At 57.8% G+C, this 55,169-nt stretch carries 60 protein-coding genes, 2 tRNA genes, 1 pseudogene and 1 riboswitch (1 of these 64 only partly in view); of the genes and pseudogenes, 25 read left to right on the forward strand and 38 right to left on the reverse strand.

Annotation, left to right across the window (positions count from 1 at the left end):
- Positions 1–31: the final stretch of an HDOD domain-containing protein gene (locus tag ACYCZ5_RS08275; RefSeq protein ID WP_461544322.1), read on the forward strand. 800 nt of this gene lie to the left of the window's left edge; the window shows 31 of its 831 coding nt (coding positions 801–831); its start codon lies beyond the left edge, outside the window; its stop codon occupies positions 29–31.
- A gap of 39 nt (positions 32–70) precedes the next feature.
- Here ACYCZ5_RS08275 and ACYCZ5_RS08280 read toward each other — a convergent pair whose 3' ends face one another.
- The 13 genes and pseudogenes from ACYCZ5_RS08280 to ACYCZ5_RS08340 all read right to left on the reverse strand — a co-directional run bounded on the left by ACYCZ5_RS08280 (position 71) and on the right by ACYCZ5_RS08340 (position 12,393).
- The gene (locus ACYCZ5_RS08280; RefSeq protein ID WP_461544323.1) at positions 71–565 is read right to left on the reverse strand and encodes a DUF302 domain-containing protein; all 495 of its coding nucleotides are present in this window, start codon (positions 563–565) and stop codon (positions 71–73) included.
- Between the two features lie 44 nt (positions 566–609).
- The gene (locus tag ACYCZ5_RS08285; protein ID WP_461544324.1) at positions 610–1,086 is read right to left on the reverse strand and encodes a hypothetical protein; all 477 of its coding nucleotides are present in this window, start codon (positions 1,084–1,086) and stop codon (positions 610–612) included.
- Positions 1,087–1,092: 6 nt separating this feature from the next.
- Positions 1,093–1,389, reverse strand: coding sequence for a hypothetical protein (locus tag ACYCZ5_RS08290; protein ID WP_461544325.1), 297 nt, complete (start codon positions 1,387–1,389; stop codon positions 1,093–1,095).
- Positions 1,390–1,444: 55 nt separating this feature from the next.
- A complete protein-coding gene (gene soxB / locus ACYCZ5_RS08295) occupies positions 1,445–3,169 on the reverse strand; it encodes a thiosulfohydrolase SoxB (protein WP_461544326.1) in 1,725 nt (574 codons plus the stop codon).
- A gap of 82 nt (positions 3,170–3,251) precedes the next feature.
- Positions 3,252–3,878 (reverse strand): sulfur oxidation c-type cytochrome SoxX, encoded by a 627-nt coding sequence (soxX, locus tag ACYCZ5_RS08300; protein ID WP_461544327.1) that lies wholly within the window; start codon positions 3,876–3,878, stop codon positions 3,252–3,254.
- A 12-nt stretch (positions 3,879–3,890) separates the two neighbouring features.
- Positions 3,891–4,712 carry a sulfur oxidation c-type cytochrome SoxA gene (gene soxA / locus ACYCZ5_RS08305; protein WP_461544328.1) on the reverse strand — a complete coding sequence of 274 codons (822 nt, stop codon included), beginning with the start codon at positions 4,710–4,712 and terminating at the stop codon, positions 3,891–3,893.
- Positions 4,713–4,769: 57 nt separating this feature from the next.
- On the reverse strand, positions 4,770–5,084 hold the full coding sequence (gene soxZ / locus ACYCZ5_RS08310; protein ID WP_461544329.1) for a thiosulfate oxidation carrier complex protein SoxZ: 315 nt from the start codon (positions 5,082–5,084) through the stop codon (positions 4,770–4,772).
- A 39-nt stretch (positions 5,085–5,123) separates the two neighbouring features.
- Positions 5,124–5,603, reverse strand: a complete 480-nt coding sequence (soxY, locus tag ACYCZ5_RS08315) for a thiosulfate oxidation carrier protein SoxY (RefSeq protein ID WP_461544330.1) — start codon at positions 5,601–5,603, stop codon at positions 5,124–5,126.
- Between the two features lie 298 nt (positions 5,604–5,901).
- Positions 5,902–6,195 (reverse strand): annotated as a pseudogene (locus ACYCZ5_RS08320) (EAL domain-containing protein); the annotation flags it as partial.
- Between the two features lie 627 nt (positions 6,196–6,822).
- Positions 6,823–9,579: a FecR domain-containing protein gene (locus ACYCZ5_RS08325; protein WP_461544331.1), complete on the reverse strand. Its 2,757-nt coding sequence runs from the start codon at positions 9,577–9,579 to the stop codon at positions 6,823–6,825.
- Positions 9,580–9,613: 34 nt separating this feature from the next.
- Positions 9,614–11,008, reverse strand: a complete 1,395-nt coding sequence (locus ACYCZ5_RS08330) for a surface lipoprotein assembly modifier (protein WP_461544332.1) — start codon at positions 11,006–11,008, stop codon at positions 9,614–9,616.
- Between the two features lie 352 nt (positions 11,009–11,360).
- On the reverse strand, positions 11,361–12,032 hold the full coding sequence (locus ACYCZ5_RS08335) for an NYN domain-containing protein (RefSeq protein ID WP_461544333.1): 672 nt from the start codon (positions 12,030–12,032) through the stop codon (positions 11,361–11,363).
- Between the two features lie 196 nt (positions 12,033–12,228).
- Positions 12,229–12,393 carry a hypothetical protein gene (locus tag ACYCZ5_RS08340; protein ID WP_461544334.1) on the reverse strand — a complete coding sequence of 55 codons (165 nt, stop codon included), beginning with the start codon at positions 12,391–12,393 and terminating at the stop codon, positions 12,229–12,231.
- Positions 12,394–12,783: 390 nt separating this feature from the next.
- Between ACYCZ5_RS08340 and ACYCZ5_RS08345 the strand changes: the two genes are divergently transcribed.
- The 9 genes from ACYCZ5_RS08345 to ACYCZ5_RS08385 all read left to right on the forward strand — a co-directional run bounded on the left by ACYCZ5_RS08345 (position 12,784) and on the right by ACYCZ5_RS08385 (position 18,499).
- Positions 12,784–12,877: transfer RNA gene (locus tag ACYCZ5_RS08345), tRNA-OTHER, on the forward strand.
- A gap of 436 nt (positions 12,878–13,313) precedes the next feature.
- Positions 13,314–13,913 carry a helix-turn-helix domain-containing protein gene (locus tag ACYCZ5_RS08350; protein ID WP_461544335.1) on the forward strand — a complete coding sequence of 200 codons (600 nt, stop codon included), beginning with the start codon at positions 13,314–13,316 and terminating at the stop codon, positions 13,911–13,913.
- Between the two features lie 131 nt (positions 13,914–14,044).
- Positions 14,045–14,728 carry a hypothetical protein gene (locus ACYCZ5_RS08355; RefSeq protein ID WP_461544336.1) on the forward strand — a complete coding sequence of 228 codons (684 nt, stop codon included), beginning with the start codon at positions 14,045–14,047 and terminating at the stop codon, positions 14,726–14,728.
- Positions 14,725–14,850, forward strand: coding sequence for a hypothetical protein (locus ACYCZ5_RS08360; protein ID WP_461544337.1), 126 nt, complete (start codon positions 14,725–14,727; stop codon positions 14,848–14,850). Before ACYCZ5_RS08355 ends, ACYCZ5_RS08360 begins: the two co-directional genes overlap by 4 nt.
- Entirely contained in the window at positions 14,847–15,071 is a 225-nt protein-coding gene (locus ACYCZ5_RS08365) for a hypothetical protein (RefSeq protein WP_461544338.1), read from the forward strand. The genes ACYCZ5_RS08360 and ACYCZ5_RS08365 overlap by 4 nt, the downstream gene beginning before the upstream one ends.
- Positions 15,072–15,219: 148 nt before the next feature.
- Positions 15,220–16,362 carry a hypothetical protein gene (locus tag ACYCZ5_RS08370; protein WP_461544339.1) on the forward strand — a complete coding sequence of 381 codons (1,143 nt, stop codon included), beginning with the start codon at positions 15,220–15,222 and terminating at the stop codon, positions 16,360–16,362.
- A gap of 64 nt (positions 16,363–16,426) precedes the next feature.
- A complete protein-coding gene (locus ACYCZ5_RS08375; RefSeq protein ID WP_461544340.1) occupies positions 16,427–17,104 on the forward strand; it encodes a hypothetical protein in 678 nt (225 codons plus the stop codon).
- Positions 17,105–17,296: 192 nt separating this feature from the next.
- Complete coding sequence (locus ACYCZ5_RS08380) at positions 17,297–17,512, forward strand: DUF4224 domain-containing protein (protein WP_461544341.1); 216 nt, start codon at positions 17,297–17,299, stop codon at positions 17,510–17,512.
- Between the two features lie 6 nt (positions 17,513–17,518).
- Positions 17,519–18,499, forward strand: a complete 981-nt coding sequence (locus ACYCZ5_RS08385; protein WP_461544342.1) for a tyrosine-type recombinase/integrase — start codon at positions 17,519–17,521, stop codon at positions 18,497–18,499.
- Between the two features lie 71 nt (positions 18,500–18,570).
- On the opposite strand, the gene ACYCZ5_RS08390 is transcribed toward ACYCZ5_RS08385, so the two are convergent.
- The 4 genes from ACYCZ5_RS08390 to ACYCZ5_RS08405 form a co-directional block, all read right to left on the reverse strand.
- Positions 18,571–18,646: transfer RNA gene (locus tag ACYCZ5_RS08390), tRNA-Phe, on the reverse strand.
- 144 nt (positions 18,647–18,790) lie between these two features.
- Positions 18,791–20,434, reverse strand: coding sequence for a chaperonin GroEL (gene groL / locus ACYCZ5_RS08395; protein WP_461544343.1), 1,644 nt, complete (start codon positions 20,432–20,434; stop codon positions 18,791–18,793).
- Positions 20,435–20,463: 29 nt separating this feature from the next.
- Positions 20,464–20,754, reverse strand: coding sequence for a co-chaperone GroES (locus tag ACYCZ5_RS08400; protein WP_461544344.1), 291 nt, complete (start codon positions 20,752–20,754; stop codon positions 20,464–20,466).
- Between the two features lie 16 nt (positions 20,755–20,770).
- Positions 20,771–21,778, reverse strand: a complete 1,008-nt coding sequence (locus ACYCZ5_RS08405; protein WP_461544345.1) for a TIGR01777 family oxidoreductase — start codon at positions 21,776–21,778, stop codon at positions 20,771–20,773.
- A 51-nt stretch (positions 21,779–21,829) separates the two neighbouring features.
- Here ACYCZ5_RS08405 and bioA point away from each other — a divergent pair, with 51 nt between their 5' ends.
- From bioA to ACYCZ5_RS08425, 4 genes are all read left to right on the forward strand, one after another.
- Positions 21,830–23,146 (forward strand): adenosylmethionine--8-amino-7-oxononanoate transaminase, encoded by a 1,317-nt coding sequence (bioA, locus tag ACYCZ5_RS08410; protein WP_461544346.1) that lies wholly within the window; start codon positions 21,830–21,832, stop codon positions 23,144–23,146.
- Complete coding sequence (gene dacB / locus ACYCZ5_RS08415; protein ID WP_461544347.1) at positions 23,143–24,594, forward strand: D-alanyl-D-alanine carboxypeptidase/D-alanyl-D-alanine endopeptidase; 1,452 nt, start codon at positions 23,143–23,145, stop codon at positions 24,592–24,594. The genes bioA and dacB overlap by 4 nt, the downstream gene beginning before the upstream one ends.
- A 158-nt stretch (positions 24,595–24,752) precedes the next feature.
- On the forward strand, positions 24,753–25,283 hold the full coding sequence (locus ACYCZ5_RS08420) for a porin family protein (RefSeq protein WP_461544348.1): 531 nt from the start codon (positions 24,753–24,755) through the stop codon (positions 25,281–25,283).
- A 170-nt stretch (positions 25,284–25,453) separates the two neighbouring features.
- Positions 25,454–26,182: a hypothetical protein gene (locus ACYCZ5_RS08425; protein ID WP_461544349.1), complete on the forward strand. Its 729-nt coding sequence runs from the start codon at positions 25,454–25,456 to the stop codon at positions 26,180–26,182.
- A 4-nt stretch (positions 26,183–26,186) separates the two neighbouring features.
- Here ACYCZ5_RS08425 and ubiD read toward each other — a convergent pair whose 3' ends face one another.
- From ubiD to ACYCZ5_RS08440, 3 genes are read right to left on the reverse strand one after another with little or no spacing between them, the layout of a single operon-like run.
- The gene (gene ubiD, locus ACYCZ5_RS08430; RefSeq protein ID WP_461544350.1) at positions 26,187–27,650 is read right to left on the reverse strand and encodes a 4-hydroxy-3-polyprenylbenzoate decarboxylase; all 1,464 of its coding nucleotides are present in this window, start codon (positions 27,648–27,650) and stop codon (positions 26,187–26,189) included.
- Positions 27,650–28,519, reverse strand: coding sequence for an LpxL/LpxP family acyltransferase (locus ACYCZ5_RS08435; RefSeq protein ID WP_461544351.1), 870 nt, complete (start codon positions 28,517–28,519; stop codon positions 27,650–27,652). The genes ubiD and ACYCZ5_RS08435 overlap by 1 nt, the downstream gene beginning before the upstream one ends.
- Positions 28,516–29,382 carry a lysophospholipid acyltransferase family protein gene (locus ACYCZ5_RS08440; RefSeq protein WP_461544352.1) on the reverse strand — a complete coding sequence of 289 codons (867 nt, stop codon included), beginning with the start codon at positions 29,380–29,382 and terminating at the stop codon, positions 28,516–28,518. The genes ACYCZ5_RS08435 and ACYCZ5_RS08440 overlap by 4 nt, the downstream gene beginning before the upstream one ends.
- Before the next feature lie 81 nt (positions 29,383–29,463).
- Here ACYCZ5_RS08440 and metK point away from each other — a divergent pair, with 81 nt between their 5' ends.
- From metK to ACYCZ5_RS08485, 9 genes are all read left to right on the forward strand, one after another.
- Entirely contained in the window at positions 29,464–30,627 is a 1,164-nt protein-coding gene (gene metK / locus ACYCZ5_RS08445; RefSeq protein ID WP_461544353.1) for a methionine adenosyltransferase, read from the forward strand.
- A 14-nt stretch (positions 30,628–30,641) separates the two neighbouring features.
- Positions 30,642–30,732, forward strand: a riboswitch (S-adenosyl-L-homocysteine riboswitch).
- Positions 30,733–30,758: 26 nt separating this feature from the next.
- On the forward strand, positions 30,759–32,162 hold the full coding sequence (ahcY, locus tag ACYCZ5_RS08450) for an adenosylhomocysteinase (protein ID WP_461544354.1): 1,404 nt from the start codon (positions 30,759–30,761) through the stop codon (positions 32,160–32,162).
- A gap of 71 nt (positions 32,163–32,233) precedes the next feature.
- Positions 32,234–32,623 (forward strand): phage holin family protein, encoded by a 390-nt coding sequence (locus tag ACYCZ5_RS08455; RefSeq protein WP_461544355.1) that lies wholly within the window; start codon positions 32,234–32,236, stop codon positions 32,621–32,623.
- Positions 32,592–33,434, forward strand: coding sequence for a methylenetetrahydrofolate reductase [NAD(P)H] (gene metF, locus ACYCZ5_RS08460; RefSeq protein WP_461544356.1), 843 nt, complete (start codon positions 32,592–32,594; stop codon positions 33,432–33,434). Before ACYCZ5_RS08455 ends, metF begins: the two co-directional genes overlap by 32 nt.
- Before the next feature lie 19 nt (positions 33,435–33,453).
- Positions 33,454–34,791 carry a prephenate-dependent tRNA uridine(34) hydroxylase TrhP gene (gene trhP, locus ACYCZ5_RS08465; protein WP_461544357.1) on the forward strand — a complete coding sequence of 446 codons (1,338 nt, stop codon included), beginning with the start codon at positions 33,454–33,456 and terminating at the stop codon, positions 34,789–34,791.
- Positions 34,792–34,862: 71 nt separating this feature from the next.
- The gene (locus ACYCZ5_RS08470) at positions 34,863–35,411 is read left to right on the forward strand and encodes a cytochrome b (protein ID WP_461544358.1); all 549 of its coding nucleotides are present in this window, start codon (positions 34,863–34,865) and stop codon (positions 35,409–35,411) included.
- Positions 35,412–35,420: 9 nt separating this feature from the next.
- Positions 35,421–37,046 carry a phosphoethanolamine--lipid A transferase EptA gene (gene eptA / locus ACYCZ5_RS08475; RefSeq protein ID WP_461544359.1) on the forward strand — a complete coding sequence of 542 codons (1,626 nt, stop codon included), beginning with the start codon at positions 35,421–35,423 and terminating at the stop codon, positions 37,044–37,046.
- A gap of 9 nt (positions 37,047–37,055) precedes the next feature.
- Positions 37,056–37,652, forward strand: a complete 597-nt coding sequence (gene lpxE / locus ACYCZ5_RS08480) for a lipid A 1-phosphatase LpxE (RefSeq protein ID WP_461544360.1) — start codon at positions 37,056–37,058, stop codon at positions 37,650–37,652.
- Positions 37,649–38,104 carry a NanQ anomerase/TabA/YiaL family protein gene (locus ACYCZ5_RS08485; RefSeq protein WP_461544361.1) on the forward strand — a complete coding sequence of 152 codons (456 nt, stop codon included), beginning with the start codon at positions 37,649–37,651 and terminating at the stop codon, positions 38,102–38,104. Before lpxE ends, ACYCZ5_RS08485 begins: the two co-directional genes overlap by 4 nt.
- Before the next feature lie 122 nt (positions 38,105–38,226).
- Here the strand turns inward: ACYCZ5_RS08485 and ttcA are convergent, their stop codons facing one another.
- Together ttcA and ACYCZ5_RS08495 are read right to left on the reverse strand one after the other, a co-directional pair.
- Positions 38,227–39,078, reverse strand: coding sequence for a tRNA 2-thiocytidine(32) synthetase TtcA (gene ttcA, locus ACYCZ5_RS08490; RefSeq protein ID WP_461544362.1), 852 nt, complete (start codon positions 39,076–39,078; stop codon positions 38,227–38,229).
- A 98-nt stretch (positions 39,079–39,176) separates the two neighbouring features.
- Positions 39,177–39,917: a pteridine reductase gene (locus tag ACYCZ5_RS08495; protein WP_461544363.1), complete on the reverse strand. Its 741-nt coding sequence runs from the start codon at positions 39,915–39,917 to the stop codon at positions 39,177–39,179.
- A gap of 86 nt (positions 39,918–40,003) precedes the next feature.
- Between ACYCZ5_RS08495 and ACYCZ5_RS08500 the strand changes: the two genes are divergently transcribed.
- Together ACYCZ5_RS08500 and ACYCZ5_RS08505 are read left to right on the forward strand one after the other, a co-directional pair.
- Positions 40,004–41,158: a class I SAM-dependent methyltransferase gene (locus ACYCZ5_RS08500; protein ID WP_461544364.1), complete on the forward strand. Its 1,155-nt coding sequence runs from the start codon at positions 40,004–40,006 to the stop codon at positions 41,156–41,158.
- A gap of 5 nt (positions 41,159–41,163) precedes the next feature.
- Positions 41,164–41,661 carry a DNA-deoxyinosine glycosylase gene (locus ACYCZ5_RS08505; RefSeq protein ID WP_461544365.1) on the forward strand — a complete coding sequence of 166 codons (498 nt, stop codon included), beginning with the start codon at positions 41,164–41,166 and terminating at the stop codon, positions 41,659–41,661.
- Here ACYCZ5_RS08505 and ACYCZ5_RS08510 read toward each other — a convergent pair.
- From ACYCZ5_RS08510 to ACYCZ5_RS08585, 16 genes are all read right to left on the reverse strand, one after another.
- Positions 41,658–42,047 (reverse strand): carboxymuconolactone decarboxylase family protein, encoded by a 390-nt coding sequence (locus tag ACYCZ5_RS08510; RefSeq protein ID WP_461544366.1) that lies wholly within the window; start codon positions 42,045–42,047, stop codon positions 41,658–41,660. The genes ACYCZ5_RS08505 and ACYCZ5_RS08510 overlap by 4 nt on opposite strands.
- A 26-nt stretch (positions 42,048–42,073) precedes the next feature.
- Positions 42,074–43,288 carry a multifunctional CCA addition/repair protein gene (locus ACYCZ5_RS08515; RefSeq protein ID WP_461544462.1) on the reverse strand — a complete coding sequence of 405 codons (1,215 nt, stop codon included), beginning with the start codon at positions 43,286–43,288 and terminating at the stop codon, positions 42,074–42,076.
- A gap of 4 nt (positions 43,289–43,292) precedes the next feature.
- Entirely contained in the window at positions 43,293–45,218 is a 1,926-nt protein-coding gene (locus tag ACYCZ5_RS08520) for a lytic transglycosylase domain-containing protein (RefSeq protein WP_461544367.1), read from the reverse strand.
- 140 nt (positions 45,219–45,358) lie between these two features.
- On the reverse strand, positions 45,359–45,574 hold the full coding sequence (locus tag ACYCZ5_RS08525) for a hypothetical protein (RefSeq protein ID WP_461544368.1): 216 nt from the start codon (positions 45,572–45,574) through the stop codon (positions 45,359–45,361).
- Between the two features lie 71 nt (positions 45,575–45,645).
- Positions 45,646–46,989: a TAXI family TRAP transporter solute-binding subunit gene (locus ACYCZ5_RS08530; protein WP_461544369.1), complete on the reverse strand. Its 1,344-nt coding sequence runs from the start codon at positions 46,987–46,989 to the stop codon at positions 45,646–45,648.
- A gap of 84 nt (positions 46,990–47,073) precedes the next feature.
- Positions 47,074–47,448, reverse strand: a complete 375-nt coding sequence (locus ACYCZ5_RS08535; RefSeq protein ID WP_461544370.1) for a hypothetical protein — start codon at positions 47,446–47,448, stop codon at positions 47,074–47,076.
- Complete coding sequence (locus ACYCZ5_RS08540) at positions 47,442–47,765, reverse strand: (2Fe-2S) ferredoxin domain-containing protein (protein WP_461544371.1); 324 nt, start codon at positions 47,763–47,765, stop codon at positions 47,442–47,444. The genes ACYCZ5_RS08535 and ACYCZ5_RS08540 overlap by 7 nt, the downstream gene beginning before the upstream one ends.
- Positions 47,766–47,767: 2 nt before the next feature.
- Entirely contained in the window at positions 47,768–48,058 is a 291-nt protein-coding gene (gene fdxB / locus ACYCZ5_RS08545; RefSeq protein WP_461544372.1) for a ferredoxin III, nif-specific, read from the reverse strand.
- A 2-nt stretch (positions 48,059–48,060) separates the two neighbouring features.
- The gene (locus tag ACYCZ5_RS08550) at positions 48,061–48,273 is read right to left on the reverse strand and encodes a CCE_0567 family metalloprotein (protein ID WP_461544373.1); all 213 of its coding nucleotides are present in this window, start codon (positions 48,271–48,273) and stop codon (positions 48,061–48,063) included.
- 10 nt (positions 48,274–48,283) lie between these two features.
- Positions 48,284–48,745, reverse strand: a complete 462-nt coding sequence (locus ACYCZ5_RS08555) for a NifX-associated nitrogen fixation protein (protein ID WP_461544374.1) — start codon at positions 48,743–48,745, stop codon at positions 48,284–48,286.
- Complete coding sequence (locus ACYCZ5_RS08560) at positions 48,742–49,164, reverse strand: SoxR reducing system RseC family protein (RefSeq protein WP_461544375.1); 423 nt, start codon at positions 49,162–49,164, stop codon at positions 48,742–48,744. Before ACYCZ5_RS08560 ends, ACYCZ5_RS08555 begins: the two co-directional genes overlap by 4 nt.
- A gap of 127 nt (positions 49,165–49,291) precedes the next feature.
- Complete coding sequence (locus tag ACYCZ5_RS08565; protein WP_461544376.1) at positions 49,292–49,702, reverse strand: NifB/NifX family molybdenum-iron cluster-binding protein; 411 nt, start codon at positions 49,700–49,702, stop codon at positions 49,292–49,294.
- Positions 49,703–49,712: 10 nt separating this feature from the next.
- Positions 49,713–51,104, reverse strand: a complete 1,392-nt coding sequence (gene nifN, locus ACYCZ5_RS08570) for a nitrogenase iron-molybdenum cofactor biosynthesis protein NifN (RefSeq protein WP_461544377.1) — start codon at positions 51,102–51,104, stop codon at positions 49,713–49,715.
- Position 51,105: 1 nt separating this feature from the next.
- Positions 51,106–52,512, reverse strand: a complete 1,407-nt coding sequence (nifE, locus tag ACYCZ5_RS08575) for a nitrogenase iron-molybdenum cofactor biosynthesis protein NifE (protein WP_461544378.1) — start codon at positions 52,510–52,512, stop codon at positions 51,106–51,108.
- Positions 52,513–52,747: 235 nt separating this feature from the next.
- A complete protein-coding gene (locus ACYCZ5_RS08580; protein ID WP_461544379.1) occupies positions 52,748–54,112 on the reverse strand; it encodes an SIR2 family NAD-dependent protein deacylase in 1,365 nt (454 codons plus the stop codon).
- A gap of 167 nt (positions 54,113–54,279) precedes the next feature.
- Positions 54,280–54,894: a hypothetical protein gene (locus ACYCZ5_RS08585; protein ID WP_461544380.1), complete on the reverse strand. Its 615-nt coding sequence runs from the start codon at positions 54,892–54,894 to the stop codon at positions 54,280–54,282.
- Positions 54,895–55,169 lie beyond the last annotated feature (275 nt).

Genomic DNA, 55,169 nt, shown 5'->3' on the forward strand with positions numbered 1-55,169 from the left:
ACTGTCTGCTGCGCGCGGGATGTTTATTTAGGTTTCATCCCGGCAGCAAACAGCCGGCCAAACTCCCCTTTTACAAATCCCCCGTACTCGCCGCCACCATCATGTCCTTCATGGCGGCCATCACTTTCTCGGCGCTCTTGCGCGTGTCTTCCGGCAGGGCTTTGATCATCTTGAGGTCCATCATCATGGAGACGACCCAGCGCTTGCCTGCCTTGTCTTCGATGATGGCGATGCGGCAGGGCATGAAGGCGATCATCATGTGGTCGGCGGCGAGCATCTTGTTGGCGGTGAGGCCGTCGCAGAAGTTGAAGATCTCCATGCGCTTGGCGGGTTTTCCGGTGAGGGCTTCAATCTCTTTGTAGATGGGGTTGCCGCCGACGAACTTGAGGTTGTGCTGGTTGGCGCGCAGCTTGAGCGATTCCACAGCGTCGTCGAAGCTGATGTCGTCCTGCACCTGGATGTGCGCGATCTGCAACTGGACGTTGGTGTAGCTGAGTCCTTCTGCGGCGGCGAATTGGGTGACGGCCAGCAGCAGGGTGGCGATGAGGGTTTGGAGTGTTTTCATTTTGCTTCCTTTCATTGCGTGCGACGTTCGGCGATGGCCGTATGCTACGCCAACAGTTTCAATCCCAGCGTACGAAACTGTTCTGCCTTGCTTTCATCTATGGATAGCTTGATCAGCTTGCAGCAACGCTCCACTGCCTGCACCAGTGCATCGCGGGCATCTTCCGTCTCCTGCAGACGTTGTATGACTTTATCCCCGTGCGCGCCGAGCAGGTGCTGCGCCAGCTCGATGAGCCCGGCACGGCCTGTTGCAGCGGGCGTGAACGCGGCTTGATCCGTTGCTGCGCGGGTAGCCGTGCCTGCCGGCTTGCCCGCTACGGCAACGAAGCCGTTGTCGAGCAGCCAGGTCAGTTGCTCACCGAACTCGGGCAGTCCGGCATAACGTTCCAACAAGTCTTCCAAGCGGGTCTTGCCGTCGACCATGATGAGGATGGCCCGCAGCTTTTGCGGCACTGCGTCGCTGCGCTGCGCCAGCTCTGCTACCCCCTTGTCTGTTTTGACTAATACAGCGGCGCTATCCATGACCACTTAGACAAGTTCTTCGATGACACGGAAGATCAGCCGCACGGTGATCAGCACGTACACCGCGCCGAACAGGAAGATCAGGGCCACGAACATGTTGATGATGTTGGGCGGCAGTTGGGTGAAGAACGGTGTGACGAAATAGCCCGCCGTGAACACCGTGACCATGAAGGTCAACAGGCCCCACTGTTTGCCCACGACACCGCCGGGTATCTTGCTGCGCAGCGAGTACACCAGATACATACAGATCAGCATCACGCCGATGGCCGCGATGTTTATGCCCAGGATTACTTGTGATTCCATTTGATTCTCCCCTTTCGTTTCACTTCATCGTTAACAATGGGTATCCGGTTGCTTCTCAAACCATGCCCGGATTACCCGCCACTCCCTTCAGCTTCGGTACATTGGGTGTCGAGACCTTGACCACCTTCTCGTTGCGCAAATGGCGCGCGACCAGATCCCAGATCGGTTCGCCGCCTTTGTCGCGCGCGGCCTCCGACACGGGCGCCCAGCCGGCGACCTTGTAGGTCTTGTTGGCGTCCAGTGGTTTGCCGTTCAGGCGCATGTCCTGGATGCGCTTGCCCATGGCAGCGCCCGGTTCGCAGGTGTATTCCAGTCCGCCCACGCGCACCATGTCGCCGCCCTGCTGGTAATACGGGTCGGGGTTGAACAGGTTGTCGCCCACGTCTTCGAGCACGTTCTTGATCTGCGCGCCGGTCATCTCGGTGAGCGTGCTGTAGGGATAGGTGATCGCCGTCTGGTTGAGCACGTCTTCCATGGTGATGTCCGAGCCGGGCAGCAGCGAGGTGCCCCAGCGGAAACCGGGCGAGAAGGCGATGGGCGCGTCCTTCTCTTTCATCATCGCGTCGAGGATAAGCTGGTCGAAGCTGCCGTTGAAGTTGCCACGGCGATAGAGCAGGCCGTCGGTGGTGGCGAGCTTCTCGTCCAGCTTGGCGGCGTAGGGCGCGCGATGCTTCTGGATAAGCGCGGCCATGTCCTTGTCCGCCGCCAACAGGTTGGAGAACACCGGCAGCAGTTTGTATTGGAAGCCTTTGACCTTGCCACCCTTCACTTCGAAGTCGAGCACGCCGAGGAACTTGCCATTGGAACCGGCATTGGTCACCAGCGTGACGCCGCCGGCGTTCTTCACCGGGATGGGCGCGGGGATGCCGTCGTGCGTGTGGCCGCCGAGGATGGCATCGAGACCGGTGACACGCGAGGCCAGCTTGAGGTCAACATCCATGCCGTTGTGCGACAGCAGCACGGCGACCTGCGCACCCTTGCTGCGCGCTTCGTTGATCGTTTCCTGTAGGTTGTCTTCCTGGATGCCGTAGGACCAGTCAGGCACGAAGTAGCGCGGGTTGGCGATGGTGCTGTAGGGGAAGGCTTGGCCGATGATGGCGACCGGCACGCCGTTCATCTCTTTGATGACGTAAGGCTTGAACACGGGATCGCCGAAGTCGGTGGTCTTGACGTTGTGGGCGACGATGTCCATCTTGCCTTGCAGCGAGCCTTCTTCGGCTTCCTTGATGCGGTCCGCGCCATACATGCATTCGAAGTGCATGGTCATCACGTCCACACCGAGCAGCAGGCAGGCGTCGATCATGTCCTGCCCCTTGGTCCACAAGGCTTGCCCGCTGCCCTGCCAGGTGTCGCCGCCGTCCAGCAGCAATGCGCCGGGACGCGCGGCGCGCACTTGTTTGACCAGCGTGGCCAGATGCGCGAAGCCGCCGACCTTGCCGTAATGGCGCGCGGCTTCGATGTAGTCGAGGCTGGTATAGGCATGCGCTTCGGGCGAGCCGGGCTTGACGCCGAAGCGCTTGAGCAGCGCGTTGCCGACCAGATGCGGCGCTTGTCCGCTCATGGCCCCGATGCCGAGGTTGATCTCCGGTTCGCGGAAGAAGATAGGATTCAGTTGCGCGTGGCAGTCGGTGATGTGCAGCAGACTGACGTTGCCTTTACGCGGCAAGTCGTACATGCGCGAGGCATCTCCGGCGGCGTAGGATTGGTTGCTGTTCAGCACGAAACCGCCCGCCGAGGCGATGGCCAGTATCTGCAGGAATTCGCGTCGATTCATACCCATCTGATTTCCTTTGTAGAAAACAGGCTGATTAAGTGTGCAAGGTTCCATCCCCCCGCGAACGGGAGGGATGGATCAGTACGCGTTACTTGTTGACTGGCGATTCCGGGTCCAGCAGCAGTGCCACCAGATCCTTCATCTGAGCTTCGGTGAGGATGCCCATGTGACCGAAACGCGGCATGTTGGCGCATGCGTTGCCGGCCTTGGCGTTGTAGATGCGTGCATAGGCGTAGCGCTGGATATCTTCGCCGTAACCGCGTTCCTTGCCGAAGTGCAGCAGGCTGGGGCCGATGGTGCCGTAGGCGATCTCGGTGGCAGACAGCTGGTGGCAGTTGTAGCAGTTGCCGCCGCGCGGATCTTCTTCCTTGTCGCTCCAGGTCATACCCTTGCCGCTCTGGGCCAGCTTCTCGCCCGCTTTCCAGTCACCCATGAACTTGCCGTCCGCCGGCCACTGGATGGCTTCGGCTTCCTTGGCTTCCAGCTTGGCTTTCAGCTTCTTGGGCAGTTTGTCCACGTATTTGCTGCATGCGGCTTGCAACTCGTCCTGGTTGACGCGCGTCGCCTTGGCGATGCCTTTGTCGCGGAAATCGCGTTTCACGATCTTGGCGGTCTTGGCGTCCAGATCCTTGCCAGAATCACCCGCCTGCGACGGTACAGCAACCATGGCCAGCGAGAGACTGACCGCGAATCCAATCATTGATTTTGTATTCATGTTCGTCATCTCCTAGCGTTTCAGACCTGGGCCGACATACTCAGCGCCGTTCGCGTTGACTGCCAGAAAGGTGGTCAGAGCGATGGTGGCTTCGGATGCGTACTTCGGTTCCGGGAAGCGTTGCTGGCGGAAGCAGTCGTTCAAGCGCCACTGGAAGGAACGGGTCAGACCCTGCGACACGCGATAGGCGGGCCAGCCGGTGTAGGCAGTCTGGGCGTCCTTCTTGCTGCTGCGCATGTTGGGCAAGTCCTGCATGCGGATGCGCACGCCGCTGGTGGCATGGCAGGTGGAGCAGGCAAAGTCATACGGGCCAGCGCGGTAGTTGAAGATGCGCTTGCCGATCTCATAGGCTTCTTTCACCTTGGGATGCTTGGTGGAGACCTTCATCTTCATGCCCTTGGATTGTCCGACCACGTAGGTGGTCAGCGAGGAGATATCGGATTCCTTATTGGTGGAGGCGAACGGCTTGGCGGTGATCTGCTCTTCCGGGATGCCCTGCAAGGTGGTCATGCAAGTGAGCAGGCGCGATTCCAAGTCCTGCACCTTCTTCGTGTCCTTGAAGTAACGCGGCATCTCGGCATAAGCGCCCTTCACCACGCCCTTGCCCTTGCCCAGATCGCACTTCTCCAGACTGGCATTCTTCGGACCGCCCGGTGTCTTCCACAGCTCTTCACCGCGCATCTCGTCGAACTCGGCGGGATTGCCATCACTGATCATCTCGCGGTATTGCTCGATGCGCTCCGAATCGGTGACCGCTTTCTCTTCCGCCACCGCCGTCAGGCTGGTCGACAATGCCAGCACCATCACTGCCCTGCATATTTGATTGGTGTTCATTTGTTCTCCCTGATAGAAAAATGGCCATGCAGTCGCATAGCCAATTCATTTTTACTTTTATGCCGAGATCGTCACCTCGTCGCTGCGTGAATCGCCCTTGTTGTCGACCCAGCTGATCTTGACCTTTTCCCCGGCGCTGCCGCCCTTGAAACTGAACATCAGGTAGGGGTTCTTGGAGATCGATTGGCCGAACTGTGCGTCCAGCACGACGCGCCCCTGGTATTCGGCTTTGACTTCGGTGATGAACCAGGCCGGGATCAGGGCGCCGTCTGCATCCTTGCGCAGGCCGGTCTCCATCTCGTGTTGCATCAGGATCTTGACTTCGGTCATGCCATCCTTGACGGAGGCACGTATCTTCATTGGTTTGCCCATTTTGTCTTCCTTGTGCGAATGAGTGAGTGTCCGCTACGGCTAGCCGCCGCAGCCGCCTGCCGTGACTTTGACTTCTTTCGAAGTGCGGTAGTACTTGCCGTCGGCCTTGACCAGCGCCACCACATGCGCCGTCTTGCCCATCTTCACGCGGGTGGTGACCTCGGCCGCAGTGCCTGCGGGGATATTGAACACCGCAGCCAGCACGTTGGGGTTCTTGTCCACCATGATGGCGATCTGCTCGACGTTGGGCAGCGAACTGGAGATACCGACCGGCACCACCGAGCCGTTCTCGGCGATCTCGGGTACGGTCAAACGGATGAGGGTTGAATTCTCTTCCGGGTTGGCTGCCCCCAGCGAGCTCAATGCCTCGTCTACTGCCTTGGATGTGAATGCCGGCTTGTTCCACTCGGCCAGCGCTGCACCCGGACGCAGCAGACTCGCACCGCCGAACAAGGCCAGCAAGCCAATGCCCCCGGTGGATAATGCCTTGCGACGTCCCAGATCTATCTCTTTACTCATCAAGATTCTCCCTTTCCCGTTTCGTTGTTAAAACAAGGACTGCAAACTCGCCTGCGTATTCCACCGTGGACGGTTCTCACCGCCTCGCAGCAGAGCCGAACCGTATACCTGACAAGATTACGGTGTCAATAACCCTTACGTAGCCCTAATGGGTAATGAATACAACTATTAAGTGTGATTTTTAACAACGGCTAATATGCCGGAAGGGCGGTGCTGGACACGATAACTGCACCGGGTGCGGACGCACCCGGTGGAGCGGAAGACCTTGCAGCAGATCGAAGGGGGCAGTACAGCCGGATCACTCCAGCAAGATCGCGTCCTTGCCGAAACTGGCGATCAATTCCTTGCCGCTCAACGGATGCGCGAACAGATAGCCTTGCCCGATGTCACAACCCGCACCGCGCAGCACGTCGAGTTGTTCCGCAGTCTCGATGCATTCCGCCACAACGCTGAAACCCAGCGCCTGCGCCATCAACAGGATGGTCTTGGCGATGGCTTGCGCATCTGCATTGGTGGCGATGTCGACGACGAAATGCTGGGCGATCTTCAGTTCGTGGATCGGCAAACGGCGCAGGTAGGCCAACGAAGAAAGCCGGTGCCGAAATCGTCAATGCTGAGTTTGATGCCGAGGTCGGTGGGCAATGCGGCAACGAGCGCGGACAATGCTTCCAGACCGCCCGCCGAAGCACCGATGCCGACCAGATTAAGGACGAAGCGGGATCAACTTCTCGACTTTGACTTCCGTCTTCTTCGCCCGTTTTACCGCTGATACCTTGGGCGGTTTTGCCGTCGCTACCTTGTTCTTACTTTCCGGAGGCATTTGTTTCCCCTGCTTACTGGTGATGGATTGCAACCCCGCCCCTGTCCGCCGGGCGTCTCACATCCCCAGACAAAATTCGTTATCCATTGCACTCAACACAGCACAACATCAAGGTAGATAGGTGCACTTTCTGTTCGCAAGACGAACGATAGCGCAAAAACAGAGGGCGTGAAAAAGAAAAACCTGCCCACAAGGGGGCTATTGTTGTGCCGACCAGGAGCCCCCCAAGCGTGAGCAAAGTGCAGTTGCTGCGTGGCCTCAAGTGTGACGGGCGGCGACGCCCGCGCAGCAGATCATGGATGCGTTTCGCTGTTGCAACCAGTCATGCCGACATATTCCTTGCCCCTACAAAAGGCCCGCAGTCACTGCAGGCCCTTGGGCTTCATGCATTCCAATCACTCAGCGATGGAAAGCCAGGACACCATTGATGGTCGTTGTACTGTTTTGGAAGCCGTACACCACTCCGGCGCCGGTAGCCCCTATGCCGGTGAATGAACCGCCCAGTCCTCCCTGTATCGCAGCACCGTTTGCCGTAGCGGTGAAGGTCCCTCCTCCGTTGCCATCGCCGAAAATCGTTTGCTGGATTGGCAAGTTTGTACCGGTCGCCACATAGTTAGTCGCCCCTACCGTGGCATTCACCCCGACATTCACTGTCATCGCGGTGAAGTTGGCCTGCAAGGTGGCCCCGTTCAAGGTGCCTACGTTGCCCAGATTGTCAGTCGGGCTGGTGCCGCCCCCCAGTGTGTAGGTATACGTACCCGAAGCCGGCAAGGTCACCGGTCCAGTCATCACCGGCGCCGTCAGCCAATGCAGGCTGCTCCCCGTATTGCTAATGGAGGCTAATGCCGTGTTCGTCACACGGTCAGTCACGCCCAGATTACCGCCTTGCCAGCGGCCCCAACTGATTCCCGAAACTGCGTCCTTACCTTGATTGACTGCTAGAGCGGTTCCGATGGATATGCTATTGGAGTTCTGGCTGACGATTTGCCCACCACTATTGTTATTGGGTGCCATGTCAAAGCGGGTGAGATTTCCCGCTGCGTCTTTGAGCACACGACCTGCGTTATTAAAAGCTCCGTTGATATCAAAGTAAGTTGTGCCGCTTCCAGAGACCCCGAGTGCGTCATATCTGGAAATCGCTACCAATTGATACGGTATAGCCAGATTGACCGTGGTGGCAGGTGCACCGTTGAACGTATCGAGTTTGAATGCCGTGACTCCGCTGATGCTCTGCGTCGAGGCATCGGTCAAGAAGTACTGCAGAAATGCGCCGTTGACGCCATTGCCGGTAAGTTGGCCGGAAATATAGCCCTGTCCAGCTACCCCGCCCACCGACACATTAAGTGTGCCGCCGCCATAAGTATCGAAGTGAGAGCGGGAATTGCCGACGCCACTATTGGAAGTCAGTGGCATCGCGGTGGCGCTGGCTGTCCAGCTAATACCACCTCCGCTCAATGCCAGATTCGCCCCAACAGTTTGATTGGTGAAATTGACTGACAAACTGGCCGAGCCGATCGTCCCTAGCGTCCCGTCTTGCATGGTTGGTGCGGTACCGCCATCGAATACATAAGTCGCGGTACCAACCAAAGCCTCCGTCAGATAGAACGGATTCACGCTAGGACCGGTGATCCAGCTTCCGTAGCCACCCGAAAACGTCTGCGTGGTGGTAGAAGGCGCAGCTCCAGAATATGTCGTTGTTGTTGTCAGCGTCAGCACAGACGCAGGTGCAGGCGCATAACGCCCAAACTTGATCCCAGTCGTGCTAACGCTGCTCGCAGTGCCTGTCTCTGCAACTGATGCACCGGTCAAAGTATAAGTCTCACCCGTGCTACATGGTGGAATTGTGCAGCCGCCACCCCAGATCACTGTAAAGCTAGGATTCGTTGCATTCGGCAAGATGGCGGCTGGCAATGTCTCGAAGCTGTAAGGTTTGGAGAAGGTGGAGAGCGACAAACTATCAGAGACCATCAATGAGGTCACCACATAGGGGTTAGTCACCGGTGCAGTCACCACAGGGGTCAATATCGTCGTCGTTCCACCCTGAAGTAGCGTTTCCAATGGCGTCGTCGTTCCGTCCTGAACAAACGTTTGCGTAGTGGTGTTCAATGTTGCACCTGAGCTTGAGTTGACCAGCACAACAGGGACGAGCAACTGCGGGGCATTTATTACAGGCATCGGTTGCAGAGCACCAACCGGAGGAGGATTGTTCAAGACAGCCCCGGGGCCTACTGGTGCAGCATCCGCCGCAACAGCCCTGATTGGCGCAGGACCGGCAGGGGCATCACCCGTGGGCGCGGGTCCATTTTCAGTTGTCTGCGCCTTGTTTCCATCTCCGTTCTTGCGAGCCTGGTCCCCGCCTTTCCCCGCTTGGTTCGTATTACCATCCTGCGGATTTTTTTCGCCATCCTTTTGCCCCGAAGCGCCTTGCCCAGTTTTGCCGGCATTGTCTTCTTCATTCTCCTTGATGGTTTTGCTAGGGGCGGCAGCTACCGTGAAGATACTTGTATTGATCGGTGCCAAGACAGGCAGTGCATTCAGCCCGCTTGAGAAGCCCATTTGGTTTGGCAGCACATTGACCGTGCCCAGGTTCGTCATGAGTGTCGTTTCACCTACGTTCACTTTGCTATATGTCCCGGGCTGTGGACCAGCGGGAGGGCCACCAGCGGGGCCTTCCATTGGTCCTCCCATTGGTCCAAAAGGTGGCACAACGTATGATTCGTGATCGGTGCCACGAATACCGATAGTGGCTGAGGGTGTCTTGATTCTGTAGTTGCGCTTGTTCTTGGAACCGATCAGGCCGGTCACTGCCCTGAAACCGCCTTTGAGCAGTGAAAAAAAGCTACGCTCAGTGCCGTCCTGCTTGCCATTGAATACAAATTGGTCGAACTTCATCTGCGTATTCGGACGGATCGCGACAAAGCCCCCATCCAACATTTTTATTTGGGCCGATGATGACATCGCAGTGGAGATGGAATCCCCCTCGGATATCCTGTCGCCCTTCTTTAGAACACGCGTAATACCAGAAGTCGTGACCTTTACATTCCCGTGTACGAATTGAACCTTACCGGCCACGGCTGCTTCCGCAACTTGAGTCGAAAGCATCAGACTGACTGATACGAAGGTTAGAAAATATTTGATTTGCTTGGTGATATTCATGATCAACCTCATTCAAGAATGTTGCACATGCAGACTATCGGAAATCCCTGCGTACCGTCATGGATGCATCGATACGATCAAAGCTGTAAATGGCTATATTGGATTTGTTGCGTGAATAACTGATCTGGGGACGGAACGTCCACAGCTTCGCAAAATGCCAATTAGCACCCAATGTGGCATCGGACAGTTTGTCATCGCGCTTGACCAGGAAGGCGAGATTCCTTTTGTCATACTGCCCTCTTTGAAAGCCAACGTTGGCAAACACCTCCGCCTCTTCGCTGAGTGAAGTTTGTCCACCGAACCTCAAGCCATAGCCAGATTTGCTTCCGTCAGCACGGTCATGCACCGCGCCTTCTTTTAGCCCATTGATACTGCCAAACAGCGCGGATTTACCGTCATCCAAAATATGCAGCATCCCCGCACCGATGACTGCTTGATTGAAATCGTTCACCTGATAAGTGGGATCTGAATATCGATTCTTGCCGTATTGCCCAAACACATTGAGCTGATTCTTGGAATTGAAAGTGTGCTGCCACCCCCCCGTGAACCCGTATGAATTTCTGTTCTTCAGATGTGCCTGCTCATAGAAGCCCCAAGTCAGGCCCAATCGAAAAACTTCGTCACCCGTTGCAAAGGCAGCGCCGGCTCGGGTATCCAAACTTCCAAAGTCATATGTATGCATCTTATGATTGTTGCGCTGCCGTAGATCGACACCGCCATTGACACTCCACTGGTCAGTGAATGCATGGTTAACTTCCCCGCCGACAGATCCCATATAGTAAGTGGCCGGTGTTTTCAGGCTGGTGGCATTCAAAGTGAACACCAGATCACCGAACGCTGGGATGGCTACATCCGATTGGCTGGTGGAATTATTGACGTTCGTATCACGGCCGACAGTACCCTCCAGATAGGCTGAATAACGCGTCTTCTTAGCCTCCTCTGCCGAATCGATCGCAGCCAGATATTTCTCGATAGTGATACGCGCAGCTTCCGGCGGCTCCTGCTTCATCACCGCTTCGAGTTCAGTCTTGGCGCGAGGAAGGTCGCCCAGATGGAAATACGCACGGGCCATATCCAATCGCGCGCCCGCAAAGTTTGGATCAACCGCCAGAACACGCTCTAGGGCAAGCGTTGCTTTATCCGGATGGCCGCTATCAAGCGCAGCTATTCCCAATAGATAGTCGAATTCAGAATTGCCGGAGTATTCAAAATCTTTCGCCGACAGCAACTGATATGCCTCTTCAGCTTTGCCTGCATTGAGCAATCCTTCAGCATTACGCAGCAACTCTTCAGGTACATCAACTTTAGAGCCCTGCTGCTGGTTAGCCGTGCTATCTGCAACAGGTGCGACGGGCATTGGACGCGCCGAGAAGGCTCGAATGACCACCCCGCCCGCCGCATAGGACGCGCCCTGCAGACCGAAGCTCATGCAACAAACAACAGTCATGAAACTTAGCAATGACCGACTTCTCATGCGAACCCCTATAGTTATTTCGGCAACCCGACCGACGCTTTGCTACTGCGATGCATTCTATTACCTGAACCGGGTTTGTAATCACGTATTGGTCAAGCAAGATGCAGAAAGGCCGCCACTAGGGCGGCCTAACTGTTTGATTGTTTGGTGGCTCGGGGCGGAATCGAACCACCGACACGCGGATTTTCAAGCCAGTGCGGCAACCTTCCAATTCAACCGCATAGCCGCTTGCCTTTCTACAATTCCCGCTTTTTCCCTGTCGCGCAATCCAGCAGCCAAGCTGCCTCAAGAATAATTGTAGAAGGCGCTATGTGGGCGGCGTGTATTTCGCAGGGCGGTTAATGACTGTTCCGCTGTGCAATGTAACCTGCGCTGGGAACAAATTTCGTGCGAAGTGCGCCTCAGTTACGCGGATTCTCCCAGTGGCTGCATTTTCAAGAGCCTTGGACTTATCAAGGCGGCGCTCTGGAATGGCCACATGAACTTCCTTTTGAGGAAACTTTTCTCTGACCAGGCGAATTGCTGGAGCTAGGTCTGTATCAGCCGTGAAAATGATGGCCTTGTCGTAGGCATCCTCATGCGCACATTGCAGCAGCCGTAAAGCAATATTGACGTCGCTTTCTTTCTCTTCATGCGTATCCCACACATGCTTACAACTAGGGCATTTTCGGGGCTTTCTTTTGAAGGTCCCCATAATGGGATGGACGCCAGTCGATCTCAGTACCGCCACATAGTCACGGTGCCGATCTTGAACGTCCTGCGGCACCCACCCTGCATATGCCGAGAAGTAATAGATACTCGACAGCGCATCATTACTTGGATGGATGAGTGCTTGGCTTAGCGAGGAGATATTCAACCACTTGAGATAGTGCTTGTGGTTGGTGAGGCGCTTAGTCCGGGGATCCCAGTTAAGATCGTTAATTGCGTGATAGAGATTAAACCCATCCACGAATACGACAACACGTTTTTGATCCGCCAAATGCGCCCCCAGAAACAAAGCCGGCCGCGCTGGCGGCCGGGACCTCGGGGAAACCCCTCGGGATGTTATGCCGACACCGCAGGGCGTCGGGGCCAACAGCAGTGCTGTTGGGATGATTTACCCCGGCAACGCGGGTCACCGGGACTCTACGGCGTGCCGTAGAGGATGATTCGGCGCGGAATATAGCAACATTTTCCTAAAAGTAAACCTTTTGTTTAATGCCGCTAAACCCCGCTGCTTCCCGTTGTTTCCTACTTTCCCCCTTTTTTTGGCATTTGGCGACAGTTTTATGCATTTTCTCTGCTTTTGTTTGAATGCGACTTTTTCCTTTTGTTCCAACACTTTTTGCTTTTTTGTCCACTCGACCTCATTTCGAACGAATTCCAATTGTTTTTCAATGTCCGCTGAATCTGGCTGATTTCACATTGAACACTGTTCAATCTGTTTTCCATGGTGGTATGCGGAGCCGCGTCGCGAGGGATTCCTTGTGTGAATCCTGCACCGGCAGATGTGGCAAGACTGGCCGGTAGTAACAAGTGCATTGGAGGGGGGCACTACCTGCCAATCAGGGTAACGAGCGATCATGCCAACACGCCCTCTATCCATCCCCGCTTGTGGCCAAACGCCCGATGAGAGACCATCCACTGTCAACAATAAAAAACTCTGGAAATTATTGTTGACCGGGCAAATTTGTTTCGGTAGAAGATATAGACAATGAAAAGCCGCACAGGTGGGCTATGCGGCTTTTCAAGCACCAGTAGCTCAATGGACAGAGCTCCTAGTTATTCGCTGAACGGCGGGTAATACTGAAAGGAAGGTTACAGGTTCGAATCCTGTCTGGTGCCCCTTCTGTTGCATCCTATGGTTTGCCTGTATTCGCGTCAACCTAATTGACCCTTTTTGTGGTGCTGGTGGCCTAGCAGTTGGCTCATCAGCCCCTTGCTGCCCGTTCATGGTGGCACGCGGCAGCGCGTCGCGAGGGGTTCCCTGTGTGGATCCTGCACCGGCAGATGTGGCGAGGCTGGCCATTGGGGTGGCTGGTGTATTCCAGGGCGGCGCACCAGATCGAACAGGGTGGCGAGCGATTCATGCCACCACGCACCACCCCAATGGCACCCCGCCTGCCCCCTCCCCTGTAGACTGGTTTCTATTGGATACCCACCCATTGGGGAGGTATCTGCTGGCATGCGGCTCCCATCCCTGCAATAATCCCACCTGAAATTCACTGCTGGCCTTGTAATGTCAGGGCTTCCGACAGTTCATATCACCTGAAAAACACCCATGGCCACAAAGAAAAGTCCAAGTGAAATTGAGGATGCAACAACAGCGCTGAAAGGAAAGGGCCTGCCCTCACCTGATGATGCGATTGGCACGCGTATTCGCGAAAAGAGAGATGAGAGACAGCTCAATGTGTCGCAGTTGGCTGAGCGCACCAAAGAAGTAAGCGCTGATGGGAAAGGCTTGTCTCGTGCTGTAATTGCTGGCTATGAAAATGGGAGCTACAAGCCGGGAACAAGGGAACTGCGCATTCTGTGCAGCGCACTCGATGTATCGCCCAATTGGCTTGTATTCGGGCGCGAGCGTTTATCTGAACAGCCTTCACAACTTGAGTTACTCACCGATGAAACCCTGCCTGAAATGGGTCTCGCCAAATTGTTCTATATCCTCACGTCATTGCAGGATGAAGACTTCAATGCAGTTGCCACAATCCTATTGTCATTAGCCAAACAAGACAAAGCTATTAAGGCCGGCCTCGCAAGAGAAGCCGACGTAATGGGGCGAATGATTGTGGCCAGCAGGGCGCTTGAGTCGTCAAAGCGATGGGGAAATTACATTCAAGATCACTATGGTAAGGGCCGCAGCAAGGACAAACCGAAGTAAACCGAACACCTCCATTTCAAGGATTGCCTGCTCGCCAAAGGTTATTTGGCATATGTAAGCAACCTTTCTATTGACAGTTTGCTAACTGTTGATTATCTTTCCTCCGTCAGTTTGCTAACAACGGAGGAAAAATGGCTATCAAACAGAACCCCGTCCTCACCAAAGAGGATTTTGAAGCAGCACTCGTAACCCAACGCCTCAGCGTGTCCGAAGTGGCACGCCAAACGGGCATCCCTCGACACGTCGTCAGTCACTTCAGAAACTATTCCGACGGCCTGAAGCCCGAGCAAGCCGCCACGCTGCGCGACTACCTGGAAGGCCTCGGCGTGGAGTTCACGGACGATGATGGCGAAAGCCCCGCCCCGCTGGCATCGCCGCACGGCCTGCGCTTGCCGGTCATCCTTTCCGATGACGGCCTGACACAGCGCACCGCCTTGGTGTGCCGCCATTTCTTCATTGATGAGCGCATCAGCGACAATCAGATCGAAGAGGCTGGCGAACGCATTCTGGAAAGCTTCGAGGAGGCCAAGGACCTGATGGACGTGAAGCTGGAGAGCCGCGCCTTCTCCAGCGACTACGACGAGGCGACTGAAACCAAGCTGCGCGAGCTGTGGGGCCATCTGGCGCGGATTGGCTTGGTCTGCCTGCACATGCAAGGCCGCGTGCTACTCGACCAGGCACGCTTTACCAACCCGCAGCCGGCCAGCAAGCCAGCCACCCTTGGCGATCTGCTGTTCAACACCTACCACGAAGCGCTGGCCACCGGCCTGCACCAGACCGAGCCTGAGGATCCCGCTGAAGAGGTGGAAGCATGATGCCCGTCGGCGTGCTACCGACTGGGGGCAAGGCTGCGCCGGTCATCATTCTGGTTGTGCTTGGCGTGCTGGCCGTTGCAGCACTGGCCAACCGGCCTGCAAAGCCAGCCCAGCCTAAATGAGCCACGCCATGTTCGCCGTGCTCAACATCGAAACAGGTGATTTCTACTCGGAGTCACCAGCCCTCAAGAAAGAAGCTAAACGCAACGGGAAGCGCTGGGACAACGCCAGCGCACTCCCGTGCTTTGCACGTCGCTACAAAAGCCACAAAGAGGCACTGCGCCGGTCGCAGAAGCTTTCCAACAAGACCGACTGTGTGTGCGCTGTCGTGACACTGAGATAACCCCGCCATGCAGATAGGACACCGCCAAACCTCCTCAACAGCGCCAGACCGCGCTTCTCTTGGTATATATGCGAATACTGTTTGCACACCAGCCAACCCCAAGCAAAAACGGATTGCGAGGGATGCGGCGGTCGATGCGAACCGCAAGATGCGCTATCAGCTGCAGCGGGTGGCGCAGGGTTTGATTCCAGGCGAACGGGTGAAACACTGCCAGCGCAGCACCATGAGCGGCGGCGGGGTGAGCGTGTACCGCAGCAGCGAGGCCGGCGCATCCTTCGGCAATCTGACCACCTGCGGCAGCGTGTGGCATTGCCCGGTGTGCGCAGCCAAGATCACCGAACACAAGCGCATCGAACTTCAGGACGCGATCACCGCCTGGACGAAGCAAGGCGGCGAGGTGTATCTGATGAGCCAGACCTTCCCGCACCTGGATCACCAGCTGCTGGTCGACAACCTCAAGCTGTTCTCAGACGCGCAGAAGAAATTCAAGGGCAGCCGACAATACACAAGGATCCTCGAAGAGGCAGGATGCGCTGGAAGCATCCGCGCGCTGGAAGTGACCCACGGTGAGAACGGCTGGCATCCTCACACGCATACGCTGGTGTTTGCCCAGCCAGACCAGCTCAAGGTGCTCCAGCAGCTGGATATGGTCTGGATCGAGACACTCATCAAGACCGGACTGGCTGAACGCAGCCAGCTCAACGAAATGCTGCTGTTCGCCTTTGATATCCAGAACGGCGACTACGCCGCCGAGTATGTCGCGAAGTTCGGCCACGAACCCAGCGCGAAATCCAAGACGCTCACAGATTCACACTGGGGCGCATCCCACGAACTCACCAAAGGCCACGGCAAGGTTGGGCGTCGCTTGGGTGGCCGCACGCCATTCACGCTGCTGCGCGACTTCAGCGAAGGCGATGCAGCGGCCGGTGAACTGTTCATCGAATACGCAAAGCACTTCAAGGGCAAGCGCCAGTTGTTCTGGTCACCAAAGCTGCGCAAGGCGCTGGCATTGCCTGAAGAGGAAAAGACCGACGAAGAGATCGCCGCAGAAGAAGCGGTTGAGCGCGAATTCGTGACGATGCTGGATCACGAACAGTGGCGGCTGGTGTTGAGCCGCAATGCACGCTTTGAAGTCTTGAGGATCGCCGAGGACGAAGGTGCTGCAGGTGTGGCGCGATTGCTGGAAGAACTGGCAGGACGAAGACCTTCACACAGTGACCACTACTGGGAGCGAGGGCGGCGGGGGTATCACCACCTGGGCGGATTCATCGGCAACGAATTGAAAGCTTGAAAACGCTGCGCGCCGGGACCGCCAAGCCACCGACGCGCAACTCACCTTGATAGGAAAGGCTGAAATGAAGAATACCACCAAGAAGCGCAAGCCGCACAAACAGCCCAGCAAGAAGAGCAGCTGGGCATACTGGATGCAGGCCATCGAGCCGACCTCGGAAGAACTCAACAAGGCATTCCCCGACTATCACCCGCAGTGGGTGCAGTTGTCGCAGCGCACCAAGATCTCCGGAGAAAGCTTCAAGGCCATGCGCGAAATGCTGCACATGGATCGTGCGCAGTGTGCAGCCTATCTGCGTGTTGATCGCAGCAGCATTTCAAAGTGGGAGATTGGGACAACAGTTGTTCCGTTCGCTGCATTCGAGCTGCTGCGCGTCGTCTACGAAAGCGTGCATTTCAAGTTATCTCACCCCGAGTGGGATGGCTGGTTCATCGGTGCGCATGGCGAATTGAATTCGCCCGATGTTGGCGGGAGAGGATTCACGCCGGAGTTATTGAACAGCAACTTCATCACCTACAGCCTGAATGCTGGCCTTCGCAACGACTTGAAGAAGGCACAGGCAGAACTCGACGAAGCGCGCGCGGAAAACACCAAGCTGCGGCAGATGTTCGTCGCCCAAGGCGTGGTCGATGATCTGGCCGCAATGCAGAGCACGATCCAAGAACTCATGGCGCGCATCGCAACGGCCAAGATTCTGCCCTTCCCCGTCATCGAAGAACACCTTCAGGAGAAAACAGCATGAGAACGCGCCCAAGCATCACGCCATACATGAGCAGTGCCGATGAGAGCATCAACGCATCTATTTCGTTCGCCAAACTCCTCGGCCGGCTGAGAAGGTTCAGCCCCGGATACGCACCATCAAGCCGGTACCAGATGCGACTCCAGAGCAAGCGAGCAGCACGCCGCATCAAGCTGCGCACAAAACGGTGACATCATGCGATTCCTGACACACGACGAACTGGCCGAACTCACCGAGCGCAAACGCAAGGGCGAACAGATCGCTTGGCTGAAATCGAACGGCTACAGTTACGCCATCGGCGCGAACGGCCACCCTCGCGTGCTGAGCGATCACGTCCAGGCGAAACTGTGCGGCGGCATGATCGCTGCTGCGCCAGCCACGCTGGAACCGAACTGGGGCGCAATGTCGTAACGCATCATGGGCCGCAAGCGCACGATCAACCACAACCTGCCACCGAGGATGAACCTCAAGGGGAAGACGTACTATCACGTCTCGACCGACTCGCCGAGGAAGTGGACGAAGCTTGGCCAAGACTTGGCCCTTGCAAAACGCTTGTGGGCCGAGATCGAGGGAGAGCAGCCCGATCCGAATAACTGCACCTTTCGCGGGATCGCTGCGCGCTATCGCAAGGAAGTGTTCCCAACCAAGGCTTACCGCACGCAGAAGGACAACGAGAAAGAGCTGGAGAAGTTGGAAAGGGTGTTCGGCGACATGCCGATCGATGCAATCAAGCCGTTTCACATCAAGCGCTACCTGGACGAACGCGGCAAGACAGCCAAGGTGAGAGCAAACCGGGAGCGAGCCCTGTTCAGCCATGTCTTCAACTTTGCCAGGCAATACGGCTACACCGACGCACCGAACCCCTGCGCAGGCATCAAGGGGCACAAGGAAACCGCCCGCGATCGCTACATCGAAGACGATGAATTTCTGGCCGTGTGGAGCGCAACCGACCAGCCCACACAGGACGCCATGGATCTGGCGCACCTCACTGGCCAGCGCCCTGCCGATCTGCTCAAGTTCAATCGTAGCGACGTGCGCGGCAACATGCTCGCGCTGACACAGAACAAGACCGGCAAGAAATTGTTGATCGAGGTAGTGGGCGAGCTGGGCGAACTCATAAAACGCATTCTGAGCCGCTCTTACCACTCCGAGGGATGCGAGGCACTGCTGCAGGATGGAAACGGCCGGCGGCTTTCCTACGGTGCCTTGCGCAGCCGTTTCGACAAGGCACGGGAGGCGGCCGGTGTGAACTTCCAATTCCGCGATATTCGCGCCAAGACTGCGACTGACACCGATGACCTTGCCCATGCTCAAAGCCTGCTTGGCCACAAGACACGGGCCATGACTGAGCGCTACACACGTCATCGGAAAGGCGACAAGGTCCAGCCCCTGAAATGAAGAATTGTAGAAATTCAGGCCGAATTGTAGAAAAAGAAAAAGGCCTGCATCTCTGCAAGCCTTGCTAATACTGGTGGCTCGGGGCGGAATCGAACCACCGACACGCGGATTTTCAATCCGCTGCTCTACCAACTGAGCTACCGAGCCGTTTTTTCTGCCTTCCCGGACGGGTCGGTCGAAACGAAGGCGCGCATTGTAGCCATAAGCGGCATTACGGGCAACACAAAAAACGAACCCCGCACTTGGCGGGGTTCGTTTACAGCAATACGGCAGAGCCGTGCGGCTGGTTGATTACATCATACCGCCCATACCACCCATGCCGCCCATATCACCACCCATGCCGCCGGCCGGCTTGTCTTCCGGCATTTCGGCGACCATGCATGCGGTCGTCAGCATCAGGCCTGCGATGGAGGATGCGTTCTGCAACGCGGTGCGGGTCACCTTGGTCGGATCGACCACGCCCATGGCCAGCATGTCGCCATACTCGCCTGTGCCTGCGTTGTAACCAAAGCTGCCTTTGCCTTCCAGCACTTTGTTCACGACGACAGATGGCTCTTCGCCTGCATTGGCAACGATGGCGCGCAGCGGCGCTTCCATCGCGCGCAGCACGATGGTGATACCAGCGTCCTGGTCGTGGTTGTCGCCTTTCAGACCGGCAACCGCAGCCTTGGCACGCAGCAGTGCTACGCCGCCTCCGGGCACGATGCCTTCTTCAACAGCGGCACGTGTCGCGTGCAATGCATCTTCCACGCGGGCCTTCTTCTCTTTCATCTCGACTTCGGTCGCAGCGCCGACCTTGATCACTGCCACGCCGCCGGACAGCTTGGCTTTGCGCTCTTGCAGCTTCTCTTTGTCGTAGTCGCTGGAGGACTCTTCCATCTGCTTGTTGATGGTGGTGATACGCGCCTGGATGGCTTCGGTCTTGCCGTGGCCGTCGATGATGATGGTGTTGTCCTTGCCCACTTCGATACGCTTGGCTTGACCCAGATCATCCAGCGTGGCTTTTTCCAGTGTCAGACCGACTTCTTCTGCGATCACGGTAGCGCCGGTCAGGATGGCGATGTCTTCCAGCATGGCTTTGCGGCGGTCGCCGAAACCCGGTGCCTTGACGGCAACGGTCTTCAGGATGCCACGGATGTTGTTCACCACCAGTGTGGCCAGTGCTTCGCCGTCTACATCTTCAGCGATGATCAACAGCGGACGGCTGGTCTTGGCGATCTGTTCCAGTACGGGCAGCAGGTCACGAATGTTGGAGATCTTTTTGTCGTGCAGCAGGACGTAAGGATTGTCCATCGCAGCGATCTGGCGATCCTGATTGTTGATGAAGTACGGTGACAGATAGCCGCGATCGAACTGCATGCCTTCAACCACGTCCAGCTCATCTTCCAGACCGGAGCCGTCTTCGATGGTGATGACGCCTTCCTTGCCGACCTTGTCCATCGCTTCAGCGATCTTCTCGCCAACAGCGGTGTCGGAGTTGGCGGAGATGGAGCCGACTTGGGCGATCTCTTTGCTGGTGGTGCAAGGCTTGGACAGCTTCTTCAGCTCTTCAACAGCCGTGATGACTGCCTTGTCGATGCCGCGCTTCAGATCCATAGGGTTCATGCCGGCGGCGACGAACTTCATGCCTTCCTGCACGATGGACTGTGCCAGCACAGTCGCGGTTGTTGTACCGTCACCGGCCACGTCGGAGGTCTTGGAAGCGACTTCCTTGACCATCTGCGCGCCCATGTTCTCGAACTTGTCTTTCAGTTCGATCTCTTTGGCAACGGAAACGCCGTCCTTGGTGATGGTGGGAGAACCGTAGGAACGGTCCAGCACCACGTTACGGCCCTTGGGGCCCAGAGTGACTTTAACCGCGTCGGCCAGGATGTTCACACCAACGACCATCTTGCTGCGTGCGGCGTCGTGGAATTTTACGTCTTTAGCTGCCATGTCTTATTTCTCCTGAATTCGTTGAATGCTTAGGCTTCGATGATGCCGATGATGTCGTCTTCGCGCATTTGCAGCAGCTCGACACCATCCATCTTGAAAGCTTGACCGGAATACTTGCCGAACAGCACCTTGTCGCCGACCTTGACGTTCATCGGGCGAACCTTGCCGTCGTCGCCGATCTTGCCGTTGCCCACAGCGATGATTTCGCCTTGGTCCGGCTTCTCGGTTGCTGCGTCGGGGATGACGATACCGGAAGCGGTCTTGCGCTCTTCTTCCATGCGCTTGACGATGACGCGATCATGCAAAGGACGAATCTTCATGCTTATTTCTCCTAAATCAGTGAGTTGATGATTTGCGAAGGCAGGGAGTTAGCACTCTCCGCCAGCGACTGCTAATAATAGGGGCGCACCCCTCGCAATTCAAGGGTGCAAGGAAGATTTCTTTTGGGTCAGCCCAGAATCGCGCGCAACGCGAGCTCAGTTCGGGATAGACGCATTGCACGCCGGATGCTTCCAGTCGTGCCGGCAGCACGCGCTGACCTTCCAGCACGAGTGCGGCACGCTCGCCCATGGCCAGCTTGAGCATGGTCGCCGGGGCCACAAACGCTGCCGGACGACGCAGCACCGCGGCCAGGATGCGCGTGAATTCGGCATTGGTGACCGGCTTGGGCGAGGTCATATTGAACGGGCCGCTGAGTTGCTCATCCTGCAGCATGCGCAACAAGTGCTGCACATAGTCATCGATGTGGATCCAGCTCATCCATTGCTTGCCGTCCCCCAGTCGCGCCCCCAACCCCAGCCGGAACGGCGGCAGCATGCGCGCCAGCAGGCCGCCATCCTTGCTAAGGATAAGGCCGGTTCGCAGCAGACAGACGCGCACGCCGTATTGTTCAGCTTCGATAGCGGCCGACTCCCAGTCGATACAAAGCTGCGCCGGGAAGTCATCTCCCGGCCCGGAAGTCTCCACCAACTCCCGATCGCCGCGCCCGCCGTAATAGCCGATGGCGGAACCCGACAACAACACGGCAGGCTTTTGTTCGGCCTGGGCGATGCGTGCGACCAACTGCCGCGTGAGCGCGATGCGGCTGTCGCGCAGCACTTTTTTGCGACGCTCGGTCCAGGCTGCATCGACGATAGGTTCACCCGCCAGATTGATGACGGCGCCGAAATGATGGTGCGGATGCCAGTCGTCGAGCGAAGCCAGCGCCTTTACGCCTACGCCGCATTTGCCGGCAACGGAATCGGGGTGGCGACTGAATACAGTCAGGGTATGGCCTTCGGCCAGCAAGACACGACACAGGGCGCGACCGATCAGTCCCGTGCCGCCAGTGATGAGGATGTTCATGACTGTCTCCTCGTATCGGTTGAGGCTTCATCTTACGTTATGATTGCACACATGACATCAAACACTTCCCTGCTGACGCGTAGCCTGTCCGCGGTCTGGCATCCCTGCACCCAGATGAAGCGCCACGAGACCTTGCCGCTGGTACCCATCGCGCGCGGCAAAGGCGTGTGGCTCTATGATTTTGAAGGCAAACGCTATCTGGACACGGTCAGTTCCTGGTGGGTGAATCTGTTCGGACATAGCGAACCGCGCATCAACGCCGCCCTCACCGACCAGCTCGGCAAACTGGAGCACGTGATGCTGGCCGGCTTCACGCACGAACCGGTGGTGCAACTGTCGGAGCGTTTGCGCGAACTGGCCCCCCCGGGACTCGGCCATTGCTTCTACGGCTCGGACGGCGCCTCGGCCACCGAGATCGCACTGAAGATGAGCGCGCATTACTGGCGCAATCACGGCAACACACATAAAACAGAGTTCCTCAGCCTGCAGAACAGCTATCACGGCGAGACGCTGGGCGCGCTTGCGGTGACCGACGTGGCGCTGTTCCGCGACGCCTATGGCGCGCTGATCCGGCAGAACGCCACGGTGCCCAGCCCGGACTGGCGCAATGCCCAGCCGAGCGAAAGCGCTGAGGCATTTGCGTTGCGTTGCGCGGATGCACTCGACCAGCATCTGCAACGACACCACGCGCAGATCGCAGCCCTGATCGTCGAACCGCTGATCCAAGGCGCGGCGGGCATGGCGATGTACCACCCCACCTACCTGCGCGCCGCGCGCGAACTGTGTACGCGTTATGGCGTGCATCTGATCGCCGACGAGATTGCGGTCGGCATGGGCCGCACCGGCACACTGTTCGCCTGCGAACAGGCGAACATCCGGCCCGACTTCCTGCTGCTGTCCAAAGGCATCACCGGCGGCTACCTGCCTTTGTCAGTAGTGATGACCACGGACGACATCTATCAGGCCTTCTATGCCGACGAGACCGCGCGCGGTTTCCTGCATTCGCATTCCTACACCGGCAACCCGCTGGCCTGCCGCGCCGCGCTGGCGACACTGGACATCTTTGCGCAGGACGATGTGCTCAACGTCAATCGCGACAAGGCAGCTTTCCTCAACCGCATCGCCGAACCGCTGCGCACGCACCCGCGCGTGAGCAACTTCCGCAACACCGGCATGGTCTGGGCGTTCGAGGTCGAGTCGTCGCATGCGGATTTCGCACAACGCTGCTTCAGCCTCGGCCTGCAACAGGAATTGTTATTGCGCCCGATGGGCGACACGGTATATTTCATGCCGCCTTACGTCATCACCGAGGAGGAAATGCAATTGATGGTCACGCGCACGCTGGCCGTTATCAACGCACTGTTATGAAACTGCTCGTCACACTATTCATCAGCCTGATCTTTGCACTCGATGCCGGCGCCGCATCACTGCCGGTCAGCGTCACACAAGAGTTGGAGAAAGCAGGCATCCCCACCTCGGCCGTATCTATCGTAGTGCGCGAGGTCGGACACCAGAACTCCCTGATCGATCTGAATGCCCAGCGGGCGATGAATCCGGCTTCCAACATGAAGCTGCTGACCACTTATGCCGGGCTCGACCTGCTAGGCCCGGCCTATACATGGAAGACCGAGGCTTACTTGGACGGGGAGCTCTCGGATGGCGAGTTGTATGGCGACCTGATCTTGAAAGGCTACGGCGACCCCAAGTTCACCATCGAGCAGTTCTGGCTATGGCTCTCCGATCTGCGCGCGCGCGGCTTGCGCGATATCAAGGGCGATCTGGTACTCGACCGCAGCTATTTCGACCTGCAACCGCACGACCCCGCCGAATTCGACAACGACCCGCTGCGCGCCTACAACGTCGGTCCGGATGCCTTGTTGCTCAACTTCAACATCGTGCGCCTGCGTTACCTGCCTAACGGCGAAGCGCTGAATGTCGTGAGCCTGCCGCCCATCTCCGGATTCTCGCTGGAGAACCAACTCGCCCCGACCAGCGGCAAGTTCAACTGCAGCGACTGGGATGGCCGCCTTTCGGTGCAGCCCGGCGGCGACAGCGTGGTGTTGCAAGGCGACTACCCCATCGAGTGCGGCGAACGCGAACAGAGCCTGTCCGTGATGCCGCACACCCGCTACGTGGAAGCCGTCTTCCGAGCCATCTGGCAAGAACTGGGCGGCACATTAAATGGCATACAACGCGAAGGGACCGTCGCACCCAGTGCGCGATTGTTCTCCACGCATCGCTCCGAGCCTCTGATTACCGTCATTCGCGACATCAACAAATACAGCAACAATGTCATGGCGCGCCAATTGTTCCTGACGCTGGGCGAGACGCTCCCGCTGGAGAACGAACCCGGCGACATGCCGGCCGTCTTCTCCGGCAGCGAAACCAGTCGGCGCATGGGCATCGAACGCAGCATCTTCGCCATGCAAAACTGGCTGACGCGAACCGGTATGGATTTCAAGGAGTTGGTGCTGGAGAACGGTGCAGGCTTGTCGCGCATCGAACGCATCAGCGCCGCGCATATGGCCCTGTTACTGGAACATGCTGCAGCAAATCCATTCAGCGCCGAGCTGCGATCATCGTTACCGATTTTGGGTGTCGACGGTTCCGTGCAGCAACGACTGAGCGACAGCCCGGCCGCCCGCCACGCTCATCTCAAGACCGGCACACTGGAAGGTGTGAAGACACTCGCGGGTTATGTACGCTCGAAGCGCAACAAGGATTGGGTGGTAGTTTTCTTCATCAACCATCCCAATGCCAAGCACGGACAAGATGCGCAGGATGCGCTGGTCGAGTGGCTTGCGACGCGTCACTGAATTAAGCCGCACAGTTATCCTGAATCGCCGCGAAAAAATATATAGGCCTTTTTCAGAAAATATATAGGCCGTCGTTTTGGTTTACATAACCACAATCAATAAGCGACTATGCGCCTGCGAGATTTTGTTCGCGTTATTCAATAACAAAAGGAAACAGCATGAAAAAAAATATCTTGGCTCTCGCCATTTTGGCATCGTTCGCCGCACCTGCAATGGCTGGCACTTACTACATTGCCGGCGATTTCGGCACAACCACTTGGACTAACAATGCCACCTTCCCAACGCCCGGCAACGTGACCATTGCAGGCGGCTACAACTACAGTTCGCAGTTTTCCGCTGAAGTGGGTTACACCATGTTTGGCGATTCGACTCTGACTGCCGGCGGTAACAGCGCGACAGTTAAAACCTCTTCGTTATATGCTGCCGCAGTCGCCTCCTTCCCACTCAATGATCAGTTCAGCTTATTTGGCAAGCTTGGCATCACCAGCAACAAAACTGATATCTCTAGCAACTTTGGCTATAGCGCAAGCGCGTCAAAGAGCGGCATGATGTATGGTGTTGGTGCATCCTATAGCCTGTCCGAGAAAACCAGTCTGCGCGCTCAATACATAAGTCTGGGTGAATATGACAGCTCTTCAGCTCCTCTGAAAGCCAGCGTCATGAGCTTCGGCGTTGCATACGCGTTCTAATTTTTGTTATTCATTAAAAGCCGGGCGATGCCCGGCTTTTTTTCTGGCAATATCACATCACCGCCAATCAATGGCTTCTCCTGTCTGAAAATATATAAATGAAGAATTTGGCAGCGATCCCGATCGCCATTCTGATACTGACATTACCAACCATAAGTCGGGCTGATCCAATGACGACCCAGACAGGCAACGAGATCAGCCTATCTCTCGGCTCATATAAGTACGAAGAACCCGGCCTGATGTCATTGAAAGGCCTCAAGAGTGGCATCGAGCTGCGCGCGACCAAGGCATATTCGGCGCGCCTAACTTTCCTGCGCGGTGAATTACGCTATGCGGGCGGGACCGTCGACTACAGCAGCAACAGCACAGGCAGCAGCAGCGGAGAACCGGACTGGTATTTCGAAGGGCGAGCACTGATCGGCCGCGACTGGTTACTCAAGACCGCCACGATCTCCACCTATACCGGTCTCGGCTACCGCTTCCTGCTCAATGATGGGCGCGGCATCACCAGCACGGGCCACGCAGGATACCGGCGCGAGAGCACCTATATCTATCTGCCAGTGGGCATCATCTTCCGTACTGGCCTGCATAGTGGTGACGAGATGCTCGGATCGCTCGAATACGACCACCTTCTGTCCGGGAACCAGTTCAGCAAACTATCGGATGCCGGCCTCGGCTACAGTGACCTCGACAGCAAACAGACGGAGGGTTACGGCATGAAGTTGCGACTGTCCTACGTAACCGCCAGATGGTCAGCAGGACCGTACCTGCATTATTGGAACATCGCCGAATCAAACCACAACACCATCGTTCGGTATGGTGTTCCCACCACAAGCACTGGCTGGGAGCCACACAACAAAACTACTGAAATTGGTTTGGAGTTGCGCCACCCTTTCTGAATGGCTACAGCCCCAATGCACCCCACATCGCATCAACTTTCTCTTTCACCGCCGCATCCATCACGATAGGCGCGCCCCATTCGCGTTGCGTCTCGCCTGGGAACTTGTTGGTGGCGTCCAGTCCCATCTTGCCGCCGAGACCGCTCACGGGTGAAGCGAAATCCAGATAGTCGATCGGCGTGTTCTCCACCAGCAAAGTGTCGCGCACCGGATCCATGCGCGTGGTGATCGCCCACATCACTTCTTTCCAATCACGCACATCGATGTCGTCGTCCACCACGATGATGAACTTGGTATACATGAACTGGCGCAAGAAACTCCAGATACCGAACATCACACGCTTGGCGTGCCCGGCGTACTGTTTCTTGATGCTCACCACCGCCATGCGATAGCTACAGCCTTCCGGCGGCAGATAGAAATCCACGATCTCGGGGAATTGCTTTTGCAGCAGCGGCACGAACACTTCGTTCAGCGCCACGCCCAGCATCGCCGGTTCGTCGGGCGGCTTGCCGGTATAGGTGCTGTGATAGATCGGGTCGCGACGCATGGTGATGCGCTCGATGGTGAACACAGGGAACTTGTCCTGCTCGTTGTAATAACCGGTGTGGTCGCCGTATGGCCCTTCCAGCGCTATTTCGTCCGGATGAATCACGCCTTCCAGCACGATCTCGGCGGAAGCAGGTACTTGCAAGTCGCTACCGATGCACTTCACCAGTTCGGTCTTGCTACCGCGCAACAATCCCGCGAACTGATATTCGGACAATGAATCGGGCACCGGCGTGACTGCACCGAGTATGGTCGCCGGGTCTGCGCCGATCACGACCGCGACCGGATACGGCTGCCCCGGGTTCTTCTCACAGTGATCACGAAAATCCAGCGCACCGCCGCGATGCGCCAGCCAGCGCATGATCACCTTGTTCGGCCCCATCACCTGCTGGCGATAGATGCCCAAGTTCTGGCGCGCCTTGTTCGGCCCGCGTGTCACTACCAATCCCCAAGTGATGAGCGGCGCAACGTCGCCGGGCCAGCAATGCTGGATCGGCAGCTTGGAAAGATCGACATCCGCGCCTTCCCACACCACTTCCTGACATGGCGCCGATGACAAGACTTTGGGCGACATGGTCATCACTTGCTTGAGGATTGGCCATTTATCCCACGCATCTTTCAGACCTTTGGGCGGCTCCGGCTCTTTCAGATAGGCGAGCAACTTGCCCACTTCGCGCAACGCACCGATATCTTCCTCGCCCATGCCCAGTGCCACACGGCGTGGCGTACCGAACAGATTGGCGAGCACCGGCATGTTGTGGCCGGCGACGTTCTCAAACAGCAGCGCCGGTCCCTGCGCGCGCAACACGCGGTCGCAGATCTCGGTCATCTCGAGATGTGTGGAGACCGGTGCAGTGACGCGTTTGAGTTCGCCGATGCTTTCCAGTTGTGCGATGAAATCGCGCAGGTCTTTATATTCCATCAGTAGAACCTTTCCTCGCCCTCGGGGCGCGTCTTGAACCGCTTGTGCAACCAGAAATACTGTTCCGGCATCTCCAGCACGCGCTGTTCGATGAACTCGTTCATGCGGCGCGCATCTGCGATATCATCACCGCTCGGATAGTTCTCCCATGCCGGATAGAAGGTCAGCACATATCCGCCGCCACCCGGCAGCACGCGCGTGATGCTCGGCACCACCTTGGCGCCGGTCATCTGCGCGATGCGCGGCAATGAAGTCATGGTCGCCGCAGGCACTCCGAAGAACGGAATGAACGCACCATCCTTCACGCCCTGATCCTGATCCGGCGGATAGATGAAAGGCAGGTTATCGCGCATGCCTTTCAGGATGGGACGCAGCCCTTGTTGCCGCGAATACAGTCGCTGGTCGCGGAAACGCGCGCGCTTCTGCAATAACAACTCGGTCAGGTAACGACTTTTCTGATTCGCATACATGCACACGGTATCCACCTGTTGCGCCACCCATTGCCCGCCTGCGTCCATGCCGACGAAGTGCGGCGTGAGCAGGATCATGGGCTGCCCCTTCACTGCCTCGAAATGTTCCACACCTTCCACTCGGATCAATGAGTTGATGCGCTCAGCACTGGACCACCACAGGATGCAGCGCTCGATCAGGCCACGGAAAAACATCTTGAAATGGTCGCGCAACAATTGCGCGCGCGCCGCTTCGCCCATATCCGGGAAGCACAATTTGAGATTGATGTCGCCCACTCTGCGCCGCTCGCCGGCCAACAGATAGCTCAACATACCCATTACATTACCGATAGCGACGATCACGCGAAAAGGCAGGAAGTGGATCAACCACAGGATGAATACACCCAGACGAACCATCATTCGGCATTCCCTTCAACTGCAGGCGGATTCGCACCGCGCGGCACTTTGTAACGGTTATAGCTCCACAGATACTGCTCGGGATATTGGCGTATCAATGTTTCCAGCGCCGCATTCAACTGCACGGGCACAGAAACCTCCGCATCAAATCTCAGCGGTGAGATATGCAGAGCATAGCCCGCGCCGCGTGGCAGTCGCTCACCCAGGCACATCACCACTGAAGCACCACTGGCTTGGACCAACCGCCCCAGCAGTGTCATGGTGTAGGCTGGCCGCCCGAAGAATGGTGCCCATTCCCCTTCTCCGTTGCCCGGCGCCTGATCCGGCAACACCCCGATGGCCTCACCGCGCTTGAGCGCTTTAAGCAGCAGACGCACCCCGCCCAGATCGGTCGGCGCCAGTTGCATCTGGCCGCGCTCGCGGCCCTGATGCATCAACTTGTCGAGCGAGGGGTAGCGTGGCGGACGATACATGCAGGTCATCGGAAACTTCTCAGCCAGATAGAGACCGATCACTTCGAAGCAGCCAATATGCGGCGTCAGCATGATCACGCCTTTGCCTTCTGCCTGCGCAGTCTCGATATGTTCCCAGCCATGGCATGCCACCACACTGTCGACCACTTGCTGCAGGGGACGACGCCATACCCAGGGCAGTTCCAGCACGCCCCTGCCTGCTTCGCGGATATTGGCATGCAACAGCTTTCGATACTCAGAATCCGAATCGGCAAGCTTGGCAAGTCGCAGATTCTCGCGTAGCCGTGCCGCATAGCGCCCGGACGACCAGTAGACCAGCCAGCCGAACGGGCCGCCCAAGCGGTATAGCAAGGGCAACGGGAGGCGGGCAAAAAGGTCGAATAGCAAGGTCATTCAAGAAAACCCATAAATTGACTGGCGGGGGATTTGATATACTGCGCGCCCATTTAACTATTGAAGAAGTGACGGAGAGCCATGAGCGAGTTTTTCTTTACATCCGAATCCGTGTCCGAGGGCCATCCGGACAAGGTAGCAGACCAGATCTCCGATGCCATCGTGGACGCGATTCTAGCGCAGGATGCACATTCCCGCATCGCGGCAGAGACGCTGTGCAACACCGGACTGGTCGTGCTGGCGGGTGAGATCACCACTTCAGCGAACGTCGACTACATCCAGGTCGCGCGCGACACCATCAAGCGCATCGGCTACGACAACACCGAATACGGTATCGATTACAAAGGCTGCGCCGTACTGGTGGCCTACGACAAACAGAGCCCGGACATCGCGCAAGGCGTGAACCAAGCCTACGACGACAACCTCGACCAAGGCGCCGGCGACCAAGGTCTGATGTTCGGCTACGCCTGCCGTGAGACCGACGTGCTGATGCCCCTGCCTATCCACCTGTCGCACCGCATCGTCGAACGCCAGGCGCAACTGCGCCGCGACGGTCGTTTGAACTGGCTGCGCCCGGATGCCAAGTCGCAGGTCACCGTCAAATATGTGGACGGCGTGCCGGACCGCATCGACACCGTGGTGCTCTCCACCCAGCACGCGCCCGAGATGACGCTGGCGCAGATCCGCGAAGCGGCCATCGAAGAGATCATCAAACCGATCTTGCCCAAGGAACTGATCAAAGGCGACATCAAGTATCTGGTCAACCCGACCGGTCGTTTCGTCGTCGGCGGCCCGCAGGGTGACTGCGGCCTGACCGGCCGCAAGATCATCGTCGATACCTACGGTGGCGCAGCCCCGCACGGCGGCGGCGCATTCTCCGGCAAGGACCCGTCCAAGGTCGACCGCTCCGCTGCCTACGCGGGCCGTTACGTGGCGAAGAACATCGTCGCCGCCGGCTTGGCCGACAAGTGCCTGATCCAGATCTCCTACGCTATCGGCGTTGCACTGCCAACCAGCGTCATGGTCACCACTTATGGCACGGGCAAAGTGTCCGATGAGAAGATCGCCGAGCTGGTGAAACGCCATTTCGACCTGCGTCCGAAAGGCATCGTGCAGATGCTCGACCTGCTGCGTCCGATCTACCTGAAGACCGCCGCTTACGGCCACTTCGGTCGTGAAGAGCCAGAATTCCGCTGGGAGGCCACCGACAAGGCTGCCGCACTGAGGGCTGACGCAGGACTGTAATTCGTATCACCCATCCCGCCGAGGGGCGCTGCAGCAGTCACCGCAAGGTGGACCTGTCAGGCTCGGCGAGGATGGTTCAACATGTAGCAACGGCGCCCATTCATCAACTTATCGAATGAATGGAGTGCTTTATGTCTACTCAAGACTACGTAATCGCTGATATCAAACTGGCCGATTGGGGCCGCAAAGAGATCGCTATCGCCGAACACGAGATGCCCGGCCTGATGGCTATCCGCGAAGAGTTCGCCAAGACCCAACCGCTCAAAGGCGCACGTATCACAGGCAGCCTGCACATGACCATCCAGACCGCCGTGCTGATCGAGACGCTGAAGGCGCTCGGTGCGGAAGTGCGCTGGGCTTCGTGCAACATCTTCTCCACGCAGGACCACGCTGCAGCAGCTATCGCCGCCGGTGGTACACCTGTGTTCGCGGTCAAAGGCGAGACACTGGCTGAATACTGGGACTACACCCACCGCATCTTCGAATGGGCGGACGGCGGCTTGTCCAACATGATCCTGGACGATGGCGGCGACGCCACACTGTTGCTGCACCTCGGCGCACGCGCTGAAAAAGACGCATCGCTGATCAGCAAGCAAGGTTCGGAAGAGGAGACCTGCCTGTTCGCATCCATCAAGGCCAAGCTGGCACAGGACAAGACCTGGTACTCCACCCGTCTCGCCGCGATCAAAGGCGTGACCGAAGAGACCACCACCGGCGTGCACCGCCTGTACCAGATGCATGAACGCGGCGAACTCAAGTTCCCCGGCATCAACGTCAACGACTCCGTCACCAAGTCCAAGTTCGACAACCTGTACGGCTGCCGCGAATCACTGGTGGACGGCATCAAGCGCGCCACCGACGTGATGATTGCCGGCAAGATCGCCGTCATCGCCGGTTACGGCGATGTGGGCAAAGGTTCGGCACAAGCCATGCGCGCATTGTCCGCACAGGTCTGGGTGACCGAGATCGACCCGATCTGCGCGCTGCAAGCCGCGATGGAAGGCTACCGCGTGGTCACCATGGATTACGCCTGCGAACACGGCGACATCTTCGTCACCACCACCGGCAACTTCCACGTCATCACCCATGACCACATGAAGAAGATGAAGAACAACGCCATCGTGTGCAACATCGGTCACTTCGACAACGAGATCGACGTCGCCTCGCTGGAACAATACCAGTGGGAAGAGATCAAGCCGCAGGTCGACCACGTCATCTTCCCCGATGGCAAGCGCATCATCCTGCTGGCGCAAGGTCGCCTGGTGAACCTCGGTTGCGGCACCGGCCATCCGTCCTACGTGATGTCCTCTTCCTTCGCCAACCAGACCATCGCCCAGATCGAACTGTGGACAGAACGTGACTCCGGCAAATATCCGGTGGGCGTGTACACCTTGCCCAAGCATTTGGACGAAAAGGTCGCGCGCCTGCAGTTGAAGACGCTCAACGCCCAGCTGTCCACACTGACCGACCAGCAAGCCGCCTACATCAACGTACCGAAGGAAGGCCCGTACAAGGCCGACCACTATCGTTATTGATTAACGACTTGCAGGTATGATGGCGAGGGGCGGACGTCAGGTTCGCCCCTCTTAACTTGTATCTTGGGAATATGCTGCTACGACTACTACTCATCTGGAGCCTTAACTCACTGGCGTTGATCGCCGTGGCGAGCTTCGTGCCGGGTATCCATGTGGACGGTTTCATGGCCGCCTTCGTGGCTGCGCTGGTGCTGGGGCTGGTGAACACATTGATCAGACCGATCTTCCTGGTGCTGACATTGCCGGTCACCGTGCTTTCATTGGGACTGTTCATCCTGGTCATCAATGGCCTGATGTTCTGGTTCGCGGGCTCCATCCTGCGCGGTTTCGTGGTCGACAGTTTCTGGCATGCCGTGTTGGGTGCCCTGCTGTTCAGTATATTTTCATGGGCGCTGTCCGCAGCCGCCGCACAACTATTGGTGAGGAAACATGGGAAATCCAACCACCCCGATCAGCTTTGAATTCTTCCCTCCGCAAACGCCGGAGGGTGCCACCAAACTGACTGCCGCACGCCAACGGCTGGCCGCATTCAAGCCGGAGTTCTTCTCCGTCACATTCGGCGCAGGCGGTTCCACGCAGGACCGTACGCTGGAGACCATTAAGCAGATCCACGCGGAAGGTCACAGCGCCGCCCCGCACCTTTCCTGCGTGGGCAGCACGCGCGAGAATATCCGCGGGCTGCTGAACATCTATAAGGATATGGGCATCAAGCGCATCGTCGCCCTGCGCGGCGACCTGCCTTCCGGCATGGCCAGCATCGGCGAGTTCCAGTATGCCAACGAGCTGGTGAGTTTCATCCGCGCGCAGACCGGGGAACACTTCCATATCGAAGTGGCCGCCTATCCGGAGTTCCATCCGCAGGCGAATTCGGCACGCGAAGACATGCTCAACTACAAGCGCAAGATCAACGCGGGTGCGAACTCTGCCATCACGCAGTATTTCTTTAACGCCGACGCCTACTTCCGTTTCGTGGAAGAGACACGCAAGCTGGGCGTGGAAGCGCCCGTCGTGCCCGGCATCATGCCCATCGTGCGTTACTCGCAACTGGCGCGCTTCTCCGACATGTGCGGCGCCGAGATCCCGCGCTGGATGCGCAAGACCATGGAAGGCTACGGCGACGATGTGGAGTCGGTGCAGAACTTCGGTCTCGATGTCGTGTCCCAACTGTGCGAGAAGCTCATCGCGGGCGGCGCGCCCGCACTGCATTTCTACACCCTGAATCAGGCCAAGGCCTCCATCGATATCCTGCAACGTCTGGGCTATCGCGCGTAATTTTAAGCAAGTTGAAACCATGAAGAAACCCGAACTGTTGTTGCCCGCCGCCTCACTGGAAAAGATGCGCACCGCCTACGCCTACGGTGCAGACGCGGTGTATGCCGGCCAGCCGCGTTACTCGCTGCGTGTGCGCAACAACGAGTTCATGATGGAGCAGCTTTCGCAGGGCATCGAAGAAGCACATGCGCTGGGCAAGCAGTTCTACGTCGCCAGCAATCTGATGCCGCACAACGCCAAGCTGAAGACCTACATGGCGGACATGGAGCCCATCATCAGGATGAAACCGGATGCGCTGATCATGGCCGACCCCGGCCTGATCGCCATGGTGCGCGAAAAGTGGCCGGAGCAGGTCATCCACCTCTCGGTGCAGGCCAACACCGTCAACTACGCGGCGGTGAAATTCTGGAAGTCCATCGGCCTGTCGCGCGTCATTTTGTCGCGCGAACTGTCACTGGACGAGATCGAAGAGATCCGCCAGCAATGCCCGGACATGGAGCTGGAGGTGTTCGTGCACGGCGCGCTGTGCATCGCCTATTCCGGTCGTTGCCTGCTGTCCGGCTACTTCAACCATCGCGACGCCAATCAGGGCACCTGCACTAACTCCTGCCGCTGGGATTACAAGGTGGAAAACGCCGCCGAAGACGGTACGGGGCATATCCAGAAGATCGACTTCGATTTCGACAAGGCACTGGGTGAAAGTGCACTGTCCGATTGCGGTTCGCAACCGCGCCATCCGCTGGCCGACCGCGTGTATATGATCTCACGACCTGACCATCCGGAAGAACTGATGCCCGTGCTGGAAGACGAGCACGGCACCTACATCATGAACTCCAAAGACCTGCGCGCAGTGGAGCATGTTGAGAAACTGGTGAAGATCGGTATCGATTCGCTGAAAGTGGAAGGCCGCACCAAGTCCATCTACTACGTGGCGCGTACCGCGCAGGTGTACCGTCAGGCCATCGACGATGCGATGAAGAACCGTCCTTTCGACCTGAAGCTGCTGGGAGCACTGGATGCACTCGCCAGCCGCGGCTACACCGACGGCTTCTACGAGCGCCACCATACGCACGAGCAGCAGAACTACATGCGCGGCCACTCCGAGAGTTTCCGCCAGCAGTATGTCGGCAATATCGTCGCCTGCGCGGACGGCATGGCCAAGATTGCCGTGAAGAACAAGTTCTCTGTCGGCGACAAGCTGGAGATCATCCATCCCTCCGGCAACAGCATCGTCGAGCTGAGCGAGATGACGAATCTGGATGGCGAAGCGCTCTCCGTTGCACCGGGCAGCGGCCACCATGTGCGCATTCCGATGCAGGGCGATCTGGCTAACGGCATGATCGCGCGCTTTATTTGATCTCCCTTTGAACTCCACGGGATCCTGTTTGTCTACAGCGCCGCCCCTTATAACCCATCAGGAGACGAACGATGAATTGGCATAACACAACCCTGCGCTACGGTTCACTTTCCATCGGCCTGCACTGGCTGATGTTTTTGGTGTTCGTCGGCGTGTACGGCAGCATCGAACTGCGCGAACTGTTCGAGAAAGGCAGCGACCCGCGCGAGATGCTGAAATCCTGGCACTTCATGCTCGGCATATTGCTGTTCGTGCTGGTATTGCCGCGCATCGCCGCGCGCCTGAGTGGCCCCGCCCCCGCCATCACGCCCGAACCTGAGAAGATCCAGCAACTCGCCGGCAAGCTGTTGCATCTGGCGCTGTATGTGTTGATGATCGCCATGCCGATCAGCGGCTATCTGCTGCTCAGTGCCGCCGGTAAACCCATCCCCTTCTTCGGACTGGAACTGCCCGCACTGATCGATACCGACAAAGAACTGGCCAAGCAGATCAAGGAAGTGCATGAATTCGTCGGCAGCGCCGGTTACTTCCTGATCGGCGCGCATTTCGTGGCGGCGCTCTATCACCACTTCATCGTGCGCGACAACACCATGACGCGCATGCTGCCGGAAAAGAAATGAACCCGCTGCATGAGCCTGCGTGACCAGATAGCAGAAAGATTGACCGCGCTCTACCGGCGCACAGGCTTCAATCCGAGCGCGACGAAGTTCATCCTGATCTTCGCCGCGCTCAACGGCGTGCTGTATCACCTGCCGCTGTATTCCTTCGCCGTCAAAGACCTCGCCCCGCTCACTTTGCCGAGCACCCTCACGCTGGTGACGCTGTTCGTGCTGGTGATGCTGCTGACGGTACTGGCGATGTTCCTGTTCGCGCTGGTATCGCAACGGCTGCTCAAACCGCTGGCGATGCTGATCGTGTTCAGCAATGCCTTCGCGCTGTATTTCATCCAGGCCTATCAGGTCGTGCTGGACAAGGCGATGATGGGCAACGTGTTCAACACCAACACCAGCGAAGCGGGCAGCTATCTCAGCTACTCGTTCCTGTGGCATGTGCTGCTGTTCGGCGTGTTGCCCGCCTGGCTGATCTCGCGTGTCACCATCCGGCATGTGTCGCGCCTGCGCACCATCGCCGCCCTGCTGCTCTCGTTCGTAGTCGGCATCGGCTGGCTATATGGCAACGCGCAGAGCTGGCTATGGATAGACAAGCACGGACGCAAACTGGGCGGCATGATCCTGCCCTGGTCGTATGTGATCAACGCGACGCGCTATCAGACGGAAAAAGCCATGCAGTCGCGCGAACTAGAATTACTACCCGCCGCGCACTTCACCGCACAAGGCAAGACCATAGTAGTGCTGGTGATCGGCGAATCGGCCCGCGCGGCGAACTTCTCGCTGTACGGCTATGCGCGCGACACCAATCCCCTACTGCAGAAAGCAGGCGTCACCGCCCTGCGTGCCGCGCGTGCCTGCTCCACCTACACCACTGCCTCGCTGCAATGCATGCTCTCGCATGTCGACACCGGCAACACGCTGTTCCACAGCCACGAAGCGCTGCCCAGCTATCTGCAGCGCAGCGGCATAGACACTATCTGGCTCACGCGCAACTGGGGCGAACCGCCGCTCAAGGTGCATACCTATCTGCGTGACACCGACATCCGCAGCAGCTGCAGTGGTCCGCATTGCGACTACGATGAAGTGCTGCTCACCGGCCTGACGCAGCGCATCGCCGACACCGCCAGCGACAAGGTGTTCGTCGTACTGCACCAGTCCGGCAGCCACGGCCCGGATTATTACAACCATTATCCGGCGGACGGCGAGCAGTTCACCCCTGTGTGCCGCTCGGTGCAATTGCAGGACTGCACGCCCGACACAGTGACCAATGCCTACGACAACACCATCCTCTACACCGACCGCTTCCTGTCCGGGACCATCTCCGTGCTGCGCGCGATCCCGGATGCACAGACGATGATGATGTACATCTCCGACCACGGCGAATCGCTAGGCGAGTATGGCTTATACTTGCACGGCACCCCGTATTCGCTGGCGCCCGACGTGCAGAAGGACATCCCCTACATCGTGTGGATGTCCGACGCGTTCAAGCAACACAAGACGCTGGCAGCCGATGCGGCGCTGTCGCATGCCAAGCATGCGCAGCAGACGGTGTTCCACAGCATCATGGGCGCATTCGATCTGCGCAGCGACATCTATGACCCCAAGCTGGACATCTTCACCGATGCCGCGAACAAGAAACGATAAGGAAACCGCTTGAGCACCTGGCGCGACTCTCTGCCGAAGAAACGCCCGATGGGTTTCATCGCCGCCTGCATGCTGAGTCTGCTGGTCTGCGTGTTCTATCCGTCCGACCTTGCCAGCTATCGCGAGACACTGAATGCCGAGCGACCATTCTGGGTCGAGCCTACCGAAACCAAACTGCGCTTCGTCAATACCATCGCCCAGGTCGCCATGCCGCTGCTGCTGCGTGACAAGGAAGGCATGGTGCAACTGCTCGCGCTGGCCGTCACCGCCACCGTCGCCACACAAGGCTTGAAACGCATCGTCAATGATGTTGAGGTCGGCGGCACACGCATCGGTGAACGCCCCTACGCGCCAGACAGCCGCCACAACATGCCCTCCGGCCACTCGTCGATGTCGTCATGCGCCGTGTACTTCGTGGCGCGCCGCTACGGTGCCTGGCACCTGCTCTATCTGCTGCCCATCCTGCTGCTCACCATGGGCGCACGCCTGATGCTGGACGCCCACACGCTCTCCGCCGTGCTCGCCGGTTGCCTGATCGGCTTCATCTGCGCCGCGTGGTTCACCTCGCCCTATCGAAAGAAAAAACCAGAAGAGACCACGCCATGATCCTCTCCGCCCTCTCCCAGTCCGAGCGTTACGAAGCACTGCACCCGCTGTTCGCCCGTGCCTTCGCACACATTCGCAGCACCGATTTCTTCAGCCTCGCACCGGGACGCTATCCCATCATCGGTGACGAGCTGATCGCCATCGTGGAACAGGTGCCAGCAAAGACCAAAGAGATGGCGAAGCTGGAAGCGCATCGACGTTACATCGACATCCAACTGGTGCTGGAAGGTGACGAGACGATGGGATGGAAACCGCTGGCGGACTGCCTGAATCCGGTGAGCGAACACAGTGCCGAGAAGGACATCCGTTTCTTCCACGATGCACCGGCTTCATACGTGCCGGTGCCGCCGGATCATTTCTGCATCTTCTTCCCAGAGGATGCGCACGCACCGCTGGTGGGAACCGGCACGGTGCGCAAAGTGATCTTCAAGGTGGCGGTAAATCCCGCCTAGTCGCATGTCATTCCCGCGCAGGCGGGAATCCAGTCAAATGCAGATTCCTGCAACGCATGACAAAACCAAAGGCATTTTGAACAAACCTGCTGGATTCCGGCCTACGCTGGAATGACGGAAGGCTAGTGGTCGTCGAACGCCACGTCGCCCTCGGCGACGCTATCTCCCGCCTTGATACCCTTGAAGTCGAACAGGCTGCCGTCCAGAAGGTGCGAGGGGCGCACGTTCTGCATGGCGGTGAAGATGGTCTGTGAACGTCCCGGATACTGGCGCTCCCAGTCGGTCAGCATCTGCTTGATGTTCTGGCGCTGCAGGTTCTCCTGCGAGCCGCACAGGTTGCAGGGGATGATGGGGAACTCCATGCCGCGCGCGTAGCGGGCGATGTCCTTCTCGGCGCAATAGGCGAGCGGACGGATCACTACATGGTCGCCCTTGTCGGTCACCAGCTTGGGCGGCATGGCCTTCAGCTTGCCGCCGAAGAACATGTTTAGGAATAACGTCTCCACCATGTCGTCGCGGTGATGCCCCAGCGCGATCTTGTTCGCGCCCAGTTCGCCCGCCACCTTGTAGATGATGCCGCGGCGCAGACGCGAGCACAGCGAACAGGTGGTCTTACCCTCGGGGATCTTCTCTTTGACGATGGAGTAGGTGTCCTGTGCTTCGATATGGAAATCGACACCGAGGTTCTTCAGGTAATTCGGCAATACATCTTCGGGAAATCCCGGCTGTTTCTGATCGAGGTTCATCGCGATCAACTTGAAGTCGATGGGCGCGCGCTTCTGCAACGTCCGCAAGATATCCAGCAACGTATAGGAATCCTTGCCGCCGGACAGGCACACCATCACCACATCGCCGTCCTCGATCATGTTGAAGTCGCCGATGGCTTTGCCGACCGAACTTTCCAAGCGCCCCTTGAGACGGTTGAAATTGGTGGAGTGATGTTCGAAATGGATGGGTTGTACGATGTCGTTCATATGAAAATATAAAATCAAAGTTCTATCCGCAGATTACGCAGATTTCAGACAGTTTAATCTTTGTAATCCGCGCAATCTGCGGAAAAAGATTTTGGTCGTTAAAGATTGATACTGCGCCCGCCGTCCACCGCGATGACTTGCCCGGTGATGTATGGCGCGTCGGCGATCAGGAATCGCACCGCCTTGGCGATGTCGTCCGGGCTGCCCTCGCGTTTGAGCAGGGTATGTGCCACGATCTTGCGGCGTCTCTCTTCGTCGTCCCAGTCTGCACCTTCCGGCCACACGATGACACCAGGCGCGACCGCGTTCACGCGCACCTGTGGTGCCAGTTCCTGCGCAAGGCCCTTGGTCAGCGCCACCAGACCGGCCTTGGCCACGCTGTACAGCAGATGCCCGTGCATCGGACGCTCGGCATGGATATCCACGATGTTCACGATACAACCATGCTGGCGGCGCAGTTCGGCAGCGGCAGCTTGCGCCAGAAACAACGGCGCCTGCAAATTGGTGCCTACCAGATCGTTCCATTGCGTGGCATCGATCTCGGCCAATGGCGTGGCATAGAAACTAGATGCGTTATTGACCAGCGCATCCAGATGACCGAAATGCTGCACCACTTCTTTCACCATGCGCGGCAGCGTGCCGGTCTCCAGCAGATCGGCTTGCACGCTGATGGCGGAGTTCTCGCGCAAGTCGTTCAGTTCACCGCGCAGCGCAAAGGCCTCGTAGGCCGAGCTGCGGAAATGGATGGCAACGTTCGCGCCCGCCGCATGCAAACGGCGCACGATGGCCGCGCCAACGCGCTTCGCACCACCGGTGACTAATATTGTTTTGCCCTGCATCGGAAACCCCTCTAAACTTTGGCCCATCATCAACACCTACGAGCCGCGCAGTAGATCTCTGCCGTCTCGCAAGATTATACCCGAGCATGCAAGTTAACCTCCCGCCCCCCAGCACCGATGCATTGGCCCACAGCGCACGCCTGTGCGAGCTGATCCGCAACGACATCCAGAGTCAGGGCGGCTGGATACCCTTCTCGCGCTTCATGGAATTGGCGCTGTATGCACCGGGGCTGGGCTATTACACCGCCGGGGCGCGCAAGTTCGGCGAATCGGGCGATTTCGTCACCGCACCTGAGATCTCTTCGCTGTTCGGCCGCACACTGGCGCGCCAGTTGCAGGCCGTGATGCAGACCAGCACCCCGCACATCCTCGAACTGGGCGCGGGCAGCGGCAAGCTGGCGCTGGACATCCTGCGCGAACTGGAACGCCTTGGCAGCCTGCCCGACACTTATTCCATCCTCGAAGTGAGCGCCGACCTGCGCGGACGCCAGCAGCAACTGCTCCAGGAGCAACTGCCGCACCTGTTCGCGCGCATCCAATGGCTGGACGCCTTGCCCGACACCATCAGTGGCGCTGTGTTCGGCAATGAAGTGCTGGACGCACTGCCGGTACATCTGGTGTTCTGGAACGAGGGGCAGATCATGGAGCGCGGCGTCGCTGCCGAGGGCAACCGTTTCGTCTGGTCCGATCGCCTGCCGCAGAACGAAACTTTGCATGACATCGCCAAAGGCATCGCCGTACCGGACGACTACCTGAGCGAAGTGTCACTCACTGCGCGCGGCCTGGTGTCCAGTCTGGCCGAGCGTCTCACACGCGGCGTGTTGCTGTTCATAGACTACGGTTTCGGCGCACGCGAGTATTACCACCCGCAACGCCATCGCGGCACGCTGATGTGCCACTACCGCCATCACTCGCACGACGACCCCTTCTATCTGCCCGGCCTGCAGGACATCACCGCGCATGTCGATTTCACTGCCGCCGCCGAAGCTGCCATCGACTACGGCGCACACCTGCTCGGCTACACCACACAGGCGCACTTCCTGCTCAACAACGGCCTGCCCGATCTGCTCGGCGAAGTCTCGCCCGAGAACGTGCGTGAATACCTGCCGCTCTCCAAGCAAGTGCAGAAGCTCACCAGCCCGGCCGAGATGGGCGAACTGTTCAAAGTTCTGGTGATGGGCAAAGGCATCGATGCGCCGCTGCACAACTTCATGTCCGGCGACCGTTCACGCATGCTGTAAGCGGCATGGCACGGCTGCGCAGCTTCCCGCCCGTTGCAGACCGCAACGCCAGGACACTCATCCTCGGCAGCATGCCCGGACAGCGCTCACTCGACGCGCAACAGTACTACGCCCATCCGCACAACGCCTTCTGGAAGATCATGGGCGAACTGACCGGCGCGCAGCCGCAGCTGCCCTATGAACAACGATTGGAAAAACTGATGCAGGCAGGCATCGCACTGTGGGACGTGCTGCAAACCTGTGAGCGCGAAGGCAGCCTCGATACCGCCATCAAACATGAACAAGCCAACGACTTCAGCGCCTTCCTCGCAAACCACCCGCACATCACGCACGTGTACTTCAACGGCGGAAAAGCAGAACAGAGCTTCAGGAAGTCTGTTCTGCAGAAACAGGCATTGCCGTTGTTGAAGTTGCAACGCCTGCCGTCAACCAGTCCGGCGCATGCGGGAATGCCTTATGAGGCGAAGCTGTCCGAGTGGCGCATCCTCACAGCAAAGGACTAGGCGACTTCCTCGCCATCCTCATCCACAAAGAACTCGTTCAGCGCACGCTCGACTTCGGCCATATGCGTCAGAACAGGGCCACCGCCCATCATGATGCCGATCGAGCAGATCTCCATGATCTCTTCCAGCGTCACGCCCGCATGTTTGCAAGCGCGGATGTGCAGGCCGATGCAGTAGTGGCATTGCTGGGTGAGCGCCATGCCGAGTGCGATGCGCTCCTTCTCCTTCTTGTCCAGCACACCGGGCTGCATCGCCTCGGCCATGAATGCCTGGATCTTCCCCATCAGTCTGGGGCGATATTCAGTCAGCATCTGTATGCCGCGATGCGCGTGTTCCAATACCTTGCGTTCGCTATCCGATCCTTTAGTTTTCTTGGTGCTGCTCATTTCATCTCATCTCCGTAGTAAATAATTCAACTGCTTTTGATCACCTCTTCCACTGCCACGATGCGCGCTTCGCGCACCTTGTCGGCGATGAGATTCTTGTCCGGGCAGGCACGCGCGATGTCGCCTGCATTCACCGCTTGGGTGGCGCGTGCGCAAGCCAGCAGATAGGGGGCTTGCGGGTAGTTGTCGTTCTCGTGGCCGGTGCGGCCGTGGGCATCGGAGATACACGCCTCCAAAATACGCTCGAAGCGTTCCGGCTTGCGCCACAGGTCACAGCGGTCGAACAGTTTGACGATGGTGTCGGGGCGCAGGTCGCGTGCGCGGTGGATATTGCTGTGGAATTGCGCGACCAGTAACGCGAGGTCGCGGCAATCACTTGGGACGCGCAAGCGCGTACAGACCGCCTGTACCAGATCGATGCTGCGCTGCTCGTGGCCGATATGGCGCGGCAGCGTCTCTTCCGGCGTGGTGGCTTTGCCCAGATCGTGACCGAGTGCGGCGAAGCGCACTTCGAGCGAGCGTTCCAGTTTGGCGGTGTCGTCCAGCACCATCATCACATGCACGCCGCAGTCGACCTCGGGGTGGTGATGCACGGGTTGCGGCACACCGAACAAGGCATCCACTTCCGGCAATATCTTTTTCAGCGCGCCACATTCGCGCAGCGTGAGGAAGAAACGCGAAGGATGTCTTTCCATCAGGCCACGCGCCAGTTCCTGCCAGACGCGTTCGGCCACCAGCGCGTCCACCTCGCCGTTCGCCACCATCGCGCGCATCAACGCCAGCGTCTCGGGCGCGATGGTGAAACCGAATCGCGCGGCGAAGCGCGCGCCGCGCAGGATGCGCACCGGGTCTTCGGCGAAGGCGTCGCTGACGTGGCGCAGCACGCCCGCTTTCAGATCGGCTTGTCCGTTGTGGGGATCGATGAGATTACCGTGTTCATCCTGCGCGATGGCATTGACGGTGAAGTCGCGGCGCAGCAGATCCTGCTCCAGCGTGACATCGGGTGAAGCGTAGATGTTGAAACCTTTGTAGCCGGCGGCCGTCTTGCGCTCGGTGCGCGCCAGCGCGTATTCCTCATGCGTGTCTGGATGCAAAAAGACCGGGAAATCGCTGCCCACCGGCTTGAAGCCGCGCGCCTCCATCTCTTCGGGTGTGCTGCCGACCACGACCCAGTCGTGGTCCTGCACCGGCAAACCGAGCAAGCAGTCGCGCACGGCACCGCCGACACAGTAGACCTGCAGTCCTTCACATCTCGGAGGCATGTACCTGTGCCTGTTTGGGCTTGTTGGTGCCGACCACACCCATCCGCTGCTTGAGCGATTCCGAAGGATGGCCGAACAACTTGGCGTAATAGATGGTGTTGCTCATCACCTTCTGCACATAGTCGCGCGTCTCGTCGAAGGGGATGGTCTCTGCATAGATCGCGCCTTCCAGCGGCACGGTACCGCGCCAGCGATTGGCGCGCGTGGGCCCGGCGTTGTAGGCAGCGGAAGCCAGCACCGGGTTGTCCTCGAAACGGCTGTACACATTCTTCATGTAATAGGTGCCGAGGCGCAGGTTCACATCCAGCTGATGGATGAGGCCTTTGCGATAACCCTTGAGGCCGATACGCCGTGCCGCCCAGCGTGCGGTATCGGGCATGATCTGCATCAGACCGGCTGCGCCGACAGTCGATTTCGCATGTGTGACGAAACGACTCTCCTGGCGCATCAGGCCATACACCCATGCTTCCTCCACATTGTGCTCATCCAGCGAGACGCGCAATGCATCGCGGTAGGGCGCGGGATAGCGCAGATTGAAATCGTGCAGCGAAACAGTGCGGATAGCGGCGTTGATGGAACGGTCGTACATCTCGTTGCGACGCGCGATTTCGGCCGCCACCAGCAGCTCGCGGTCGTCCAGTCCGCGCATCGCCCAGTCCCATTCCTTCATCGCCTCGGTGCGCAGACCCATCTGGTACAACAGCACGGTGCGCTGTATCTCGGGGCGAGCTTGCATAGCCGTCACTTCCTGCTCGTCGGGCACGAACCTCGCCGTCACGATGCCAGCCGCAGGTGAGGCACCCAGCGCTTCCGCTGCCAGCTGTCCGTAGAAACGGTGCTCGCGACTCAGCGGAGTCAGGATCGCCTCGGCATCGCGCTCGTGTCCCAGCGCGATCAAAGCCCGGGCCTTCCAGTAGCGCCAACTGCGTTCGTTCTGCTGCTCCAGCGACATCGAACTGATGCTTTCCCACACCGCATGCCAATCCTGCTCGCGCAATGCGGCGCGCACACGCCAGGCGCGCTGTTGAGGATTCAGTTCGATCTCACCGGCAGCGGCATACCATTCCAGCGCACGCGAATCATGCTGACGGGCGGCTTCATAGCCCAGCCATGAGTAGAAATATTGCTGCTCTTCCGGCGGGAAATATTCGTCGAGGCGCTGCCATTGCACATAAGCCGGTTTCACGGCCTGACGTGCCAGCCGTTGCAGCGCGAACATCGCCGCCTTGCGCCGCCCGACACCGGCCTTGTCCAGCTTCACGCGCCCCAGATAGCGTTGCGGATTGCGGCGTGCCTCATCCAGCTCCGCCAGCGGCAATTGCTCGGCTTTGGGCAAGTAACGCACCAGCTTCTTCGCGTCATTCACCTCACCAGTCTCAAGCAAGGTGCGGATACGCTGCGCGACATCCTGCTCGGTGATCACCCCACGCTGGATGGCGACATCGAACACCGGCCCACAACTGTCGGCCTTCGCACCCGCGAACCATTGTTTGCGCGCGGCGCGCAGCGCCAGCGCCTCGTCCTGCATGCGCTGCCAGGCGATGGCATGGCAGGTCAGCTCGTTATCGGTGTTGATGAGATAAGGGTATTCGGCGGCGAATTCGTCCCAGCGCTGCTTCTTCGCCATCTGCTTCAGCCATTCGCCACGGAACTGGTCGATCACCGGCGTATCTTCCTCGCGCGCCAGATATTCGTGAACGGCTCGGGTGTTGGGCTCGTCCCAGTGCAGGCGCAGGCGGTAATAGGTGGCGTAAGGTTCCAGTGGTGTGTCCTGCAGGCGCTTGGCCGCCGCTTCCAGCGCAGCCCCCTTGCCGGCGGCGAACGCCGCGCGCGCGTCCATGAAATCCTGCGCCTGGTCGGCACTGGAGGTCAGTGGCAGCAACAGCAAAATGAGATAGAAAAAGCGCATGGAAAAAGTCCGAGTGGATTGCGGTAAAGCATAGCACAGCCCGCCCTTCCTTCTCTGCCAGCCGCTGTCCGGATGACGGGGAAAACCACAAAAAAAACGCCCCCTTGCGGGAGCGTCCTCGACGGGGCACAACAACCGTCTTAACGCTGGTTCGCGTACATCTTGTGCAGGAAGGCTTCGATGTCGGCTTCCGCCAGAGAGGGCGGGAAAGCCGCATGCGCCGGTGCGATGTGCGTGACCTCGGTCTGTGCCAGTTGCGGGTTCCAGCCTGCGTACATCACCTCGTCGCCGTAAGACTCGACGACCTGCTCCACGCGCTCGATCTCGTAGCTGCCCATATTCATCACGATAGTCATTTCACACCTCCTTCACTGCGGAGCGACAACGCGCCCCTGTGAACAATGTATCGGCCTGCCGCGATGAAAGTTTAGGCTTTCGCGTACTGCTCGATGCGAGCACGTACCAACCCGATATGGCTGCGCAGCTCATACAGATGGCTGGAAAAAGCGACCGGCAAGCGCAAGTGGTTGACTTTGTTCTCTATAGCATCCACTTCGCTACGGAAGCGCGCGATATCCACCGGCTGTGCGGCAGTGCGCAACTGCAATTCCAGGAAGCGCAGTTCACCGTACAGCTTGTGGATGCGCGACTTGATCAGCCAGTTGTAGGCGGCAGGTGCCGCCCGGCTCAACGGGATAGCCAAGGCCAGCAGCGGCAACAGGATGATCAGCACGCGGCTGACGAAGGTAGCCGCCCAGAACGGCAAATACCGATCCAGGAAAGGCGGGCCGGACTGGTAGAAATATTCGGCCTGGCTGCTCAGTTCGAAATCGGAATCCTTGTCGGCCGGGAACTCATGCTCCTGTTGCAGCATGCCGGCGTTGCCGTGCACACGGGTCAATACCTTGAGCAACAGATAGGTCAGCGCCGGATGCAGCGTGTCGCGCGCCACCAGCGTGACAGTGGGCGCTAACAGATGCGCGCTGCGCGGCGGGATGTTGGCCTGCAGACTCAGCGCGCTCTCCGGCAGCACCAGGTGATGCAGGAAGCTGTACTGGCGCGCGATGGCCTCGGCATCGTTCAGATCGACCAGCGACACGCCGCGCATGTTCGCCACTTCGGCGACCAGCGGCGAATTCGGCACACCGGTCAGAAAGATCACATCCACGATGTCGTGCCGCAACGCTTCCATGGAATCGTCCAGACCGATCTCGTACAGCGTGGCGTTCTGCTCGGTCACCCCCGCAGCATCCAGCAGCATCTTCGTCAGCAGACGGGTGCTACTGTCCGGTCGGCCCACGCCGACGCGCAAGCCCTTGAGCTGCGACAGATGTTCGATCTTCTGCTTGCCCTTGTGGAATATCCACAGCGGTTCGTAGTAAAGACTGCCCAGTGATTCCAAGCCCACTGTGGATTGGCCGCCCGCCATGCCGCCCGGCACCAAAGCCATATCCACACCGGAATCCGGCTGGTGCAATTCTTCCAGACTCTGCAGCGGCCCTTCCGTCTCGCGGATCTCCAGCGTGATACCGTCCTGTTGCAGCAGCGCTGCATACAGACTGGAATACGCCTGATAATTGCCGTCTTCCTTGCTGATGGAGATCACCATCTTCTTCGGCGGCGCGGGATCGATCAGCCAGTAGCCGACACCCGCTATCACCAGCAAAGCGAGCAGATACGGCAGCGCCGCCTTGAACGCTTCCATAGGCAAGGAGACGTGCAATTCCTCGCGCGCCTCTTCGGTATTCATCTCACGATTCTCTTCAGACACGATGCCCACCTTCCAGCACTGCGGCAGGACTGCCGCGAACGGTGCGCATCATAGCCGTTCGCCCGGCTTTCGTGGCAGGTCGGCTTACAGTGCGGGGATCAGCATCGCTTCGCTGCTGATGCTGTCGGCATTGCCCCAAGCCGTGACCATCTCCACGAACCAGCGCGCATCGCGCGGATGCGGGCAGAACATGTCGTACTCGGCGAAAAAACTGCCGTCGCTGTTGAAAGTGATGCTGCCGCAACGCTCCTTGCGCGCGTTGCGCCAAACGCCTTCGTATCCCGGTAACTGGTTGGCGGGATCGATCACGCGCGTGAACTGCGCTGCCGCGAATTCAATCTTGGGCGCGGCACCCGTCGCGGAAAAACGTTCTGCTTCAATCTGCAAAGCAGCGACGACATGCTTCGCCACATCTGCCAGCGCGGCAGGCAACTGCCGCGAAGTGTCCAGCACTACCATATGTCGGCAGGTGCCTTCAAACGCTCCACAGGCGTGCCGCCCAGTAGATGCTCGTCGAATATCGCGCTCACATCTTCCTTGGTCACATTGCAGTACATCACGCCTTCCGGATAGACCAGCACGTTCGGCCCCATACCGCACGGGCCGATGCAGCCGGTCGGTGTCACGGCCACTTCGGCGAAACACTGGCGCTGCTGCCACTGCTGCATGAACTCATCCACCACGGCAGCACAACCTTTAGCGCCGCATGATCCGCGTGGATGACCGGCGGGACGGTTCTGCGAACACACGAATACATGTCTGGTTGGTTTTGGCATCTTTACGCTCCTGCTGGCATCGCTTGATGCGTGTGGCATTGTTTCGGACAGACACGTGCGCACGATCCGCAGCCGATGCAATCCAGCGCATTCGCGATGGACATCACCATCATGTTGTCTTCGTCTTCGTCGTAGTTCTCGTCATCCTCGTCGCGTTCCAGCAACTCGAACACGCTGCGCGGGCAGACCTTGAAACAACGGCCGCAGCCGATGCAGTTGGCCGGATTCAGTTCGGTGACGAAAGTCGGTTCGTAAGGGGTGCCGCCTCGGGTGACGCCGGTGATGTTTGACATGGTCATGCTTCCTTCTGTGCTTCGGATAATCTTGCGCTCGCCTCGGCCCATGCCTGGCAAGCATCGTAAGTGGATTGCGCGATGCCCGGCAGCTCCTTGTAGCCCGCCGGCAACTTGTCCTCGACCAGATCGTGCAACTGCCCCGCCCACTCCGTAGAGATGCGCTTGAGCTTCTTCACTTCCTTGTCGAGGGCTTTCAGTTCGTCTTCCGTCATCTCACCCTCCTTAGAGTCCTGCGACGTCCGGGTGCTTGCCGATGATCTCCAGTGCGACGGAGAGCAGCTTGTCGCCCTCATCCTTCATCTTGGACAGGCTCTCGTAACCGTAGCGGTGCACGTCACGCAATGTCTTATCCATCACCACCAGCTTGCCGACGGTGATCACACCGCGGCCAAAACCTTCGTGCGTGATGTTGATCATCGGCACCGCCATCAGGCCGCACTCCTTTTCGATCAGCGAAGCGACCGCGTTGTAGAAACACTTGATGCGCGACAACAGGATCTCGTCCGGATCGCCGATGATCGGGATCTCGCGTTTCTGTTCCTTGGTCAGCACATACGGTGCCAACACACGCTCGGCGGGCCAGCCGTCATACGTGCCGTAGCTGTCGACGGCGCGCATCTGCTTGACCATCTCCTGGATGAAATCGGTGGACATCAACGGATCTGCTGCGACTGCCTGATTCATGGTGTTTCTCCTTTGTTTGAACTTGTTTGCACGACCACACGCGGCGCCCAGTTGGACACGCGCGCCAAAACGAAACCACTTGCTGCGCCGACGGCCGCGCCCACTGCTGAACCGACATCCCCATATCCCGAAGCGAGTGCAGCGCCGGCCACCGCCGTCACGCACGGCAACAGATATGCCAGCAGCCCCGCCTTGATCAGATCACCCTCGCTCAGCGACAACTGCAACTCATCACCCACGCGCACTTGCGCATCACATGCCACGCCTATGGTCTTGCGCCGCGACGAGAAATATTTACCCAACCCCGACACGCCGCACGACTCGCGCGATGCACAACAGCCGCAGCCAGACTTCTCGGTGGGCATCACCTGCGCCACACGGTTCTGCACAGCGATCACGCGTACCGGTGCGCTGATCATTCTCTGCCTCCCTCGATACGGCGCTGCGCGCCTACTCGGGACGAACGGAAATTAGAGGACCGTTCGCGCTGAGTAGCCTGCATAGCAGGCGTATCGAAGTGCATCCCACATTCAAACGAAGCGCGCTTCATTCCTGCCACGCCTCGTCGTCGGCGAAGCTCGTGCCCGCCTGCTTCTTCAGATGTTTCGTCAGCCACACCGGCGGCTCGCTCACCATGCTCTGCTGCAAACCGCTCAGCAGACCGTCGATGCACATCCCTTCATCCACACGCATCGGCTGGATACCGCCGGCCAATAATTGCTGGATCGCCGATGCACCCGCCGCGTTGCAATACACCGCCGCGCAATCGCCCAGCAGTTCCACCTTCGCGGCCAACTTGCCTTCGTGCCCGTCCATCGCGGTCTCGATGAACTCGGCCACCTCGATCAGCTTCGCGTCGTGCTCGCTCACCTCGTAGATGGCGAATGCTTCCGCCGCACCGAAATGCTGGTTCACCGCCTTGCGGTCGCTCGTGGCGAATGCGATCTTCACTGTCATCGCTGTCTCCTCAGTGGGTTTGACCAGACGCAGGTGTCGCACGACTCTCTCCTGTCCGCTGTGCATAGATGGAGACATATGGCTCCGGCTCGATATGACCGTGCTCCACCAGCAGGTTCGCCAGATCGAACAACGATTGGCGCGTACCGCGATAGCCCACCCACAGCTGCTGATAACCGCCGAGCAGGTCGTATTGCGGGAAGCCCGCGCGCAGCAGCGGCACACCGAGGCGGCGCGCCGTCTCTACCGCATGCGAATTGCTGATCACCAATTGCGCATCTTTGCGTTTGGCCGCGATCTCCAGGTCTTCCAGATCGCCGATGGCCACCTGCTCCGCCAGCACGCTCTCCAGAATGTTGGCGCGCGCAGGCGCGACGGCGGCCACCACCTCGCAGCCCATCTCTGTCACCAGCCGCGAGAACCCGTAGAGCAGATCTGGATCCGCGGCGATGGCGACGCGCGCGAAGCCCAGCATGAAATGCACATCCACCATCGCGTCCTGCAACTGCGCGCGCTGGCGTTCGATCTTCTCCGGCACCGGCTTGCCGCTGATCTCGGCCAGCGCAGCGACGAAACTATCCACCGCCTCCAAACCCATCAGGCAATCGAAGCGATAGTCCTGCACACCGGTCTGACTCTTAAGGACATCCGCCGCATCGAACAGCGAGTTACCCAGCACCAGCGTGGCGATGGATTCGCCCATGCTGGCGATGTCGCTGACCGGCGTGCCGCCCACAGTGAGCGGCGAACTTTCCATCTCGGTGAGATGACCATCGAGCGAATCGCCGATGTCCGGCAACACCAGCGGACGCAGGCCGAATGCCTCGATCAGCTCCTTGATGTGTTCCACATCGCCCGGCGTGAGGAAAGAACCGGCCAGCACGTTGACCTGCTTCTTGCGCTTGCCCACGTTTTCCGTCTTTTCCGGCAACATCACTTCCAGTGTCGCCTTCACCGCCAGCGCATAACCGCTCTCCAGACAGCCGGTGAAATCCGGCGTATTTACCGGCACCACCGGGATGTGCGAGAACTCGGGGTGCGCGATATAGAAATCCCGCACCAGACGTTTGATGTCGGTGCCTTGCGTCTCCGACAAACCCGTGGTCGGCAGCCCGATCAGCGCCGGCTTGCTCTTCTCGCAGATGGTCGCCAAGCCGAGGATCACGTTCTCGTCCGCACTCATCACCGTGGAGACCTGATCCATCGCCGTGGTCTGCAACGGGATGGGCTCGCGGAAGTGGCGCACGAAATACACCTTGCCGAATGCGGTGCAGCCCTGCGAACCGTGCATCATCGGAATGGCTTTGTTGATGCCGAGGAAAGCGAGCGACGCGCCGACCGGCTGGCTGGCCTTGAGCGGATTCACCGCGAGTGCTTTGTTGCGTTTCAGTATCTCGGCCATGTCATGCTCCCAATTCGATGCCAGAGACGGACGACTTCGCCCACGGCGCTGTCTTGCGCACACTCTTCCACACCGGGCTCTGGATGGTCAGCGCCAGTTGGCGCGCGAGTTCCACCATGCCGCTGTAACCCTCGTAACCGAATTCACGTTCCTGATTGATGTCGAGGAAAGGGATGCGTGCCTTGAGCGCGGTGTACATATTGCGGCCGCCGGCGATGAGGATGTCGGCTTCGTATTCCTTCACCACGCCGAGCAGCGCCTTGGGGCTACCGTCGGTGATCATCTTGGTCTTGTCGCCCATGATCTCGCGGATGCGCGCCTTGTCTTCCTCGGTGGATTTGCTGGTGCCGGTGGCGACCACGTCCATGCCCAGGTCTTGCAAAGCAGAGACGATGGACCACGACTTCACGCCGCCGGTGTAGAGCAACACGCGCTTGCCGCGCAGCTTTTCACGCCACGGGTCGAGCTCTGCGTTGATCTTGGCTTCCTCGCGCACGATCATCGCCTCGGTGCGCTCGGTAAGCGAAGGGTCGTTCAGCAGCTTGGCAAAATCTCTAAAGGCATTCGAGGTATCGGTCACGCCGTAGAAGCTGCCTTCGAAGAACGGAACCTTGTGATCGGTTTGCAGTTTGCGTGCGATGTTGAGCAATGCTTTCGCGCACACCACCATGCTGGCCTCGGCGCGATGCATGGTCTGCACTTCGTGGAAACGCGCATCGCCGGACAGCGTGCACAGGATGCGCAGGCCGAGTTCGTCGAACAACGGTGCCACGTTCCAGAATTCGCCCGCGATGTTGTATTCGCCGATCAGGTTCACGTCATGCACAGTGATGCCGGGGCGTTGCAGCTCGGCCGGTACCGGCAAAGGCTCGCCCGTGCCCACCACATATTTGAACATCGCCTCACCGGCGATGCGGTTGCCCAGATTCTTGGTGCCGTAGAAACCGGCACAGTCCACCGGCACCACCGGCACTCCGGTCTTCTCGGCAGCAACCTTGCACACCGCACCGATGTCGTCGCCGGTCAGTGCGGGCACGCAGGTGTTGTAGACGAACACAGCCTTGGGGAAATAGGAATCGACTGCCTGTTTGATGGCATGGAACAAGCGCTTCTCGCCGCGCCCCATGATCACATCTTGTTCGGTCAGGTCGGTGGTCATACCGATGCGATACAAGGTCGGCCCGGAAGAGCGCGTGCCGCGGTTATCCCAGGAACTGCCCGCACAGGCGATCGGCCCGTGCACGATATGTGCAACGTCGGCGATCGGCAGCAGGGCGATCTGCGCCCCGTCGAACGAGCAGCCGCCCGCAGTCGCACCCGGCTTGGGTCGCGCACAACCGGATTTCTCCTTCTTGTTATGCGTACAGGCCGGTTCGTTCAGCAGTTCGGCGATGTCCTTGGCTTGCATGGCAGTAGCTCACGAGTATTGACGCCCTCCTACTCGCATGAAACATGCCAACCGACACAGGGTTGATTTATTGGGGATTTATGGGGATGGGGATTGTAGGGAAAACGACAAAGCGGGATGAGGGCGACAAAGCTAAGTGCCGACTTCGGCAGGTAAAAGTTATTGGGAAGCTGACACTATTAGCTCTATTAGCTTCTGGTTCCAGGCGACTATTACGATGCTGCCCCCGAATCACTTATACAGCGATAGTCTTCGCAAGCCGCCTAACATAGTTGTAGCCATGCTGCTCCGCAATACTTATAAGCTCCTCAACAACCTCCTTTGAGAGCTCGTTCTTGCGGTTGTCCCACGTCTTCTTAGCCGACCAAGACTTTCCATCCTCGTTACCGACGAAATACCCGACTCTTTGAAGACCATAAGCCGCCGTCTGGAAGAGCGCGGGGGGAAATCGGTTGATTGGAAAGGAAGTCAGAATATCCAAAATAATTATCAAGTTCTGGTTGTAACCCTCAAAAGCACCATATGGCCCAGAACGCGACCATGTTTCATCAATGCATTTATTCAAAAAAGATACAAAGCCGGAAACAAGGTGAATTGAGAACTTCGAGAGAGCCTTCAGTATCTCTGACCGAAATTTCTCGTCATCAATAAATTTTTCGATCATTTCACCATCTGGCTCATCAAGTATGTCTGCAATTCTTTTCAGGGATGCCTGCTCCTTTTCTTTTTCCATTAATCCTTCTTTACGGACGTCAGTGAACTCCTCGAAGAAGTCTATAATATTTGCAGCTTCTACGATGACAATGCCGTTTTTATCTCGATATGGATTTTCATTCGGATTATCTTTTCGGAGCAGTTGTATAGCGTCATTTGGGTAAGTGGCCTCCCCACCCTTGAATACATTTTTCGACCAATCAAGCGCAGTGAGAACATTTACGTCGCCAAGGCCATAGCCTAATAACAAGGTCGTCGATTCACGAATGGTTAAAGCAAGTTTGATTTGTCTGTATTCACTTGGCCTGAATAGTGAAACATAATCTTCTTGGGAAATAATAATCTCTTCCGGACTCGTTCTTAAACCATGCAGATGGAATACCGGAATTACTCCATTTGGTGACGAGAGCGAATCATTTGGCCCGAGTGGAATTGATCTGCCAGTCAAAAGACTCTCAATTACCATGTCGTAATTGGTTGTAATAATCCATGCTGGCGACAGGCACTCGAGATACTTTGAGAACACTTCTCTCTTCTCTTTGTCAGGATACCAACTAGTTAGTGCTGCAATCTCTCTTTTCAACTGGCGTAACGAATATGCGTAGGGGCATTCCTTGCTCTCTGAATGTTGCTTGCAAATTGAAGAAGCGATTTCTGGATAACCAACCCCTATTTTCCAGATTGCGCCGTAATCCACACCAAGTTTCCCTGCTGCCTTTTCTAATAGATCTCCCCATGACAAGGCTATCTCATTGTCCGCATCGTTTAGGACTGCTTTAGAAAAGCCTGCTCCAATGAAAGCCCCAAGATTTCCGTAACTGGCTGCATCCGAAATAAATCGCAGGACTTCTTTGCGAGTTGGGCTCTCAGATAGATGAAACGTCATAGCAGCATACTCATAGCATCAGAATCATGAATAGTGATAAATCGGAATCTAAAGAACCAAAGGTACCGGGGTCAAATTAATTTTTTCTGTCCTCACGACTTACTCCCCTCGCAAACAATTCGGATCCAGTACCTTTCGGGTCAGAAACTCTGTCCCACTCAATGCCATTAAGTAGCTATTGCAAATAGCTTTATTACATCGTATGTGAGTGATGTTAGTAATGGGACGACCCCCAAGATAATTACTAACGCAAAATAGTTACGACGATTTTTCTCAATGAAGGTGTGCTCTGGCCCTATCTGCAGTTCGATGGAAGGCCACAAATTACTCAGCTTTTCATACAGGATTGAGGCAGGAGCCAAACCTATAATAAAAGAAAGAAAATATTTATAAATTAATGATGCATTGTCACTTTGTTTAATTGGAAGTTGTCCAATTAAAAATGTGAAAAGTATTCCTATACCTAAAGCAATAACAGGTAAAGCTAGCCACTTATATTTTTTGATAATTATGCATTGTGGCTTAAAGCTTTCAATGGACTCCTCAACTTTTCTCAAAGTACCGTTCACCCAAGTGCTGTCAATGCCTTGAACGAGTACCCTGCTCTTATTATTTTCACCATGTGATAGTTCGATTTCAATCAGTGACTGCCGATTTTTAGCCTTAATCATTATGTGAGTTACACGCTTTTTTGAGAGGATTGAATCCTCTTCGAAAATTATTGAATTTTCACTTTGATATGATGTTTTACCATCGCAATAGTAAATATTGAAGTATTCCATTTGGTCTCGTCAGAAGTGTTTTTGCATATTTCCTCAATGCTCTTTGCAAGACTCCTAACATTACCAAGAGTGATAATGCGGTTCTTAACATCAATCACTCGAATCTCACTAATTGCCATGTCGACCGCTATCCTCAATAATTGTGCTCATTCAACGAATTCACCTCGGGCCGCATCAAATTAATCTTCAGCACGCTCCACTTCACCCCGAATCCTATCCCGCCCCACTCCCCGCACCAAGCAGAAATTTGGCCTATATATTTTTTGAGCTAGATT

It is taken from the genome of Sideroxydans sp. (genome assembly GCF_054604835.1).

What these genes read in the sequence shown, in the direction of transcription:
- ACYCZ5_RS08385 (WP_461544342.1), top strand. Translation starts at nt 17,519, where the DNA reads ATGGGCCGCAAGCGCACGATCAACCACAACCTGCCACCGAGGATGAAC.
- dacB (WP_461544347.1), top strand. Translation starts at nt 23,143, where the DNA reads ATGAAACTGCTCGTCACACTATTCATCAGCCTGATCTTTGCACTCGAT.
- ACYCZ5_RS08350 (WP_461544335.1), top strand. Translation starts at nt 13,314, where the DNA reads ATGGCCACAAAGAAAAGTCCAAGTGAAATTGAGGATGCAACAACAGCG.
- eptA (WP_461544359.1), top strand. Translation starts at nt 35,421, where the DNA reads ATGAGCCTGCGTGACCAGATAGCAGAAAGATTGACCGCGCTCTACCGG.
- soxY (WP_461544330.1), bottom strand. Translation starts at nt 5,603, where the DNA reads ATGAGTAAAGAGATAGATCTGGGACGTCGCAAGGCATTATCCACCGGG.
- ahcY (WP_461544354.1), top strand. Translation starts at nt 30,759, where the DNA reads ATGTCTACTCAAGACTACGTAATCGCTGATATCAAACTGGCCGATTGG.
- ACYCZ5_RS08380 (WP_461544341.1), top strand. Translation starts at nt 17,297, where the DNA reads ATGCGATTCCTGACACACGACGAACTGGCCGAACTCACCGAGCGCAAA.
- soxA (WP_461544328.1), bottom strand. Translation starts at nt 4,712, where the DNA reads ATGAACACCAATCAAATATGCAGGGCAGTGATGGTGCTGGCATTGTCG.
- ACYCZ5_RS08420 (WP_461544348.1), top strand. Translation starts at nt 24,753, where the DNA reads ATGAAAAAAAATATCTTGGCTCTCGCCATTTTGGCATCGTTCGCCGCA.
- ACYCZ5_RS08425 (WP_461544349.1), top strand. Translation starts at nt 25,454, where the DNA reads ATGACGACCCAGACAGGCAACGAGATCAGCCTATCTCTCGGCTCATAT.
- nifE (WP_461544378.1), bottom strand. Translation starts at nt 52,512, where the DNA reads ATGCAAGCCAAGGACATCGCCGAACTGCTGAACGAACCGGCCTGTACG.
- ACYCZ5_RS08565 (WP_461544376.1), bottom strand. Translation starts at nt 49,702, where the DNA reads ATGACAGTGAAGATCGCATTCGCCACGAGCGACCGCAAGGCGGTGAAC.
- ACYCZ5_RS08280 (WP_461544323.1), bottom strand. Translation starts at nt 565, where the DNA reads ATGAAAACACTCCAAACCCTCATCGCCACCCTGCTGCTGGCCGTCACC.
- trhP (WP_461544357.1), top strand. Translation starts at nt 33,454, where the DNA reads ATGAAGAAACCCGAACTGTTGTTGCCCGCCGCCTCACTGGAAAAGATG.
- ACYCZ5_RS08370 (WP_461544339.1), top strand. Translation starts at nt 15,220, where the DNA reads ATGCGCTATCAGCTGCAGCGGGTGGCGCAGGGTTTGATTCCAGGCGAA.
- ACYCZ5_RS08500 (WP_461544364.1), top strand. Translation starts at nt 40,004, where the DNA reads ATGCAAGTTAACCTCCCGCCCCCCAGCACCGATGCATTGGCCCACAGC.
- ACYCZ5_RS08325 (WP_461544331.1), bottom strand. Translation starts at nt 9,579, where the DNA reads ATGAATATCACCAAGCAAATCAAATATTTTCTAACCTTCGTATCAGTC.
- ACYCZ5_RS08400 (WP_461544344.1), bottom strand. Translation starts at nt 20,754, where the DNA reads ATGAAGATTCGTCCTTTGCATGATCGCGTCATCGTCAAGCGCATGGAA.
- ACYCZ5_RS08470 (WP_461544358.1), top strand. Translation starts at nt 34,863, where the DNA reads ATGAATTGGCATAACACAACCCTGCGCTACGGTTCACTTTCCATCGGC.
- metF (WP_461544356.1), top strand. Translation starts at nt 32,592, where the DNA reads ATGGGAAATCCAACCACCCCGATCAGCTTTGAATTCTTCCCTCCGCAA.
- ACYCZ5_RS08355 (WP_461544336.1), top strand. Translation starts at nt 14,045, where the DNA reads ATGGCTATCAAACAGAACCCCGTCCTCACCAAAGAGGATTTTGAAGCA.
- ACYCZ5_RS08580 (WP_461544379.1), bottom strand. Translation starts at nt 54,112, where the DNA reads ATGACGTTTCATCTATCTGAGAGCCCAACTCGCAAAGAAGTCCTGCGA.
- ACYCZ5_RS08535 (WP_461544370.1), bottom strand. Translation starts at nt 47,448, where the DNA reads ATGGTAGTGCTGGACACTTCGCGGCAGTTGCCTGCCGCGCTGGCAGAT.
- metK (WP_461544353.1), top strand. Translation starts at nt 29,464, where the DNA reads ATGAGCGAGTTTTTCTTTACATCCGAATCCGTGTCCGAGGGCCATCCG.
- ACYCZ5_RS08285 (WP_461544324.1), bottom strand. Translation starts at nt 1,086, where the DNA reads ATGGATAGCGCCGCTGTATTAGTCAAAACAGACAAGGGGGTAGCAGAG.
- ACYCZ5_RS08560 (WP_461544375.1), bottom strand. Translation starts at nt 49,164, where the DNA reads ATGATCAGCGCACCGGTACGCGTGATCGCTGTGCAGAACCGTGTGGCG.
- ACYCZ5_RS08525 (WP_461544368.1), bottom strand. Translation starts at nt 45,574, where the DNA reads ATGACTATCGTGATGAATATGGGCAGCTACGAGATCGAGCGCGTGGAG.
- ubiD (WP_461544350.1), bottom strand. Translation starts at nt 27,650, where the DNA reads ATGGAATATAAAGACCTGCGCGATTTCATCGCACAACTGGAAAGCATC.
- ACYCZ5_RS08540 (WP_461544371.1), bottom strand. Translation starts at nt 47,765, where the DNA reads ATGCCAAAACCAACCAGACATGTATTCGTGTGTTCGCAGAACCGTCCC.
- ACYCZ5_RS08330 (WP_461544332.1), bottom strand. Translation starts at nt 11,008, where the DNA reads ATGAGCTTCGGTCTGCAGGGCGCGTCCTATGCGGCGGGCGGGGTGGTC.
- soxZ (WP_461544329.1), bottom strand. Translation starts at nt 5,084, where the DNA reads ATGGGCAAACCAATGAAGATACGTGCCTCCGTCAAGGATGGCATGACC.
- groL (WP_461544343.1), bottom strand. Translation starts at nt 20,434, where the DNA reads ATGGCAGCTAAAGACGTAAAATTCCACGACGCCGCACGCAGCAAGATG.
- ACYCZ5_RS08495 (WP_461544363.1), bottom strand. Translation starts at nt 39,917, where the DNA reads ATGCAGGGCAAAACAATATTAGTCACCGGTGGTGCGAAGCGCGTTGGC.
- ACYCZ5_RS08435 (WP_461544351.1), bottom strand. Translation starts at nt 28,519, where the DNA reads ATGATGGTTCGTCTGGGTGTATTCATCCTGTGGTTGATCCACTTCCTG.
- nifN (WP_461544377.1), bottom strand. Translation starts at nt 51,104, where the DNA reads ATGGCCGAGATACTGAAACGCAACAAAGCACTCGCGGTGAATCCGCTC.
- ACYCZ5_RS08505 (WP_461544365.1), top strand. Translation starts at nt 41,164, where the DNA reads ATGGCACGGCTGCGCAGCTTCCCGCCCGTTGCAGACCGCAACGCCAGG.
- ACYCZ5_RS08520 (WP_461544367.1), bottom strand. Translation starts at nt 45,218, where the DNA reads ATGCGCTTTTTCTATCTCATTTTGCTGTTGCTGCCACTGACCTCCAGT.
- ACYCZ5_RS08360 (WP_461544337.1), top strand. Translation starts at nt 14,725, where the DNA reads ATGATGCCCGTCGGCGTGCTACCGACTGGGGGCAAGGCTGCGCCGGTC.
- fdxB (WP_461544372.1), bottom strand. Translation starts at nt 48,058, where the DNA reads ATGTCAAACATCACCGGCGTCACCCGAGGCGGCACCCCTTACGAACCG.
- ACYCZ5_RS08485 (WP_461544361.1), top strand. Translation starts at nt 37,649, where the DNA reads ATGATCCTCTCCGCCCTCTCCCAGTCCGAGCGTTACGAAGCACTGCAC.
- bioA (WP_461544346.1), top strand. Translation starts at nt 21,830, where the DNA reads ATGACATCAAACACTTCCCTGCTGACGCGTAGCCTGTCCGCGGTCTGG.
- ACYCZ5_RS08510 (WP_461544366.1), bottom strand. Translation starts at nt 42,047, where the DNA reads ATGAGCAGCACCAAGAAAACTAAAGGATCGGATAGCGAACGCAAGGTA.
- ACYCZ5_RS08455 (WP_461544355.1), top strand. Translation starts at nt 32,234, where the DNA reads ATGCTGCTACGACTACTACTCATCTGGAGCCTTAACTCACTGGCGTTG.
- ACYCZ5_RS08550 (WP_461544373.1), bottom strand. Translation starts at nt 48,273, where the DNA reads ATGACGGAAGACGAACTGAAAGCCCTCGACAAGGAAGTGAAGAAGCTC.
- ACYCZ5_RS08375 (WP_461544340.1), top strand. Translation starts at nt 16,427, where the DNA reads ATGAAGAATACCACCAAGAAGCGCAAGCCGCACAAACAGCCCAGCAAG.
- soxX (WP_461544327.1), bottom strand. Translation starts at nt 3,878, where the DNA reads ATGAATACAAAATCAATGATTGGATTCGCGGTCAGTCTCTCGCTGGCC.
- ttcA (WP_461544362.1), bottom strand. Translation starts at nt 39,078, where the DNA reads ATGAACGACATCGTACAACCCATCCATTTCGAACATCACTCCACCAAT.
- ACYCZ5_RS08365 (WP_461544338.1), top strand. Translation starts at nt 14,847, where the DNA reads ATGAGCCACGCCATGTTCGCCGTGCTCAACATCGAAACAGGTGATTTC.
- ACYCZ5_RS08290 (WP_461544325.1), bottom strand. Translation starts at nt 1,389, where the DNA reads ATGGAATCACAAGTAATCCTGGGCATAAACATCGCGGCCATCGGCGTG.
- ACYCZ5_RS08585 (WP_461544380.1), bottom strand. Translation starts at nt 54,894, where the DNA reads ATGGAATACTTCAATATTTACTATTGCGATGGTAAAACATCATATCAA.
- soxB (WP_461544326.1), bottom strand. Translation starts at nt 3,169, where the DNA reads ATGGGTATGAATCGACGCGAATTCCTGCAGATACTGGCCATCGCCTCG.
- ACYCZ5_RS08405 (WP_461544345.1), bottom strand. Translation starts at nt 21,778, where the DNA reads ATGAACATCCTCATCACTGGCGGCACGGGACTGATCGGTCGCGCCCTG.
- ACYCZ5_RS08440 (WP_461544352.1), bottom strand. Translation starts at nt 29,382, where the DNA reads ATGACCTTGCTATTCGACCTTTTTGCCCGCCTCCCGTTGCCCTTGCTA.
- ACYCZ5_RS08555 (WP_461544374.1), bottom strand. Translation starts at nt 48,745, where the DNA reads ATGAATCAGGCAGTCGCAGCAGATCCGTTGATGTCCACCGATTTCATC.